General features: G+C 69.7%; 48 protein-coding genes and 1 tRNA gene (1 of these 49 cut by a window edge). 24 read left to right on the top strand and 25 right to left on the bottom strand.

Annotated features, from left to right (window positions below; translation table 11 throughout):
- The 3 genes in view from obgE to RISW2_RS17595 are tightly spaced (at most 54 nt apart) and all read left to right on the top strand, a layout consistent with a single transcriptional unit that may run on beyond the window.
- A protein-coding gene (gene obgE, locus RISW2_RS17605) for a GTPase ObgE (protein WP_043773584.1) crosses the window boundary here: on the top strand, positions 1-453 show its 3' end. The gene continues 600 nt to the left of window position 1, outside the view; 453 of the gene's 1,053 nt are visible here — the last part of the coding sequence; its start codon lies beyond the left edge, outside the window; its stop codon occupies positions 451-453.
- Position 454: 1 nt separating this feature from the next.
- The gene (gene proB / locus RISW2_RS17600) at positions 455-1,561 is read left to right on the top strand and encodes a glutamate 5-kinase (RefSeq protein WP_043773583.1); all 1,107 of its coding nucleotides are present in this window, start codon (positions 455-457) and stop codon (positions 1,559-1,561) included.
- A 54-nt stretch (positions 1,562-1,615) separates the two neighbouring features.
- Positions 1,616-2,881, top strand: coding sequence for a glutamate-5-semialdehyde dehydrogenase (locus RISW2_RS17595; protein WP_043773582.1), 1,266 nt, complete (start codon positions 1,616-1,618; stop codon positions 2,879-2,881).
- Between the two features lie 12 nt (positions 2,882-2,893).
- Here RISW2_RS17595 and RISW2_RS17590 read toward each other — a convergent pair whose 3' ends face one another.
- Positions 2,894-3,505 (bottom strand): histidine phosphotransferase family protein, encoded by a 612-nt coding sequence (locus RISW2_RS17590; RefSeq protein WP_043773581.1) that lies wholly within the window; start codon positions 3,503-3,505, stop codon positions 2,894-2,896.
- A gap of 35 nt (positions 3,506-3,540) precedes the next feature.
- Between RISW2_RS17590 and RISW2_RS17585 the strand changes: the two genes are divergently transcribed.
- The 3 genes from RISW2_RS17585 to olsA all read left to right on the top strand — a co-directional run bounded on the left by RISW2_RS17585 (position 3,541) and on the right by olsA (position 5,469).
- Positions 3,541-3,720, top strand: coding sequence for a DUF3553 domain-containing protein (locus RISW2_RS17585; RefSeq protein WP_043773580.1), 180 nt, complete (start codon positions 3,541-3,543; stop codon positions 3,718-3,720).
- Positions 3,721-3,847: 127 nt separating this feature from the next.
- Positions 3,848-4,615: an L-ornithine N(alpha)-acyltransferase gene (olsB, locus tag RISW2_RS17580; protein ID WP_043773579.1), complete on the top strand. Its 768-nt coding sequence runs from the start codon at positions 3,848-3,850 to the stop codon at positions 4,613-4,615.
- A complete protein-coding gene (gene olsA, locus RISW2_RS17575; protein WP_043773578.1) occupies positions 4,612-5,469 on the top strand; it encodes a lyso-ornithine lipid O-acyltransferase in 858 nt (285 codons plus the stop codon). Before olsB ends, olsA begins: the two co-directional genes overlap by 4 nt.
- Positions 5,470-5,474: 5 nt before the next feature.
- On the opposite strand, the gene RISW2_RS17570 is transcribed toward olsA, so the two are convergent.
- A complete protein-coding gene (locus tag RISW2_RS17570; RefSeq protein WP_043773576.1) occupies positions 5,475-6,101 on the bottom strand; it encodes a thiamine phosphate synthase in 627 nt (208 codons plus the stop codon).
- Positions 6,102-6,257: 156 nt separating this feature from the next.
- On the opposite strand from RISW2_RS17570, the gene RISW2_RS17565 reads away from it, so the two are divergent.
- Genes RISW2_RS17565 through RISW2_RS17555 form a run of 3 tightly spaced genes read left to right on the top strand, consistent with a single transcriptional unit; the run spans position 6,258 to position 9,701 of the window.
- Positions 6,258-7,001 (top strand): RNA methyltransferase, encoded by a 744-nt coding sequence (locus RISW2_RS17565; protein ID WP_043773575.1) that lies wholly within the window; start codon positions 6,258-6,260, stop codon positions 6,999-7,001.
- Between the two features lie 55 nt (positions 7,002-7,056).
- Positions 7,057-8,220: a heme A synthase gene (gene ctaA, locus RISW2_RS17560; protein ID WP_043773573.1), complete on the top strand. Its 1,164-nt coding sequence runs from the start codon at positions 7,057-7,059 to the stop codon at positions 8,218-8,220.
- A complete protein-coding gene (locus RISW2_RS17555) occupies positions 8,217-9,701 on the top strand; it encodes a carboxypeptidase M32 (protein WP_043773572.1) in 1,485 nt (494 codons plus the stop codon). The genes ctaA and RISW2_RS17555 overlap by 4 nt, the downstream gene beginning before the upstream one ends.
- Before the next feature lie 353 nt (positions 9,702-10,054).
- On the opposite strand, the gene RISW2_RS17550 is transcribed toward RISW2_RS17555, so the two are convergent.
- Positions 10,055-10,915 (bottom strand): LysR family transcriptional regulator, encoded by an 861-nt coding sequence (locus tag RISW2_RS17550; RefSeq protein ID WP_051492135.1) that lies wholly within the window; start codon positions 10,913-10,915, stop codon positions 10,055-10,057.
- A gap of 198 nt (positions 10,916-11,113) precedes the next feature.
- On the bottom strand, positions 11,114-13,816 hold the full coding sequence (gyrA, locus tag RISW2_RS17545; protein WP_084615458.1) for a DNA gyrase subunit A: 2,703 nt from the start codon (positions 13,814-13,816) through the stop codon (positions 11,114-11,116).
- A 253-nt stretch (positions 13,817-14,069) separates the two neighbouring features.
- On the opposite strand from gyrA, the gene RISW2_RS17540 reads away from it, so the two are divergent.
- On the top strand, positions 14,070-14,339 hold the full coding sequence (locus RISW2_RS17540; protein ID WP_043773570.1) for an usg protein: 270 nt from the start codon (positions 14,070-14,072) through the stop codon (positions 14,337-14,339).
- On the opposite strand, the gene RISW2_RS17535 is transcribed toward RISW2_RS17540, so the two are convergent.
- Together RISW2_RS17535 and RISW2_RS17530 are read right to left on the bottom strand one after the other, a co-directional pair.
- Complete coding sequence (locus RISW2_RS17535; protein WP_043773568.1) at positions 14,333-15,547, bottom strand: UbiH/UbiF family hydroxylase; 1,215 nt, start codon at positions 15,545-15,547, stop codon at positions 14,333-14,335. The genes RISW2_RS17540 and RISW2_RS17535 overlap by 7 nt on opposite strands.
- A 55-nt stretch (positions 15,548-15,602) precedes the next feature.
- Complete coding sequence (locus tag RISW2_RS17530) at positions 15,603-16,247, bottom strand: pyrimidine 5'-nucleotidase (protein ID WP_043773567.1); 645 nt, start codon at positions 16,245-16,247, stop codon at positions 15,603-15,605.
- A gap of 104 nt (positions 16,248-16,351) precedes the next feature.
- Here RISW2_RS17530 and RISW2_RS17525 point away from each other — a divergent pair, with 104 nt between their 5' ends.
- The gene (locus RISW2_RS17525; RefSeq protein WP_043773565.1) at positions 16,352-17,002 is read left to right on the top strand and encodes a GntR family transcriptional regulator; all 651 of its coding nucleotides are present in this window, start codon (positions 16,352-16,354) and stop codon (positions 17,000-17,002) included.
- A gap of 8 nt (positions 17,003-17,010) precedes the next feature.
- Here the strand turns inward: RISW2_RS17525 and RISW2_RS17520 are convergent, their stop codons facing one another.
- Positions 17,011-18,903 (bottom strand): glycosyltransferase, encoded by a 1,893-nt coding sequence (locus tag RISW2_RS17520; protein ID WP_084615457.1) that lies wholly within the window; start codon positions 18,901-18,903, stop codon positions 17,011-17,013.
- A gap of 128 nt (positions 18,904-19,031) precedes the next feature.
- A complete protein-coding gene (gene carA, locus RISW2_RS17515) occupies positions 19,032-20,189 on the bottom strand; it encodes a glutamine-hydrolyzing carbamoyl-phosphate synthase small subunit (RefSeq protein ID WP_043773564.1) in 1,158 nt (385 codons plus the stop codon).
- A 207-nt stretch (positions 20,190-20,396) separates the two neighbouring features.
- Here carA and RISW2_RS17510 point away from each other — a divergent pair, with 207 nt between their 5' ends.
- Entirely contained in the window at positions 20,397-20,858 is a 462-nt protein-coding gene (locus RISW2_RS17510) for a GatB/YqeY domain-containing protein (RefSeq protein WP_043773563.1), read from the top strand.
- On the opposite strand, the gene RISW2_RS17505 is transcribed toward RISW2_RS17510, so the two are convergent.
- The 4 genes from RISW2_RS17505 to ctaD form a co-directional block, all read right to left on the bottom strand.
- Entirely contained in the window at positions 20,836-21,780 is a 945-nt protein-coding gene (locus RISW2_RS17505) for a hypothetical protein (RefSeq protein WP_051492133.1), read from the bottom strand. The two genes, RISW2_RS17510 and RISW2_RS17505, sit on opposite strands and share 23 nt — an antisense overlap.
- Complete coding sequence (locus tag RISW2_RS17500; protein ID WP_043773562.1) at positions 21,780-22,280, bottom strand: DUF2244 domain-containing protein; 501 nt, start codon at positions 22,278-22,280, stop codon at positions 21,780-21,782. The genes RISW2_RS17505 and RISW2_RS17500 overlap by 1 nt, the downstream gene beginning before the upstream one ends.
- A gap of 107 nt (positions 22,281-22,387) precedes the next feature.
- Positions 22,388-23,281 (bottom strand): hypothetical protein, encoded by an 894-nt coding sequence (locus RISW2_RS17495; protein WP_043773561.1) that lies wholly within the window; start codon positions 23,279-23,281, stop codon positions 22,388-22,390.
- A gap of 107 nt (positions 23,282-23,388) precedes the next feature.
- On the bottom strand, positions 23,389-25,062 hold the full coding sequence (gene ctaD, locus RISW2_RS17490; protein WP_043773560.1) for a cytochrome c oxidase subunit I: 1,674 nt from the start codon (positions 25,060-25,062) through the stop codon (positions 23,389-23,391).
- A 344-nt stretch (positions 25,063-25,406) separates the two neighbouring features.
- Here ctaD and RISW2_RS17485 point away from each other — a divergent pair, with 344 nt between their 5' ends.
- A complete protein-coding gene (locus RISW2_RS17485) occupies positions 25,407-25,619 on the top strand; it encodes a hypothetical protein (protein ID WP_043773559.1) in 213 nt (70 codons plus the stop codon).
- A gap of 274 nt (positions 25,620-25,893) precedes the next feature.
- Positions 25,894-27,636 (top strand): peptidoglycan-binding domain-containing protein, encoded by a 1,743-nt coding sequence (locus RISW2_RS17480; protein ID WP_043773558.1) that lies wholly within the window; start codon positions 25,894-25,896, stop codon positions 27,634-27,636.
- 63 nt (positions 27,637-27,699) lie between these two features.
- Here RISW2_RS17480 and lipB read toward each other — a convergent pair whose 3' ends face one another.
- Entirely contained in the window at positions 27,700-28,365 is a 666-nt protein-coding gene (gene lipB / locus RISW2_RS17475; RefSeq protein ID WP_043773557.1) for a lipoyl(octanoyl) transferase LipB, read from the bottom strand.
- Between the two features lie 167 nt (positions 28,366-28,532).
- Here lipB and RISW2_RS17470 point away from each other — a divergent pair, with 167 nt between their 5' ends.
- The 3 genes from RISW2_RS17470 to RISW2_RS17460 all read left to right on the top strand — a co-directional run bounded on the left by RISW2_RS17470 (position 28,533) and on the right by RISW2_RS17460 (position 30,487).
- On the top strand, positions 28,533-29,501 hold the full coding sequence (locus RISW2_RS17470; protein WP_162164341.1) for a diacylglycerol/lipid kinase family protein: 969 nt from the start codon (positions 28,533-28,535) through the stop codon (positions 29,499-29,501).
- Entirely contained in the window at positions 29,498-30,298 is an 801-nt protein-coding gene (locus RISW2_RS17465; RefSeq protein ID WP_043773556.1) for a metallophosphoesterase family protein, read from the top strand. The genes RISW2_RS17470 and RISW2_RS17465 overlap by 4 nt, the downstream gene beginning before the upstream one ends.
- A gap of 102 nt (positions 30,299-30,400) precedes the next feature.
- Positions 30,401-30,487, top strand: a tRNA-Leu gene (locus tag RISW2_RS17460).
- A 230-nt stretch (positions 30,488-30,717) separates the two neighbouring features.
- Here the strand turns inward: RISW2_RS17460 and RISW2_RS17455 are convergent.
- The 4 genes from RISW2_RS17455 to RISW2_RS17440 form a co-directional block, all read right to left on the bottom strand.
- Positions 30,718-33,120, bottom strand: coding sequence for a glycogen/starch/alpha-glucan phosphorylase (locus RISW2_RS17455; RefSeq protein ID WP_051492131.1), 2,403 nt, complete (start codon positions 33,118-33,120; stop codon positions 30,718-30,720).
- A 162-nt stretch (positions 33,121-33,282) separates the two neighbouring features.
- Positions 33,283-34,251, bottom strand: a complete 969-nt coding sequence (locus tag RISW2_RS17450; protein ID WP_043773555.1) for a glucokinase — start codon at positions 34,249-34,251, stop codon at positions 33,283-33,285.
- Complete coding sequence (locus RISW2_RS17445) at positions 34,248-35,576, bottom strand: GH1 family beta-glucosidase (protein WP_043773554.1); 1,329 nt, start codon at positions 35,574-35,576, stop codon at positions 34,248-34,250. The genes RISW2_RS17450 and RISW2_RS17445 overlap by 4 nt, the downstream gene beginning before the upstream one ends.
- A 16-nt stretch (positions 35,577-35,592) precedes the next feature.
- Positions 35,593-36,621 carry a LacI family DNA-binding transcriptional regulator gene (locus RISW2_RS17440; RefSeq protein ID WP_043773553.1) on the bottom strand — a complete coding sequence of 343 codons (1,029 nt, stop codon included), beginning with the start codon at positions 36,619-36,621 and terminating at the stop codon, positions 35,593-35,595.
- A gap of 247 nt (positions 36,622-36,868) precedes the next feature.
- On the opposite strand from RISW2_RS17440, the gene RISW2_RS17435 reads away from it, so the two are divergent.
- The 5 genes from RISW2_RS17435 to RISW2_RS17415 all read left to right on the top strand — a co-directional run bounded on the left by RISW2_RS17435 (position 36,869) and on the right by RISW2_RS17415 (position 43,572).
- Complete coding sequence (locus RISW2_RS17435; RefSeq protein WP_043773552.1) at positions 36,869-38,221, top strand: ABC transporter substrate-binding protein; 1,353 nt, start codon at positions 36,869-36,871, stop codon at positions 38,219-38,221.
- Between the two features lie 164 nt (positions 38,222-38,385).
- Complete coding sequence (locus RISW2_RS17430) at positions 38,386-39,363, top strand: carbohydrate ABC transporter permease (RefSeq protein WP_043773551.1); 978 nt, start codon at positions 38,386-38,388, stop codon at positions 39,361-39,363.
- Positions 39,364-39,376: 13 nt separating this feature from the next.
- Entirely contained in the window at positions 39,377-40,645 is a 1,269-nt protein-coding gene (locus RISW2_RS17425; protein ID WP_043773550.1) for a carbohydrate ABC transporter permease, read from the top strand.
- A gap of 154 nt (positions 40,646-40,799) precedes the next feature.
- Complete coding sequence (locus tag RISW2_RS17420; RefSeq protein WP_051492130.1) at positions 40,800-42,458, top strand: alpha-glucosidase family protein; 1,659 nt, start codon at positions 40,800-40,802, stop codon at positions 42,456-42,458.
- A gap of 22 nt (positions 42,459-42,480) precedes the next feature.
- Positions 42,481-43,572 (top strand): ABC transporter ATP-binding protein, encoded by a 1,092-nt coding sequence (locus tag RISW2_RS17415; RefSeq protein ID WP_043773549.1) that lies wholly within the window; start codon positions 42,481-42,483, stop codon positions 43,570-43,572.
- Between the two features lie 45 nt (positions 43,573-43,617).
- On the opposite strand, the gene RISW2_RS17410 is transcribed toward RISW2_RS17415, so the two are convergent.
- The gene (locus RISW2_RS17410; RefSeq protein WP_043773548.1) at positions 43,618-44,751 is read right to left on the bottom strand and encodes a hypothetical protein; all 1,134 of its coding nucleotides are present in this window, start codon (positions 44,749-44,751) and stop codon (positions 43,618-43,620) included.
- A gap of 302 nt (positions 44,752-45,053) precedes the next feature.
- Between RISW2_RS17410 and uvrA the strand changes: the two genes are divergently transcribed.
- A complete protein-coding gene (uvrA, locus tag RISW2_RS17405; RefSeq protein ID WP_043773547.1) occupies positions 45,054-47,918 on the top strand; it encodes an excinuclease ABC subunit UvrA in 2,865 nt (954 codons plus the stop codon).
- A gap of 18 nt (positions 47,919-47,936) precedes the next feature.
- On the opposite strand, the gene RISW2_RS17400 is transcribed toward uvrA, so the two are convergent.
- Complete coding sequence (locus tag RISW2_RS17400; RefSeq protein ID WP_043773545.1) at positions 47,937-48,284, bottom strand: hypothetical protein; 348 nt, start codon at positions 48,282-48,284, stop codon at positions 47,937-47,939.
- A 205-nt stretch (positions 48,285-48,489) separates the two neighbouring features.
- Here RISW2_RS17400 and RISW2_RS25490 point away from each other — a divergent pair, with 205 nt between their 5' ends.
- Positions 48,490-49,284 carry a LacI family DNA-binding transcriptional regulator gene (locus RISW2_RS25490; RefSeq protein ID WP_051492129.1) on the top strand — a complete coding sequence of 265 codons (795 nt, stop codon included), beginning with the start codon at positions 48,490-48,492 and terminating at the stop codon, positions 49,282-49,284.
- A 10-nt stretch (positions 49,285-49,294) separates the two neighbouring features.
- Here RISW2_RS25490 and RISW2_RS17390 read toward each other — a convergent pair whose 3' ends face one another.
- The 6 genes from RISW2_RS17390 to RISW2_RS17365 all read right to left on the bottom strand — a co-directional run bounded on the left by RISW2_RS17390 (position 49,295) and on the right by RISW2_RS17365 (position 56,008).
- Positions 49,295-50,683 carry a 3'-5' exonuclease gene (locus tag RISW2_RS17390; RefSeq protein ID WP_341872017.1) on the bottom strand — a complete coding sequence of 463 codons (1,389 nt, stop codon included), beginning with the start codon at positions 50,681-50,683 and terminating at the stop codon, positions 49,295-49,297.
- A gap of 5 nt (positions 50,684-50,688) precedes the next feature.
- The gene (locus RISW2_RS17385; RefSeq protein WP_043773542.1) at positions 50,689-51,186 is read right to left on the bottom strand and encodes a hypothetical protein; all 498 of its coding nucleotides are present in this window, start codon (positions 51,184-51,186) and stop codon (positions 50,689-50,691) included.
- A gap of 23 nt (positions 51,187-51,209) precedes the next feature.
- Positions 51,210-53,030, bottom strand: coding sequence for a DUF294 nucleotidyltransferase-like domain-containing protein (locus RISW2_RS17380; RefSeq protein WP_043773541.1), 1,821 nt, complete (start codon positions 53,028-53,030; stop codon positions 51,210-51,212).
- A gap of 109 nt (positions 53,031-53,139) precedes the next feature.
- Positions 53,140-54,924, bottom strand: a complete 1,785-nt coding sequence (locus RISW2_RS17375; RefSeq protein ID WP_043773540.1) for a sodium:solute symporter family protein — start codon at positions 54,922-54,924, stop codon at positions 53,140-53,142.
- A 4-nt stretch (positions 54,925-54,928) separates the two neighbouring features.
- Entirely contained in the window at positions 54,929-55,213 is a 285-nt protein-coding gene (locus RISW2_RS17370; RefSeq protein ID WP_043773539.1) for a DUF4212 domain-containing protein, read from the bottom strand.
- A 108-nt stretch (positions 55,214-55,321) separates the two neighbouring features.
- Positions 55,322-56,008 (bottom strand): adenylate kinase, encoded by a 687-nt coding sequence (locus RISW2_RS17365; protein WP_043773538.1) that lies wholly within the window; start codon positions 56,006-56,008, stop codon positions 55,322-55,324.
- Positions 56,009-56,035 lie beyond the last annotated feature (27 nt).

Raw genomic sequence — 56,035 nt, 5'->3', positions numbered from 1 at the left:
GTCGGGATCGACAACGTGGAATTCGTGGTGGCCGACATCCCGGGCCTCATCGAGGGCGCCCACGAGGGGCGGGGCCTCGGCGACCTGTTCCTCGGCCATGTGGAACGCTGCGCGGTCCTGCTGCACCTCGTCGACGGCACCTCGGGCACGCTGCGCGAGGACCACCGCACCATCCTCGACGAGCTCGACGCCTACGGTGCGGATCTGCTCGACAAGCCGCGGATCACCGTGCTGAACAAGATCGACGCGCTCGACGACGAGGAACGGGCCTTCCTGCGCGACGAGCTCGAGGCCGAAGCGGGCGGGCCGGTCATGCTCATGTCGGGCGTGTCGGGCGAGGGCACGGACGACGTGCTGCGCGCGCTCCGCGGCCACATCGACGCGCGGCGCCTGCGCGTGCGCGACGACGACCAGGACGGGGACGGAGATGCCCCCGGCGGCTGGACGCCCTGACATGGCCGGCATGACGACGGCGCGGCGCCTCGTGGCCAAGATCGGCTCGGCGCTCCTGGTGGATCGCGCGACGGGATCGCTCCGCCGCGACTGGCTCGCCTCCATGGCCGAGGACGTGGCGCGCCTGCGGGCGCGCGGCACCGACGTGGTTCTGGTCTCCTCGGGCTCGATCGCGCTCGGGCGCGGCGTGCTGGGGCTTCCGCCCGCGGATCTGCCGCTCGAGCAGAGCCAGGCCGCGGCGGCGGTCGGGCAGATCCGGCTCGCCCGCGCGTGGGAGGAACACCTCGCACCCCATGGCATCACCACCGCGCAGGTGTTGGTCACGCTCGAGGACAGCGCCGACCGCAGGCGATACCTCAATTCCCGCGCGACGCTCGAGACGCTGCTCGCCTTCGGCACGGTGCCGATCGTGAACGAGAACGACACCGTGGCCACGGACGAGATCCGCTACGGCGACAACGACCGGCTGGCCGCGCAGGTGGCGGTGACGGTCGGCGCCGACACGCTGGTGCTGCTGTCGGACGTGGACGGCTTCTACTCCGCCAACCCCGCGACCGATCCGACCGCGCGGCGCTACGACGAGATCGCCGAGATCACGCCCGAGATCGAGGCGATGGCCGGCGACGCGGGATCCGGCCTCTCGAAGGGCGGCATGAAGACCAAGCTGATGGCCGCGAAGACCGCGATGGCGGCCGGCTGCGCCATGGCGATCTGCGAAGGCTCGCAGAGCCATCCGCTGCGCGCGCTCGAGGGGGGCGCGCCCGCGACGTGGTTCACCCCCGGGCTCGACCCGCAGGCGGCGCGCAAGCGCTGGATCTCGGCGATGAAGCCGCGGGGAACGCTGGTGGTGGACGACGGGGCCGCCGTGGCGCTCGGGCAGGGCAAGTCGCTCTTGCCCGCGGGCCTCTCGCGGGTCGAGGGCGCGTTCGGCAGGGGGGACCCGGTCGCCATCCGGGACAGCGCCGGTCGCTCGCTGGGGCAGGGCCTTTCCCGCTACACCGCCGCAGAGGCGCGGGCGATCGCGGGGCGGCGCTCTGCCGAGATCGAGGAAGTTCTGGGCTACCCGGGACGCGCCGTGCTAGTCCATCGCGACGACATGGCGCACTGAGCGTCGTCGCGTTTCGCTGTCCAGACATCCCGACCGATCCGAAAGGGCGGAGCCATGAAAGACCTGACCGACATCCCCGCGATGATGGATGAGATCGGCCGCAAGGCGCGCGCCGCCGCGGCGGAGCTCGCCTTTGCCCCGGCCGAGGCCAAGCGCCGCGCGCTGGAAGCCGCCGCCGACGCGCTTGCCGCGCGCACCGATGCGGTCATCGAGGCGAATGCGCAGGACCTGGCCTATGGCCGCGACAAGGGCCTGTCGCCCGCCATGATGGACCGGCTGACGCTCGATGCCGGCCGGATCGCCGCGATCTGCGACGGCCTGCGCACGGTCGCCGCGCAGGACGATCCCATCGGCGCCACCATCGCGGAATGGGATATGCCGTCGGGCCTGCACATCCGCCGCGTGCGCACGCCCCTCGGCGTCGTCGGCGTGATCTACGAATCGCGCCCGAACGTGACCGCCGATGCCGGCGCGCTCTGCCTCAAGTCGGGCAATGCCGTGATCCTGCGCGGCGGCTCCGAGAGCTTCCATTCCTCGGCCGCGATCCATGACTGTCTCGTCGAGGGGCTGCGCGCGGCGTCCCTGCCCGAGGACGCGATCCAGCGCGTGCCGACGCGTGACCGCGCGGCGGTGAGCGAGATGCTGGGCATGGTCGACCTCATCGACGTGATCGTGCCGCGCGGGGGCAAGGGGCTCGTGGGCCTTGTCCAGCGCGAGGCGCGGGTGCCGGTCTTCGCCCATCTCGAGGGCATCGTGCACATCTACGTCGACGCCGCCGCCGACCCGGTCAAGACGCTCGACGTGGTGCTGAACGCCAAGACCCGCCGCACCGGCATCTGCGGCGCGGCGGAATGCCTGCTGATCCACCGCGACGCGCTCGACACGATCGGGCAGGGCGTGGTGCGGGCGCTCGTCGATGCGGGCGTCGAGGTGCGCGGTGACGCGGAGCTGCAGCAGATCGAGGGTGTCGTGCCGGCGTCCGAGGACGACTGGGGGCACGAATATCTCGACATGATCCTCGCCGCGCGGGTGGTGGACGACATCGACGGCGCCATCGCCCACATCCGACGCTACGGTTCGAATCACACCGACTGCATCCTGACCGAGGACGACGCGGCCGCCGAGCGGTTCTTCACCCGGCTTGACAGCGCGATCCTGATGCGCAACGCCTCGACCCAGTTCGCGGACGGGGGCGAGTTCGGCATGGGCGCCGAGATCGGCATCGCCACCGGCAAGATGCATGCACGCGGTCCCGTGGGGGCGGAACAGCTCACCTCCTTCAAGTATCTCGTGACCGGCGAAGGCAGCGTGCGCCGCTGAGCCGCCCGCGTGTCAGAGGATGACGGAAAGCGCGGCCGGATCGTCCGCGACGCGGACCGTCCGGCCCGCGCGCGCGCTGAGGAGCGCCAGGAACGGGAACTGCACCTGCGCCGGCGTCACCTCTGCCATGGCGGTCGGGGACGGCGCCGAGAGGAGCGCCCAGAGCGCGGCGTCGACGCGCCGCTCGGGCGCCGCGCTGCTGACCGTCCAGTCGGACGCATCGCGCGCGACGCGGATCGCGCCGCCGCGCGGCAGCGCCGCCTCGACGCAGAGAAAGCCCAGGAAGGCGCGCTGCACCTCGGCCCGGTCGATGAGGTCCTCGGCCTGCCAGTCGGCAACGAGCCGCGTGCCGCGCGTCACGTCGCGGAGGATCGCGCGGGCCTCGGCCCCGGACATGGTCTGGCCCGCCGCGGCGGTGCCGAAGGCCACGCGGAAGAACCGGATGCGCGCGGCGGCGCTGCGGCAGCTGTCCGAGATCAGCGCGGTCTCTTCCTGCCCGGCGGCCATGCCGCCCGACAGCCCCAGAAGCTCGATCCCGTTGGCGATCGCACCCACCGGACTGACGAGGTCGTGGCAGATGCGCGAGCCTATGAGGCTGGCGAGCGCGACGCTAGGATCCGACATTCCACCCCGCCCCGACGGCACAGGAGCCCCGCCTCATGGACGATCTGAACGCGACGCTGGAACCCGGCATGCTGGTCATGCATCCCGACCGGCCCGATTGGGGCACCGGGCAGGTGCAGTCGAACATCGGCGGACGCATCACGGTCAATTTCCGCGAGGAGGGCAAGGTGGTCATCGATGGCTCGCGCGTCACGCTCGTTCCGGTCTTCGAGTAGGGCCTAGGCCGCCCGGGTTTCGCAAGCGTTAACGCGTGCCGCCGCCGAGCGGGCCCGCGGGATTTGCAAACGTCCCCGCGCTTGGCTAGGACGCAGGCTCGGTGCTGCGCCCGATGAACGAGGACCGATGACGACCACCGAGACGCCCATCTTCACCGTGCGGCAAGCCGCCTCTGCCGAGGACCTGCGCGCCGCGCAGGCCCTGCGCTACGAGGTCTTCGTGGCCGAGCTGGGCGGCGGCGGGCCCATGGTCGACCATGCGGCGCGGCTCGAGCGGGACCGCTTCGATCCGCATTTCGACCATCTCCTGCTCTGCGACGAGGCCCGCCCGGGGGCGCCGGTCGTGGGGGTCTACCGGCTTCTGCGCGACGACCGCGCGGCGGAGATCGGCCAGTTCTATTCCGAGGACGAGTACGACCTCGCCGCGCTGCGGTCCACCGGGCGGCGGCTCCTGGAACTGGGTCGCTCCTGCCTGCACCGCGACTATCGCGGCGGCGCGGGCATGATGCATCTCTGGCAGGGCGTCGCCGATTACGTCCAGCGCCACGGCATCGACATCCTCTTCGGCGTGGCGAGCTTTCACGGCACCGATCCCGCGGCGCTCGCCCACCCGCTGTCGAACCTGCATCACCGGCACCTCGCGCCCGAGGCTTTGCGCGTGCGCTCGCGCGCGTTCCAGTCCATGGACCTTCTGCCCGAGGACGCGATCGACCGGCCGCGCGCGGTGCGCGAGACGCCGGCGCTGATCAAGGCCTACCTGCGGCTCGGCGGGACGGTGGGCGAGGGCGCCTTCGTCGATCGCGCGTTCAACACCACCGATGTCTGCCTGGTCCTCGACACCGAGCGGCTGAACCCGCGGCAGGCCGGCATCTACGCCAAGGGAAGCCCCGCATGAGCACGACCTGGAACGACGCGCCGCCGCCCCTCGCGGCGGCACCGGGCGTCACGGGCTGGCTGCGCGCGGTGCTGCGCGGTCTCTGCCTCGGCGCGGTGGTGTTCGGCGGGCTCGTGGTCCTGCTTGCGGTGCGGCTCGTCGAACGGCCGCTCTGCGGCATGGACCGGCCGGTCACGCCCCACGTGACGCGGCTCGTCTGCCGCTGGGCCCTCGTCACCCTGCGCCTGCGGGTCGAGGTCACGGGCCGCCCCATGCGCACACCCGGCGCCATGGTGGCGAACCATGCCTCCTGGCTCGACATCTTCGTGCTGAACGCGCAGGGCTGCCTCTACTTCGTGTCGAAATCCGAGGTCGCGGGCTGGCCCGGCATCGGCTGGCTGGCGCGCGCGACGGGCACGGTATTCATCCGGCGCGACCGGCGCGAGGCGGCAGCGCAGACGCGGCTCTTCGAGGAACGGCTCCGGCACGGCCACCGGCTGGTCTTCTTCCCCGAGGGCACGTCCACCGACGGGCAAAGGATTCTTCCTTTCAAGACAACGCTTTTCGCGGCGTTCCTCGTGCCGGAACTGGCCGGACGCCTGACGATCCAGGCGGTCACGGTCGATTACCGTGCGCCCGAGGGCGCCGATCCGCGGTTCTACGGCTGGTGGGGCGACATGAGCTTCGGCGCGCACCTGCTGCGCATGCTCTCGGCGCCGCGGCAGGGCCGGGTGCTGCTGACCTTCCATCCCGGCACGCCCGTCTCGGACCATCGCGACCGCAAGACGCTGGCCCGGCATCTCGAGCTGCAGGTGCGCAGCGTCCATCCCGCCGGACCGGCGGGCACCGGCGCGGGCGCGCTGACGGGCGACTGAGGGCTTCAGTCCGCGCGCATGGCGGCGGCGAGCCGCGCCAGCGCCGCGGCGGGGTCGTCATCCGTCCAGATCTCCTCGCCGATGGCGAAGAAGTCGGTGACTGGCGCGAGATCGCGGATCGCTTCCTCGGTCAGCCCGCCCTCGGCGACCACGGGCAGCTCGATCATCTCGGACCACCAGGCAAAGAGACCGCGATCCGCCACGCGCCCGTCGCCGAGCACGCCGGTCGTGACGGGGCCGAAGCTTGCGTAGTCTGCGCCGATCTCGCCGGCGTTCATGCCGTCGTGCCGCGAGGTGCCGCAGAAGGCGCCGATGATCGCGTCGGTCCCGAGCGCCTTGCGCGCCGCGCGCACCGACCGCGCGCCGTCCGTCAGGTGCACGCCGTCGAGGCCGAGCCGTTCGGCCAGCACCACGTGGGTCTCGATCACCGTGGCCACGTCGCGGGCATGCGCGACCTCGCGCACGGTGTCGGCGGCGCGCAGGATCGTGTCCTCGTCGCGGGTGGCGAGCGACAGGCGCAGGCAGGCCACGGGTTCGGCATCGAGCACGCGGGCCAGATCCTCGGCGAACGGGCCGGGATCGAAGGCGGGCGGGGTGACGAGATACAGTTGCGGCTCTTCCGACCGTGCCATGACCTGCGCTCCAGATACCAAGTTGCGGCGTCTTATCGAAGAGCGCCGGGATTGGAAAGCCGTCGCCCGGTGCCGGCGGGCCCGCGCGGGATTGCGAGGCGCGCCCGCCGCGCGTATGGAGGCCCGCGTTTCCTCACCGTTGCAAAGGTCTGCCGCGTGCCGAACCCGTCCCAGCCCGCCTTCGTGCTCGTCCGTCCCCAGATGGGCGAGAACATCGGTGCGAGTGCCCGCGCCATGTGGAACTTCGCGCTCGACCGGATGTGGCTCGTGGCGCCGCGCGACGGCTGGCCGAACCCCTCGGCGCGCGCCATGGCGAGCGGCGCGGGGCGCGTCCTCGACGCGGCCGAGGTGAGCGGGACGACCGCCGAGGCGGTCGCCGGCTGCAGCTTCGTCCTTGCCACGACGGCGCGCGGGCGCGGCCTGACCAAGCCCGTCTTCAGCCCCGAGCGTGCCATGCAGGAGGCGCGCGACCGCATCGCCCGCGGCGAGCGTGTCGCGGTCCTTTTCGGTCCCGAGCGCGCCGGGCTCGAGAACGACGACATCGCGCGCGCCAACGCCATCGTGTCGGTGCCGGTGAACCCCGATTACGGGTCGCTGAACCTCGCGCAATGCGTGCTGCTCATGGCCTACGAATGGCGCCGCGCGACCGCCGAGGTCGTGCCCGAGAGCGTCGAGCTGGCGGGCGCCGAGTGGGCCGAGCAGGCCGAGATCGAGGCGCTCTCGGCGCATTACGAGGAGCGGATGGAGGAGGCGGGCTTCTTCTTTCCCGAGCACAAGGCCGAGAGCATGAAGCTCAACCTGCGCAACCTCTGGAGCCGGATGCCGCTGACCCGCGCGGACGTGCGCACGCTGCACGGCATCCTGCGGCAGATGGTCCGATGGAAGGAGCGCGGCCGCTGACTTGAAGGCCCCGCGGGGCGGGCATAGTGTCCGCCCGAGCGAAGGAGCGCGATCCATGGCCCGCAAACCCAAAGAAAAACGCAAGCTCTTCGAGGAAGTCGGCGCCGAGGCGCCGCCGGCCCGCACGGTGGCTCCGCAGGGCGGCATGATCGACGCGCGCCGCCGCGGCGGCCGCGGCGCGGCGCGCGTCTGGCTGATGATCCTTTTCGCCCTCGTGATGGTGATGATCGCGGTGGGCGGCCTGACCCGGCTGACCGACAGCGGGCTCTCGATCACCGAATGGCGTCCCGTGACCGGCGCGCTGCCGCCGCTCGACACGGCTGCCTGGGAGGCAGAGTTCGACAAGTACCGCGAGATCCCCGAATACCGGCTGGTCAATCCCGACATGGACCTCGCCGAGTTCAAGGTGATCTACTGGTGGGAATGGGGGCACCGGCAGCTCGGCCGGGTGATCGGGCTCGTGTGGGCCCTGGGCTTCGCCGGGCTTGCGCTGGCGCGGAAGGTGCCGCAGGGCTGGACGGGCCGGTTCTTCCTGCTCGGCGCGCTCGGTGGCGCGCAGGGCGCGATCGGCTGGTGGATGGTGTCCTCGGGGCTCGGCGGCGACGCCGTCGACGTGGCGAGCTACCGGCTGGCCACCCATCTCGGTCTCGCCTTCGTCATCCTCGGCCTGATCGCGTGGTACGTCTTCAAGCTCGGCCGCGAGGAGCGCGAACTGATGCAGGCGCGCCGATCGCGCGAGGCGCGGCTCTTCTCGGTCTCGACCGGCCTCATGCACTTCGCCTTCCTGCAGATCCTGCTGGGCGCGCTGGTCGCGGGCATCGACGCGGGGCGCAACTACACGGACTGGCCGCTCATGGCCGGGCAATTCGTGCCGCCCACCCCGTTCGAGATCGTGCCCGTCTGGCGCAACTTCTTCGAGAATGCGGGCCTCGTGCAGTTCATGCACCGGATGGCGGGCTACCTGCTGTTCGTCTTCGGCATCGTGGTCTGGGCGCGGTCGCGCCGCTCGCCCAATGCCGACACGCGGTTCCGCTTCAACGCGGTTCTCGCGATGCTGGTGGTTCAGATGGTCATCGGCATCGTGACCGTCCTCTACGGCGCGCCGTGGCAGGTCGCCATCGTGCACCAGCTGGGCGCGGTCGCGCTGTGGGTGCTGATCCTGCGGGCACGCTTTGCCGCCCAGTACCCGAAATTCCTATCCGTCAGGGGCACCGCATGACCGACGCCTACGAGCAGCTCATCGCGCACGAGCGCGAGACCTCCGCCATCGCCCACGTGGCCGGACGCCTGTCCTGGGACCAGGAGACCATGATGCCGCGCGGCGCCGCCGCCCAGCGGGGCGAGGAGATGGCGGCGATGGAGGCGGTGCTGCACGCCCGCCGCTCGGACGCGCGCATCGGCGGCTGGCTGGCCGAGCTCGAGGGCGGACAGGGCGGCGATCCCGTGCGCGCAGCGGTCCTGCGCCACGTGCGCCGGGCCTACGACCGCAGCGTGAAGGTGCCCGCGCGGCTCGCCGCCGAGATCGCGCGCGTCACCAGCGTGTCGCAGGGTGTCTGGGCCGAGGCGCGGGCCAAGGACGACTTCGCCGCCTTCGCGCCGACCCTGAAACGGGTGCTCGAGCTCAAGCGGGAGGAGGGCGCCGCGCTCGCCGACGGCGGCGACGTCTACGACGCGCTGATCCAGGACTACGAGCCCGGCGCAAGCGCGGCGCAACTTTCGGACATGTTCGGCGCGCTGCGCCCCGCGCTGGTCGAGCTCATCGGAGAGATGCGCGCGGCGCCGCAGCCGCCCGCGCCCGCGGGCGAGTTTCCCGAGGCCGCGCAGATGGCGCTTTCGCGCCGCGTGGCCGAGGCCTTCGGCTACGACATGACGCGCGGGCGCATCGACAAGGCGGTGCACCCGTTCTCGTCGGGGTCGGGCAACGACGTGCGCATCACCACGCGCACGAACCTGCGCGATCCGTTCAACTGCCTCTATTCGACCATCCACGAGGTCGGTCACGCCTCCTACGAACAGGCGATCTCGCAGGACTACCTGTTCACGCCGCTCGGGCAGGGCGTGTCCATGGGCGTGCACGAGAGCCAGAGCCGCATCTACGAGAACCAGCTCGGCCGCTCGCGCGCCTTCACCGGCTGGCTCTTCGGCCGGATGCGCGACACCTTCGGGGATTTCGGCATCGCCGACGCGGACACCTTCTACCGCGTGGTGAACCGGGTGCATGACGGGTTCATCCGCACGGAATCGGACGAGCTGCAGTACAACCTGCACGTCCTGCTGCGGTTCGACCTCGAGCGTGCGATGGTGACGGGAGACCTGTCGGTCGACGATCTGGAGGACGCCTGGAACCGCCGGTTCGAGGCCGATTTCGGCTTCGCGGTCGACCGGCCCTCGAACGGCGTGCTGCAGGACGTGCACTGGTCGGTGGGGCTCTTCGGCTACTTCCCGACCTATTCGCTGGGTAACGTCTACGCGGGATGCCTGCACGAGGCGCTGCGCCGCGACCTGCCGGATCTCGACGACCGTCTGGCCGAGGGCGACCTGTCGGCGGCCACGGGCTGGCTCCGCGAGAACCTGCAGCGCCATGGCGGCCTCTACGAGCCGCGCGAGGTCATCGAGCGCGCCTGCGGTGGTCCCGTCGACGAAACCGCGCTCACGACGTATCTTGCGCGCAAATTTCGGAATATGTATCCGCAGATCTGAGGCAGGCGGGCCCCGCGATCACGGGGCCCGCCGCCTTGCCGGGGCTGAAAAAAAAACGCGGCCAGAAGGCCGCGCAGTCTACGGTGTGCAAGGTATCGGCACCGCGCGGTGCCGAATGGATGTGCGACTCGGGGACGTGCAGAAGGCCGTTCCGCGTCCCGGTCCGGAATGTCTGGATAGCCCGTGAGGGCGCTGCGGCGACCTTCTGTCCCGCGGCGAGGGGGCCGTCACCGGCGCCTCGCCTGTCCTCTTGGCGAGACTTCTGCATATCCCGCGCAACCTGGCAATTCTGACATGTGGCAAGCCCGGCATTGCAGGAATGGACCATGGCGGCGCAGTCGCCTTGCGGCGTCTCAGGAGACGGGCAGGCGGCCGTCCTGCAGCGCCGCGGCATCCTCGAAACACCGCATGATCCAGGCGACCGTGCGGCGCATGGCGGGGTCGTTGCGCCGCGTCTCGTGGAACATGATCCAGAAATCCGCGCGGAAGGGCGGCTCGTCCACCGGCACGTGGGTGAAGCCGTCGAGCCGCTGCGCCATGATGTCGGGCAGGGGACCCGGCAGGCCTGTGATCTCCATGAGGCTCGCCAGCGCCGAGAAGCTCGCGACCCGCAGCTTCGGCGCGCAGCCGAACCGCTTCTGCCCCATGCGCATGGGCGGGTACGTGTCATGCGCGTCGAGAAGGCCCGCCCATTGCCCGCTGTCGGTCCAGCCCGCGGGGGCATAGAGGCGGAACTGCAGCTCTCCGGCCTTGCGCGTGACGATGCGCCCGTGTTCCGGCTGGCCGTACATCACCACGAGGTCGCTGTCGCCCAGCCCCTCGCGGAACACGCGGTCCGAGAAGGTGACGGAGATGCCGTCGAGCATGGACCGGTGCTGCCGCAGCCCGGGCAGGAGCACGGTGCTGGTGACGACCGGCACCGCGCCGATGCCGATCTCGACGGTCTGGTCGATGCTGTCGCCGATGCGCTCGTTGATCACCGATTGCAGGTTGCCGTCGAAATCCTCCGCGACCTCGATCAGCTTCTTGACCGCCGGGGAAGGGTGCCAACCCTCGGACGTCTTGACGAAGGCGGGGGTGCCCAGCGTTTCGGACAGCCGCTCGATGCGGCGCGACACGGTTGCCGTGTTGGTGCCCAGAAGCTTCGCGGCGGCGGTCATGGTTCCCGTCTTGGACAGCGCGACGAGAAACCGAAGGTCGTCCCAATTCTGCATGTGATCCTTGTGGCGCGCGTCTACAGGGTTTGCGGGATGCCGTGCGACGCGGGCGGATGCCTCGTGGAGCCGTCGCATGCACGGCATGACAGTGCGGCCGCCGTCGCCTGCCCGCTTGAAGTGTAAGGTCGACCTTGCAGGGGCGCAATTCGAAACGCCCCTGCGGGACTCACTTTTCCCTGCCGGCGCGGGGGCCGGTCACTCCTCGGTGCCGGCCTCGGCCTCGGGATCGGGCTCCTGGTCGCCGCCCTGGTCGGCGATCCACGCCACGCTGACGACTTCCTCGCCGGGGCCGGTGTTGAACACCTTGACCCCGCCGGCGTTGCGCGACCGGAAGCTGATGCCGTCGACCGGCACGCGGATCGACTGGCCGCGCGAGGTGGCAAGCATGATCTGGTCGTCGAGTTCCACCGGGAACGAGGCCACGAGCGGCCCGCCGCGGAGCCCGCGATCCATCGCCCCGACACCCTGGCCGCCGCGTCCGCGCACCGGGTAGTCGTGCGACGACGACAGCTTGCCGAAGCCCTTCGAGGTGATGGTCAGGATCAGGTTCTCGGCCGCCGACATCTCGGCATAGCGCTCCTGGCTGATCGCGGTGTCGGCGTTGCCCTCCTCGTCCTCGCCGGTCTCGGAAGTCTCGTCGGTCAGGCCGGCCACGGCGCGGCGCATCTTGAGATAGGCCGCGCGTTCGTCGGGCGTCGCCTCGAAGTGCCGGATGATCGACATCGACACCACGCGGTCGCCGTTCAGCAGCCGGATGCCGCGCACGCCCGTCGACTTGCGGCCCTTGAAGACGCGCACGTCGGTGGTGGGAAAGCGGATCGCGCGGCCCGAGTCGGTCACCAGCATCACGTCGTCCTCCTCGGAGGCGATGCGCGCGTTCACGAGGCTCGTGCCCTCGGGCAGGTCCATGGCGATCTTGCCGTTGCGCATGACGTTGGTGAAGTCCGACAGCGCGTTCCGACGCACATCGCCCGCCGAGGTGGCGAACACGATCTGCAGGTCGACCCATTCGTCCTCGGGCCGGTCGACCGGCATGATCGCCGCGATCGACACGCCGGTGGGGATCGGCAGGATGTTGACGATCGCCTTGCCCTTGGACGTGCGCCCGCCCGACGGCAGGCGCCAGGTCTTGAGCTTGTAGACCATCCCGTCGGTGGTGAAGAACAGGAGTTGGGTGTGCGTGTTCGCCACGAACAGCGTGGTGACCGCGTCGTCCTCCTTGAGCCCCCCGCCCGACAGGCCCTTGCCGCCGCGCCGCTGGCTGCGGAACTCGGAAAGCGGCGTGCGCTTGATGTAGCCGGACTGGGTCACGGTGACGACCATGTCCTCGCGCTCGATGAGGTCCTCGTCCTCCATGTCGCCGGCCCAGTCGGCGATCTCGGTCCGCCGCGGCACGGCGAAGAGGTCGCGCACCTCGCGCAGCTCGTCGGCGATGATCCCCATGATGCGCTCGCGGCTTCCGAGGATCTCGAGATATTCCTTGATCTTGCCCGCCAGTTCCTCGAGCTCGTCGGTCACTTCCTTGACGCCGAGCTGGGTCAGGCGCTGCAGCCGCAGCTCGAGGATGGCGCGCGCCTGCGCCTCGGACAGGTTGTAGGTGCCGTCGTCGTTGATCGTGTGCGTGGGATCGTCGATCAGGCGGATATAGGCGGCGATGTCATGCGCGGGCCAGCGGCGCGTCATGAGCTTTTCGCGGGCTTCGGCCGCGTCGGCGGAGGCGCGGATGGTCGCCACGACCTCGTCCACGTTCGACACCGCGACGGCGAGGCCGCACAGGATGTGGCTGCGTTCGCGCGCCTTGCGCAGCAGGTACGCGGTGCGCCGCGCGATCACGTCCTCGCGGAAATCGATGAACGCGGTCAGGAACTTGCGCAGGGTCAGCTGCTCGGGCTTGCCGCCGTTCAGCGCCAGCATGTTGCAGCCGAAGGAAGTCTGCATCGGCGTGAAGCGGAAGAGCTGGTTCAGCACCACGTCCGGCGTCGCGTCGCGCTTGAGCTCGACGACGACCCGCACGCCCGAGCGGTCGCTTTCGTCCTGGACGTGGGCGATGCCCTCGATCCGCTTGTCGCGGGCGGCCTCGGCGATCTTCTCGATCATCGCGGCCTTGTTCACCTGGTAGGGGATCTCGTCGATGACGATGGCGAAGCGGTCCTTGCGGATCTCCTCGACACGGGTCTTCGAGCGGATGATGACCGACCCGCGGCCCTCGAGATAGGCCTTGCGCGCGCCGGAGCGGCCGAGGATCAGCCCGCCGGTCGGGAAGTCGGGGGCTGGGACATACTCGATCAGCTGTTCGGAGGACAGGTCCGGATCGTCGATCAGCGCCAGCGTGGCGTCCACGACCTCGCCCAGGTTGTGGGGCGGGATGTTGGTGGCCATGCCGACGGCGATGCCGCCCGCGCCGTTCACCAGCATGTTCGGAAAGCGTGCCGGCAGGACCGTGGGTTCGCGGTCCTTGCCGTCGTAATTGTCCTGGAAGTCGACGGTGTCCTTGTCGATGTCTGCCAGCATGTACGAGGCCGGCTTGTCCATGCGCACCTCGGTGTAGCGCATGGCGGCCGGGTTGTCCCCGTCCATGGAACCGAAATTGCCCTGGCCGTCGAGCAGCGGCAGCGACATCGAGAAATCCTGCGCCATGCGCACCAGCGCGTCGTAGATCGCGCTGTCGCCGTGCGGGTGGTATTTCCCCATCACGTCGCCCACCGGCCGGGCGGATTTCCGGTAGGATTTGTCGTGCGTGTTGCCGGTCTCGTGCATCGCGTAGAGGATGCGCCGGTGGACCGGTTTCAGGCCGTCGCGCAGGTCGGGGATCGCGCGGCTCACGATCACGCTCATCGCGTAATCGAGGTAGGACGATTTCATCTCGTCCAGGATCGACACGACAGGCCCCGGCGGCATCGGCCGACGCGGAGGATTTTCGCCATTGTTTTCAGGATTTTCCGGCGTTTCGCTCACGTGACTTGTCCGCCTGTCGTTGATCTATATCTAGTTGGGGCCCTTATAACAGAGCCATGATGTTGCGCGCAATGGCCGGTCCGGCCTCGCGGCTGGCAGCCACCGATCCGCAGTGCTAACACACTGTTTTTGTTGAAAAGCAACAATCCTGCGGCATCCTCGATGTCATTGGTGTGACACGACTCGAGGTGCAATCATGCAGATGTCCGAAACGGAGCTGATGCTCCGGGGATACGGGCTGACGACGGCCGAGATATTCTACCGCATGCCCGACTACAAGAACGTTCTGAACACCTTCGTCTGGCAGGACTATGACCTTGCGCCCGACCATCCGCGGCTCTTCGGGTTCATCGAGTTCTGGCAGGACAGCATCGAGGGGCCGCTGCATTCCATCCGGTTCACCCATCGCAAGATGATCTCGCCCGGGGAATGGCGGTCGGTGGTGGGCGAGCTGACCTATCACTGAGCGCCGGCATCCCGGCGTCCGCCAGCGCCGAGGCCGAGCTGCATGAGGCTCCGCCGCACGGGGGCGAGCCCGTGCAGGGCGCCGAGCCCCACCGCGCGCAGGTCGTGCATCAGGGGATGGTCCGACTGGCTGATGCGGTTCAGCATCGAGATGCCGGCGATCCTGAGGCCGATGTCGCCACGGCGCGTGCGGGCATAGCCATCGAGCACGGTGGCGTCGCCGGGATCGTCCCGAGACGACTCGGCAGAGGCCAGGAGCGCCTCGAGGTCGCGCAGGCTCATGTTCAGGCCCTGCGCGCCGATGGGCGGCATGACATGCGCGGCCTCCGCCACGAGCGCCAGCCGTTCGGCGGTCAGCGCGTGCGCCTCCTGCGCGATGATCGGCCAGATCGTGCGCCGCGAGGCGAGGGTCAGCGGTCCGAGGACGTGGCAGGACCGCGCCGTCATCTCGACCTCGAAGGCGGCCTCGTCGAGGGCCATCAGCCGCTCGGCCTCGGGGCCGTCCTCCATCCAGACGATGGCCGAGGACGGTCGTCCCTCGTGATCGGGCAGGGGCACCAGGGTGAAGGGGCCGCCCGAGCGGTGGATCTCGGTCGACACGTTCCCGTGCGGCCGCTCGTGCGTCACCGCGAAGGCGAGCGCCTTCTGCCCGAAGCGGGTGGTGCGCACGCCGATGCCCGCGGCCTCGCGCATCGGCGAGGACCGCCCGTCGGCCGCGATCACCAACTTCACCTCGGGCCGGGTGCCGTCCGACAGCGACACCCGCGCCGACCGCGTCCGGGTGAAGAGCCCGGTCGCGGCGGTGCCGGGCCGGAAGGCCACGTTCGGCAACGCCTCGATCACCGCAAGCAGTTCCCGCCGGAGCAGCCAGTTGGGCAGGTTCCACCCGAAGGGCTGGTCCGAGATGTCGGCGGCGTCGAAGTCGCGCGTGACGCGCGGCGTGCCCCCGTTCCCGCCCGCATCGACGATGCGCATGACCTGCAGCGGCGTCGCGTGCGGCGCGAAGCGGTCCCAGGCGCCGGCGCGCTCGAGAAAGGCGCGTGCGGGCTGCAGGAACGCGGTCGAGCGCAGGTCCGACCCGGCCGCGTCGCGCTCGGTCACGGGCGGCGCGGGGTCCACGCACAGCACGTCGAACCCGGCCCGCCCGAAGGCCGCCGCCGCGGTCAGGCCGGCGATGCCGCCGCCCGAGACAAGGATGTCGTGGTCCATGGCTCACCTCTTTCGACCCGCGATCTAGGCGTGCGCGGGCCCGGCGCAACAGGTTTCAGACGAGCCGCGACAGGAAGTCCGACAGGTCGTCCGTATGGTGATGCACATGGTCCGCCGCCGGTTCGGGATGCGGTCCCACCAGCACCGTGCGCAGCCCCATGGCATGCGGCACGGCGAGGTTGCGGGGATCGTCCTCGAACATCGCCGCGCGCGTCGGCCTGAGCCCGTCGCGTCCGAACACCGTCTCGAACGCCGCGCGCTCGGGTTTCGGGCGGTAGCCGGCCTCGGTCACGCCGTAGATCGCGTCGAACAGCCCGTCGAGCCCGCGGGCGGCGATCACCTCGCGCGCATAGGGCGCGGTCCCGTTGGTGTAGATGATCTTGCGCCCGGGCAGCGCGGCGATCCGCCCCGCGAGCGCCGGGTCGGGCGTCAGCGCGTCGAAGGTGATGCGGTGCACGTCCTCGAGGAACGGGTCGGGCAGCATCGCGTGCTCGGCCATGAGGCCGGCGAGCGTGGTGCCGTGCTCGCGCCAGTAGACACGGCGCAGCCGGTCGGCCTCGGCCGGGTCGAAGCCCAGTTCGCGGACCATGTACGCCGACATGCGCGCTTCGATCTGGTCGAAGAGCCGCGCGTCGGGGGGATAGAGCGTGTTGTCGAGGTCGAAGACCCAGGTCTCGACATGGGCGAATGCGTCTTTCATGGCGCAAGGCTTACGGCGCGCCCGCGTCGCTGCCAAGGGCGGCCGCCGCCTTGATCCGGGGATGCGCCCGCGGCTATCGTGGCGCGATTGAAAGGGAGATCGGCATGTCGCAGACCCGCGCGGGCCAGAAGGACGCCTATTCGCTCATTCTCGAGGCGATCGACACCGGCACCTACCGTCCCGGCGACCGGCTGGTCGAGAGCGACCTCGCGGAGCGGTTCGGCGTGAGCCGGACGCCCATCCGCGAGGCGCTGCAGCGGCTCGAGACGCAGTCGCTGCTGGCGCGGGACGGCCGGTCGCTGATCGTGGCCTCGCTCGACCACAACCAGATGGCCGAGCTCTACGCCGTGCGCACCGAGCTCGAGGGCCTCGCCGCCCGCCTCGCGGCGCGCCACGCGACCGAGGAGGAGATCCACGTGCTGGGCGGGATGGTGCAGGAGGACCGCGCGCTTCTCGACGACCCGCAGGCGCTGGCGCGGGCGAACCGGCGGTTTCACACGCAGATCCACCTCGCCTCGCACAACCGCTACCTCGTGCAGCAGCTCGACCTCGTGCACCGCTCCATGGCGCTGATGGCGACCACCTCGCTTGCGGCGCAGGGGCGCGGGGCGGTCGCGCTGGCCGAACACCAGGCCATCGTCGACGCGATCGGGCGTCGGGACGAGGCGGCGGCGTCGAAGGCCCTGCGCGACCACATCTCCGAGGCCTTCGTCACGCGGCTGAAGCTCGACAGCCGGATGCGCGGCGACGCCTGAGGCCACGCTCAGCCCTCGGGGCGGTCCGCCTCGACGCTGTCGGGCGGCGAGGCACCGTGTTCTGTCTTGTCCCAGTAGAATGGCCGGGTGCCGAGTTCCCACGCCGCCTTGTAGCCCGCGGCGACCGTCAGCGGGAAATAGAGCGCGAGGCTCGGCACCCAGACCATGAGCCCGCGATGGGGCGCCCGCGCGACCGCCACCAGCGCGGTGAGCGCCGTGGTGCCCTCGGCCAGCAGGAAGAGGATGCAGAGCATGCGGACGGCCGCGCCGGACGCCTCGGGCAGGAGGGGCGGCGGAAAGCCCGCGAGCGTGCCCCAGAAGCTCCAGAGCACCGGCTGGAGAAGGGCGGGCAGCACGGCGCTCAGGAACAGCGCGTGGAAGCCCGCGAACCGCCACGGCCCCAGATCGCGCCAGAGCGCGCGCGGCCGCTTCGCATGCACGGCCCATGTCTTCATGTAGCCCTTGAGCCAGCGCGAGCGTTGCCGGACCCACGGCCAGAGCCGGTTGTTCGCCTCCTCCCGCGTGACGGTCGGCAGCATCTCGGTGCGGAAGCCGTGCCGCGCGAGGCGTATGCCGAGATCGGCATCCTCGGTCACGTTGTGCGCGTCCCAGCCGCCGACCGCGTCGAGCGCCTGCCGGCGGAAATAGACCGTGGTCCCGCCGAGGGGGATCGCAAGGCCGAGCGCCGCGAGCCCGGGCAGCATCACGCGGAACCAGGTCGCGTATTCGATGGCGAAGCAGCGCGAGAGCCAGTTGGCGTGCGGGTTGTAGAAGTCGAGCATCCCCTGCAGGCAGGCGACCTCCGCCGGGGCCGCGGCGAAGGCCTGCGTCACCCGGTCGAGCTGGTTCGGCGCCGGCGCGTCCTCGGCGTCGAGGACGCCGACGATGTCGCCGCGGGCAAAGCCCAACGCGTAGTTGAGCGCCCGCGGCTTGGTGGTGATGGGACCGTCCGGCACCTCGATCACCCGCAGCCACGATGGCAGCTCGCGGCTCTCGAGCGCCCGGCGCATCGCCGCATCCCGCGCCTCTGTGACGAAGATGACGTCGCGCAGGGCGGCGGGATAGGTGAGCCGGCCGAGCCGGCGGATCAGGTCGTCGACGATCCGGGTCTCGCGGAACAGCGGCACGAGCAGCGTCACGACCGGCCGTTGCGCAAGGGGCGGGGGCGCCACGGGCGCCGGGGCGGGGCGCGCGATGAGGCTTGCGCAAAGCGCGGCGAGCTTCAGCGCGAGGCCCGCACCCATGCCCGCGACCGCTAGCACCACCGCCGCCGCGAAGAAGAGGTTCGGCCTGAGAACGAGGAGGGCCGTGCAGAGCAGCGCCAGCGCCGCCGCCCAGAGCCGCCGCCGGGAGGTGGCGAGGTTCAGGTCCCGGCAGCTTTCGTCGAGGGGGACCGAGGTTTCGGCCCGCCGCGCGAGATACGCGCCGTGACGCGCGGCGAGTTCCGCCTCGATGTCGGCCTCGAGGCAGAGCGCCTCGATCACGCGCGGCCAGACGGGGTCGAGCAGGGGCCGCAGCGTCGCGGACCCGCCGGGCGCCGCGCAGGCGACGACCAGCGTGTCGCCGATCGTGGTCCAGGGCACGGCGCGGGCGGCAAGGCAGGTCTCGGGCGGCACGAGCGCGGCAAGCGCGGCCTGCGCGGGATGGGCGTCCCGGCCGATCTGCAGCATCCCGTGGCGCCGCGCCTGGGATTCGAGCAGCGCCTCGGGCGTCACGAGGCCCTGCGCCACAAGCGTGGAGTCGAGCGGCGCGCCGTCCGTCCCCGCCTGTACAACGGCATCGAGGAGATCCGTGGGCGACAGGCTGCCCCGCTCCACGAGAAGCCCGCCCACCGTTCGCGTGCGGTCCCCGGCGGAGGGCAGAGCCAGGAGAAGCGTATCCCGTGTGACTGCGTCCGACATGCGCATCCCCTTGGCAGACAGGCCAAGGGGTAGCGTTTGCAGGGTTAAGGACGCGTTAAGGTGTCAACTTGGATGTGCGTCAACCGCGGCGACCGCTGTCCGCCAGTCGTGACAGCGGTCGCTGCAGGTCAGGCGCGCACGCTTTCCATCGACTGGGCGAAGCGCTCGAAAAGGTAGAAGCTGTCCTGCGGACCCGGGCTCGCCTCGGGGTGGTGCTGGACCGAGAACACCGGCCGGTCGGCCATTCGGATCCCGCAATTCGACCCGTCGAACAGCGACACGTGCGTCTCGAGCACGCCGGTCGGCAGCGTCTGGCTGTCGACGGCGAAGCCGTGGTTCATCGACGTGATCTCGACCTTGCCGGTCTCGATTTCCTTGACCGGGTGGTTCGCGCCGTGGTGGCCGTGGTTCATCTTGACCGTCCGCGCGCCGAGCGCGAGCGCCAGCATCTGGTGGCCGAGACAGATCCCGAAGAGCGGCAGGTTGCGGTCCAGCACGCCCCGGATCATCGGCACCGCGTAGGCACCGGTCGCCGCCGGGTCGCCGGGGCCGTTCGACAGGAAGACGCCGTCGGGCTCGAGCGCGAGCACGTCCTCGGCGGTCGCCGTCGCGGGCAGGACCGTCACGTCGCAGCCCGCCGAGGCGAGGCAGCGCAGGATGTTGCGCTTGGCGCCGTAGTCGATGGCCACGACCTTGTGCTTGGCCTCGGTCTGGCGGCGGTAGCCCTCGGGCCAGGCCCACCGCATCTCGTCCCAGCGGTAGCTCTGCGCGCAGGTCACGCCGCGGGCGAGGTCGACCCCGGTCAGGCCGGCAAAGCCGCGCGCCTTCTCGACGAGGGCGGCGATGTCGAACTTGCCCTCGGGATCGTGCGCCAGCGCCACGTGCGGCGCGCCCTGCTGGCGGATCGCGCGGGTCAGGCGCCGGGTGTCGATGCCGCCGATGGCGATGCGGCCGCGCGCCGCCAGCCAGTCGCCCAGCCGCTGCGCCGCCCGCCAGTTCGACGGCTCGGTCGGCATCCACTTGACGACCATGCCCTCGGCGACCGGGTCCTGGGTCTCGTCGTCATCGGGATTGACGCCGACATTGCCCACATGCGGGAAGGTGAAGGTGACGATCTGCCCGGCATAGGAGGGATCGGTCATGATCTCCTGGTAGCCGGACATGGCGGTGTTGAAGCAGAGCTCTGCAGTGGTCACGCCGGTCGCGCCGAAGCCCTGGCCGTAGAAGACCGTGCCGTCGGCCAGCGCGAGGCAGGCGGTGGGAATGCGGGGCGCGGTGGGGGTCATGGCGCGACTCCTTGGGGGCTGGCGTCGGAACTGCGTCTACCTAGAACTGCGTCTACCTAGTCGTGCCGCGACCACGGGTCAAGCCCGGGGGGCAAAGGTGAAATGTCAAGAGTTTCAAGATGTTGATCGCGCACGCCGCGAGTTGCGTCGCAGTGCGGCATGACTTAGTCTCGCAAGACCAACGAGACCATGGGGATGGGACGTCAGATGGACCTCCGGGCACGGATTTCGGCTGCCACCAAGCAGGCCATGAAGGACCGCGATGCGCCGCGGCTTTCGACGTTGCGGCTCATCGGCGCGGCGATCAAGGACCGCGACATCGCGGCGCGCGGGGACGGCAACGAGACCGGCGTGGGCGATGCCGAGGTGCTGGGCATCCTCGAGAAGATGGTCAAGCAACGCCGCGAGAGCGCGCGCACCTACGAGGAGGGCGGCCGGCTCGACCTCGCGGGCCAGGAGGAGGCCGAGATCGCGGTGATCGAGGAGTTCCTGCCGCGACGCCTGACCGAATCCGAAGTGGACGCGGCGGTGGACGAGGCCGTGCGCGAGGTCGGCGCGGAATCGATCCGCGACATGGGCCGCGTGATGGGCGTGCTGAAGTCGCGCTATGCCGGGCAGATGGATTTCGGCGAGGCGGGGCCCAAGGTCAAGGCGCGCCTCGCGGGCTGAGGCTCGCGGCCCAGGACGGCTGCGGGAAATCCCGGTCGAGCCCGGCCAGGATGTCCGGGTCGCTGACGCGGAAGCGCTGCACGAAGCGCGTCTTGAATCCGACGCGGCCGCGGCGCACCCCGAAATTCTCGCCGTGGTTCAGCTCGTAGAGCACCGAGGGCCGCGACAGCGGCACGAGCCCGAGCCCGGCCAGCGCGGCGAGGTGCGGGAACATGCGGTGTTCGTGCTGCGTCATGGCCGCGAGGAACGCGGCGCTTTCGGGCAGGTCGGGATCGTGGCGCAGGGCCGCGCAGGACCCGCAGAGCTTCCAGAACGGCTTGCGCAGCGGCAGGGCGGGCGTGGGCGGTCCCGCGAGGGCCACGTCGCCCGTCGCGGCGTCGCGCACGAACCCGGTCTCGGCGAGGTAGCCGCCGGGTGCCTGCCGGCGCAGCATCTCGGCCACCGTGCCCTGCCGCAGCAGGTCGTCGGCATCGAAGCTCATCACGTAGGCGGGGCGGCGCACGTCTCCGAGGCCGCCGGTCAGCGCGCCGAGCTTGCGCCACTTGTCGTTGCCGGGTGTCGGGTCGTCGAAGGGCAGGTGCGCGATGCGCGGATCGGCGGGCAGGGGCGGGCGGTCCTGGCAGCAGACGACCGCCCGCCACCGCCCGTCGTCCTGAGCGACGAAGCTTTCCAGCGTCGCGGCCAGCCGGGCGGTCACGGCCTTCCAGTCGCCCACATGGTGCGCGCCGACCAGCGGGATCAGGAACACCACCTCCTCCGCCGGGCGGGCGGGTACGCCGCGCCGCGCCGCGCGCAGCTCGAGCGCCGCGCGCTCCGAGGCCGCGAGCCCGCCGAGCCGCCCTGCGGCGCCTGGCCCGGCCAGCGCCGCCACGGTCCGCGCGAGCAGGCGTCGCGTCTTCGGGGTCGCCGGTTCCTGCGCCATCAGGGGGCGTGCGCCGCCTGCGCGACCCGGTCGGTCAGCTCGGAATAAAGCGCCTTGCGCTCCTCCTCGGACAGGAACGCGCCGATCTCGACCTCGCGTCCCGCGCCCGACAGCGTCACGTAGAACGGCACCGGGCCGCCCTTGTCGTGCATGGCGACGCGGGTCCAGTAGGGATTGCAGTGCCATTCCTGCTGCGGCCCGTGCGGATTGTGCCGGACGAGCCGGATCGTCTCGGGCGTCATGGTCAGCACCTCGAGGATCTGCCGGTCGCGCCCGTTGCGCCGCAACGCGTAGAAGATGCCGAAGACCGCGATCATCAGGAAGGGCAGCAGGCCCCAGAACACCGCGGTGCCGAGCACCCCGTAGAGCGGCAGGGTGATCATCCCGAAGGTCACCAGCACAAAGAAGGCGAGCCCCTCGGGTGGCAGCGAATTGTGCGGCCAGAGGGTCAGTTCCTGCGCACCCGCGCGCGCGGTGTCGGTCGTCCAGCGGTACGGCATCCTGACGCGCTTTGTAGCGTCGTCCCCCTGCCTGTCGAAGCCGAAATGCGCGGGGGCGAGAGTTTTTCCCATGTGCGGCCGGCGCGGGTCCGGCGCGGTGCGGGACGTCACCCCTGCGCGTGCCGCGCAGGGTCGGCCGACCAGGCCGGCGCGAGGTTGCGGCGGATGCCGTCGATGTGGCGCGCCTTCTGCTCGGGGGTGTACTGGCCCACGCATTCCTCGGCGATCACCCAGCAATGCGCCACGCGCTCGGCATCCGTGCCGGCGGCCTCGGCGCGCTTGATCGCGAGGTACTTGCGGAAGCTCTCCTCGAACTTGAGGAAGTTCGACGGCGGCTCGACGGCGGCGATGTCCTCGGGGATGCCGAGCCGCAGCATGACCGCCGGAAGGTCGCGCGCGAACTTCATCCGGAGGCTGTGGTAGAGCAGGCCGCGCAGGATCGGCAGCGTCGCCGTCATGGCGCCCGGCCGCACCAGCAGCGCGATCCCCACGGTGTTGAGGATGTTGGTGGTCGAGTTGAAGGTGTAGTGCGTGGTCTTGCGCGGGTTGATGCCGGCCACCGCCTGCAGGATCTGCCCGGCATACGTGTCCCGGGCGTCGAGGTCGAGCCAGAGCGCGGCGTGGATCAGCACGTTCAGGATCGAGAACCGCAGGTGCAGCCCGTCCTTGCGCAGCTCCTGGCGCATCGGCAGGTCGCGCGCCCAGTCGAAGCTCGTCTCGAGCCGCGGGACGAACCCGGCGAGCGTGCCCGCGTCCCCGAGCTCCGACGCCTTGTGCGCGGCGGCGACGAGGGCGTAGGTCCGCTCGAACGGCCCGAGCTCGGCATCGTCGGCGAAGCTTTCGAGGAGCCGCAGCTGGATCGCGCGGTCGGGCGGGCGGTTGCCCTTCTTGTAGAGCAGGGCGCGCACGGTGCGCTGGCGCTGCGCGGGGCCCTGGCGGCGCACCGCCGCGATCGCCTGGTCAGCCGTCAGTCCGGTGAAGTCTGGAAGGTCTCGTGCCATCGAAGGTCCCGTGCGCCGCGTGTGGTCCCGCGCGTCGCGGGCACGGGCCCCCAATAAAAAAAACAGGCATTGACGGATCAATGCCTGTTTCGCCGATCTGGTTGCGCTTAGTGCGCGTGGCCCTTGTCCCAGTCCTCGCGCTTCGGCAGCTGCTCGAACGTGTGCTCGGGCGGCGGCGAGGGCAGGGTCCATTCCAGCGTGTCCGCGTATTCGTTCCACGGGTTCCGGGCCGTCGCCGGCTGGCCGGAGCGGAGCGAGTAGACCATAACGCCGAAGAAGAACACGAAGGAGGCGAAGGACAGGAAGGCGCCCCAGCTCGACACGTGGTTCCAGAGCGCGAAGGCCTCGGGGTAGTCGATGTAGCGGCGCGGCATGCCCTGGCGGCCCAGGAAGTGCTGCGGGAAGAAGGTCAGGTTCGCGCCGATGAACATGGCCCAGAAGTGCAGCTTGCCCGCCCATTCGGGGTACATCTTGCCGGTCATCTTGGGGAAGTAGAAGTAGATCCCCGCGAAGATCGCGAACACGGCCCCGAGCGACATCACGTAGTGGAAGTGCGCCACGACGTAGTAGGTGTCGTGGTAGGCGCGGTCGATGCCGGCCTGGCTCAGCACGATGCCGGTCACGCCGCCCACGGTGAACAGGAACAGGAAGCCGAACGCCCAGAGCATCGGCGTCTTGAACTCGATCGAGCCGCCCCACATCGTGGCGATCCAGCTGAACACCTTCACGCCCGTCGGCACCGCGATGACCATCGTCGCCAGCATGAAGTAGCTCTGCTGCGTGAGCGACATGCCGACCGTGTACATGTGGTGCGCCCACACGACGAAGCCGAGCGCGCCGATCGCGATGATCGCCCAGACCATCGGCAGGTAGCCGAAGATGGGCTTCCGCGAGAAGGTCGCGATCACGTGGCTGATGATGCCGAAGCCGGGCAGGATGATGATGTAGACCTCGGGGTGACCGAAGAACCACAGGATGTGCTGGTAGAGCACCGGGTCACCGCCGCCGGCCGGGTCGAAGAAGGTCGTGCCGAAGTTGCGGTCGGTCAGCAGCATGGTGATCGCGCCGGCGAGCACGGGCAGCGACAGCAGGATCAGCCACGAGGTCACGAAGATCGACCACGAGAACAGCGGCACCTTGAAGAGCGTCATGCCCGGCGCGCGCATGTTCAGGAACGTGGTGATCATGTTGATCGCGCCGAGGATGGACGACGCGCCCGACACGTGCACGGCGAAGATGGCGAGGTCCATGGACATGCCGCCCTCGCGCACCGACAGCGGCGGGTAGAGCACCCAGCCCACGCCCGAGCCGAGCTGACCGTTGCCGCCCGGCGCGAGGACCGAGCAGACCGCGAGCGTGGAGCCCGCCACGTAGAGCCAGAAGGACAGGTTGTTCATCCGCGGGAACGCCATGTCCGGAGCGCCGATCTGCAGCGGCATGAAGTAGTTGCCGAAGCCGCCGAAGAGCGCCGGGATCACCACGAAGAACATCATCAGGATGCCGTGGCCGGTGATCAGCACGTTCCAGAGATGGCCGTTCGGCGTGCAGTTCTCGACCGCGGCAGGGAAGAGCCGGGCACCCTCCATGCACATGAACTGGACGCCGGGGCTCATGAGCTCCATCCGCATGTACACGGTGAAGGCGACGGACACGAAGCCCATCGCAGCCGCGACGATCAGGTACAGGATCCCGATGTCCTTGTGGTTTGTGGACATGAACCAGCGCGTGAAGAATCCGCGCTCGTCTTCGTGTTCATGGCCATGGATGGCGGCGTCTGCCATGTGAGCCTCCTTGCCGTTGATGAACCGCCGCCCGGGACGGAATCCGCCCGGCCGCCGACCGCTTGGACCGCTTTCTAGGAAATGGCTGCACGGCCGGCAATGATCGCTTTTGCCGCATGCGCAGGATTTTTGTCGCAGCCGCACCGGTGGCACGGGGAGGGGACACGTGCACGCGTCAGGCGAATCACGAAAGGTTGCGATGCGCATGCCGAGACTGCGATAATTCGTGAGCGTCAAGTCGATGGGGGTGAGGAATTCCCCACTGGGCGAAATCACGCCGATCGTATAGGCTGATCTTTGCTGACCCCAGCGACTCGATCTCCTCCTGCCAGAGGACTGCACCCATGGCCTATTTCGACCAGACGTTCTTTCACACCCCGCGCTTCGGCGCGGGCACATTCCTTTCCCGCGTTCTCGACACCCCCTTCGACCGCCGCAGCCGCGACATCGCGCGACGCATCGCGGACCTGCGTGCCCTCTCCGACGCCGAGCTCGCGGCGCGCGGATTGTCGCGCGGCGACATCGTGCGGCACGTCCTGCTGACCCGCCGCGGCTGACGCCGCGCGCCCTGCGCCCCGCCAGATGCCGTCCGCCGAGTGCGGCGGCGTTTGGCGGGGCGTCTTTTCGACGTTGCAGATTGTTTCGACCCGCGTTGCGCGCTTGACTCAACGTCATCCTTAGGGGTCTCATTGACACAATTTTGAACACGCCCTGTCGCCGCGGTCCCGCCGCAGGTCGGCATACCATTAACGACCCACGCGCATGTCCAATTCCGCGCATCCCGGCTTCGGCCCCAGACATACCGGCACAGACAATTACAGGAGTAGATTGATGCGATTCAGACGAGTTGCCGCCACTGCGGCCCTTTCCGCGCTTGCGCTCGTGCCCGTGCCCGCCGTCGCCAACGACGCCTTCGTCGGCGGCCTCGTGGGCGGGATCATCGGCGGGGCCATCTCGAACGCGCAGCCCAAGACGCGCACGGTCTACCGCGAGGCACCCCGCCGCAGCACCTCCACGCGATCGGCGCCGCGGACTACCACCTCGACGAATTCCTACGAGCGCGAACAGAACCGCACGACCCAGACCGCGCTCAACTATTTCGGCTTCGACGCGGGCGTCGCGGACGGCATCATGGGCAGCCGGTCCCGCAGCGCGGTCTCGGCCTACCAGGCGCATCTCGGCTATTCGCCGACCGGACAGCTGACGCAGTACGAGCGCGACTTCCTCGTGTCCTCGTTCCATCGCGCACAGGCGGGCGGCCCCGCCACCGCGCAACTGGTCGCGTCGAACCCGCAGGGCGTGAAGGGGCTGCTGACCGTGTACCGCGACGAGCAGCTGAACGGCGCCGGCAGCACCGCCACCGCGTCGATCGGCGGACATTACGGCCTGCCCTCGGTGGTCGCCTCCGCGGTCAACGAGATCGCCAAGAGCTCGGACCCGACGGCGGAACAGCTCGTCAGCCGCTCGGGCTTCATCCAGCTGTCGGACATCAACGGCGACGGCAAGACCGACTACATCATCGACACCTCGGTGACCGGTTCCGCCTTCTGGTGCAACGCGCAGTCCTGCGCCGTGCGCGTCTTCGCCTCGACGCCGGACGGCTACGAGCGCAACGATTTCCAGGCGTTCAACGTGACGCCCGCGATGTTCTCCTGCACCCGCGGCACCTGCACCAAGACCGACGGCGGCACCCCGCAGCTTGCCGGTCCCGTCACGCAGGCGCCCGGCCAGCAGACCCTGCCGCAGACCCAGCTCGCCGCCACGACGCCCGCGCCGCTCGCCCCCGCCGCGACGCCCGTCGCCAGCGCCCAGCCGGTGGTTCAGGGCGGCGCCGCCGCGATCCCGAGCTTCGGCGCGACCGCCCCGGCGATCCCGAGCTTCGGTGCCGCCGAGGCCAAGGCGACGCTGGCCTCGGAATGCAACCGCATCAACCTGCTGGCCACGACCAATGGCGGGTTCAGCACGGTCGCGACCATGACCGACGCCACCGCCACCATGGGCGAACAGCTCTGCCTCGTGCGGACCTACGCCATCGCGCTCGGCGAGGACCTGATGGGCAAGGTGCAGGGCGTGTCGCGCGCGCAGATCGCCGAACAGTGCGCGGGCTTCGCCCCGCTCCTCGCGCCGATCGTGACAGGCCTCGCGGTCAAGCCGCGCGAGGCGGTGGTGCAGGACGCGGTGGCCTTCGTTCAGTCCTCGGGCATGGCGCCCGCGCAGCTCGAGAACACCGCGCGCATCTGCCTGTCCTCGGCCTATTCCGAGGACCGGATGGACCTCGCCATGGGCGCCGCGGTGCTGATGGTGGCGCTCGGCCATGAACCCTACGGCGAGGTCGTGGGCCATCACCTCGCGCTCGGCATGGGGGCCGCCCCGCGGCAGGACCTCGCGGCAGGCTGGTACACCGCGGCGCTCGGGGCGCTCGAGGGCGGCGCGACGCCGGTCTTCGCCCCGGGGCAGACCGAACGCGCCGCGCTCCTGCGCAAGGCCTCGACGGCCATGAACGGCCGGGCCGCGGACGACGCGATCCCGCAGACCCAGGAAGCCTCGCTGCCGGTCTTCGCGATCTCCGAGTAAGGCAATCCGCGGCACGCATCCGGGCGGCCGGGCAGGGGATACCCTGTCCGGCCTCCTGCCGTTTCAGGCCGCGGGCACGCGGTCGCCGAATACCGTGCCGAAGGTCTTCTGCAACGCCACGTCGACATCGCCCAGCGTCACCGGCAGGCCCAGGTCGACGAGGCTCGTCACCCCGTGCTCGGTGATCCCGCAGGGCACGATCCCGTCGAAATGCGACAGGTCGGGTTCGACGTTGATGGCGATGCCGTGGAAGCTGACCCAGCGCCGCAGGCGGATGCCGATGGCCGCGACCTTGTCCTCGGCGATGCGGCCGTCCGCCGTGCGCGGCTTTTCGGGCCGTTCGATCCAGACGCCCACGCGGCCCTCGCGGATGTGGCCGGTCAGCCCGAACTCGGCCAGCGCCGCGACCACCCAGGCCTCGAGGTCGGCGACGAAGCGGCGCACGTCGCGGCCGCGCGCGCCCACGTCGAGCATCACGTAGGCAACCCGCTGGCCTGGCCCGTGATAGGTGTACTGTCCGCCGCGGCGCGTCTCGAAGACGTCGAAGCGGCCGGGATCGCGCAGATCCTCGGCCCGGGCGCTGGTGCCGGCGGTGTAGAGCGGCGGGTGCTCGACCAGCCAGACGAGCTCGGACGCCTCGCCGCGCGCGATCGCCTCCGCACGGGCCTCCATGAAGGCCACCGCCTGCGGATAGTCGGTCAGTCCCGGTTCCGTGCGCCATTCCACCATGAGTGCCGCAAGTACGGGCCGGCGCCGTTCCGGTCAAGCGCGCGTCCCGCAGGCCAAGCTCCGCCGAAAGGGGGGCTTCCCTCGCGAGATGACCGGGATTGCGGCGGAACCGCCGCGATGCGGCGCTGGTTCTAAGGGCAATGCTCAACCTTGGACGGTCCTGCGCGATGAGTTTCCTCTCGAACCCCCATGTAGACCCGGCCACGGTCGTGATGTCGACGGATCCGCGGGTCTGCATCCTGATGAACGGCCGGTCCGGCAGCGGCGACGCCGCCGAACTCGAGAAGCGGTTCGAGGCGGCGTTCGAACGCCACCCCGGGCGCTTCGAGCTGCGCGTGCTCTCTCCGCGCAGCGGCATCGCCGATGCCTGCCAGCGCGCGCTCAAGGATGGCTTCGGTACCATCGCCGCGGCCGGCGGCGACGGTACCATCGCTGCCGTGGCCGGCCAGGTGGCCGGGTCCGGCCGCCGTTTCGGGATCGTGCCGCAGGGCACCTTCAACTACGTGGCCCGCGGTTTCGACATTCCCGAGGACCTGGACGAGGCGGTCGACCTGATCGCCACCGGCGAGACGCGCCCGCTGCCCGTGGGCGAGGTCAACGGCCAGATCTTCCTCAACAATGCCAGCCTCGGCGTCTACCCGCAGGTGCTCGAGACACGCGAGGGCACCTATCGCCGCTGGGGCCGCTCGCGGCTCGCGGCGCACTGGTCGCTGATCCTGACGGTCCTCAGCTTCCGCAGCCCGATGCGGATGAAGGTGACCGCCGGCGGCAGGGAGGTGCGCCGCAAGACGCCGCTCGCCTTCGTGGCGCGCAGCGCCTTCCAGCTCGAGCAGTTCGGGCTCGAAGGGGCGGACGAGGTACGGGCGGGACGCTTCGCGCTCTTCCTCGCGCCCGACTGCACGCGCTGGCAGCTGCTGGCGCGGGCGTTCCGGCTGGCGGTGCGCGGCATGGAACTCGACCGCGATTTCGAACTTTTCACCGGCGAGGAGATCGTGATCGAGACGCTGCGCCGGCGCACCCAGACGGTGGCCATGGACGGCGAGCGCGTCACGCTCCGCGCACCGTTCCGGTTCCGGATGCACCGGGACGTGCTGCACACCATCCTGCCGCCGGAAAGGCCCGCCGCCCCGGAATGACCACCCGCCTCGTGCACATCTCGGACCTGCATTTCGGCCGCGACCGGCCCGAGCTCGCAGGCCCTCTCGCCCAGTTCGTGAACGACGCGGACGCGGATCTCGTGGTCGTGTCGGGCGACCTGACCCAGCGCGCGCGCCCGCGCCAGTTCCGCGCCGCGCGCGCCTTCCTCGACCGGCTGAAGGCGCCCGTCCTGACGGTGCCGGGGAACCACGACACGCCGCTCGACAATGTCGCGGTGCGGCTCCTCTGGCCATGGCGGCGGTTCCGCCGGCACATCGCCCGCACGCTCGAGCCGGTCCACGCGGCGGACGATTGCGTCGTTGCCGGGATCAACACCGCCGATCCCCATGCCTGGCAGCGCGGGCGGCTGCGCACCGGCGCCGTCGACCGGCTGGGGTCGCGGCTGCGCGGGCCCGACGCCGACGGCAAGCTCGGCGTCGTGGTCATGCACCACCCGCCCGAACATGCGCCGGGGGACGCCAAGCAGCCGATGCGCGGCGTCGCGACCCGCCTCGGCCGGCTGGCGGAGCAGGGGGCCGACATCATCCTCTGCGGACACCTGCACGTCTGGCGCGTGACGCCGGTGCGCGCGGCGCAGGGACTGCTGATGGTACAGGCCGGAACGGGCCTCTCGACCCGCGGGCGGGGAGAGCCCAACGACCTGAACGTCCTCGACATCGACGGCCCGCGGGTGCGCGTCGACCATTACGGCGCGATGCCCTTCGAGAACAATTTCGCGCTCATCTCGCGCACGGTCTTCGTCAAGGAGGACGGCCTCTGGCGGACCCCGGAATGATCCCGGCTGCCGCCGCGGCAGGGGCGCAAGATTTTTCGTCTTGGGGCCTTCACATCCTTCTGGGCCTCGTCTATACGCCCGCTACCCGAAGCCAATGACAGTGCGGTCGTGGCGGAATTGGTAGACGCGCAGCGTTGAGGTCGCTGTGGGGTAACTCCCGTGGAAGTTCGAGTCTTCTCGACCGCACCATGCTTCGGACGAAAGCGCGCCCCCGGGCGCGCTTTTCGATTCAGGACAGGGCTCGTGCCAGGGGGGGATCCGCGCAGGAGTGCCGGCCGGCGCGGCCCCGCGCCTCACCTGCGCCACGGGCGCGTGGGAAATCGTCATGGAATCTATGCCGGACCTCGCGCGGGACGCCGCGGGGCGGGCTCCTGGCCCTGCCGGTGGCGCGCCGGCACGCGGCCGGCGCGGGCGAGGGGTCAGTCGAGTTGCAGGCTCTCGGCGCCCCAGATGTCGGCCATGTAGCCGCGGATCGTGCGGTCGGACGAGAACCAACCCGAGCGCGCGGTGTTGAGCGCCGCCATGCGCGTCCAGCGGTCGCGGTCGGCGAAGGCCGTGTCGACCTCGCGCTGCGCGCGCCAGTAATCCGTGAAGTCCGACGCCACGAGGAAGTAGTCGTGATCCGACAGGTTCGCCACGACGTTGGCGTAGCGGCCGGGCTCGTCGGGAGAGAAGGTGCCGTCGGCCACCGCGGCAAGCGCGCGCGAGAGACGCGGATCGGCGTCGATCGCCTTGCGGGCGTGGTCCGGGACCTCGCGCCGGGCCATGACCCCGGGCGCGTCCATCCCGAAGAGGAAGAAGTTCTCGGCCCCGACCTGTTCGCGGATCTCGACGTTGGCGCCGTCGAGCGTACCGATCGTCGGCGCGCCGTTCAGGGCGAACTTCATGTTGCCGGTGCCCGACGCTTCCTTGCCGGCGGTCGAGATCTGTTCCGACAGGTCCGCTGCCGGGATCAGCCGTTCCGCGAGCGTGACGTTGTAGTTCGGCAGGAACACCACCTGCAGCAGGTCGCGCGTGCGCGCATCGGCGTTCAGCACCTTGGCCACGTCGTTGATGAGCCGGATGATGTCCTTGGCGAAAAAGTAGCCGGGCGCCGCCTTGCCGGCGAAGATCTTGACCCGCGGGGTCCAGCCGGCATCGGGGGTCTCGCTGATCTCCTGCCAGAGGGCGATCGCTTCGAGGATGTTGAGATGCTGGCGCTTGTATTCGTGCATGCGCTTGATCTGCACGTCGAACATGGCCTGCGGATCGACCTTCAGGCCCTGCGTGTCGGCCATCCAGCGGGCGAGCGCCGCCTTGTTGGCGCGCTTCGCCTCGGCATAGCGCTCGCGCCAGCCGGCGTCGTCCACGTGCGGCTCGAGCTCGCGCAGCTTCTCGAGGTCGCCGACCCAGCCGTCGCCGATCGTGTCGGTCACGAGCCGCGACAGGCGCGGGTTGCAGGACAGAAGCCAGCGCCGCGGCGTGACGCCGTTGGTCTGGTTCACGATCCGCTCGGGGTGCAGCCGGTGCAGTTCGGCAAAGACCGTGTCCTTCATGAGCCCCGTGTGCAGCGCCGAGACCCCGTTCACGCGGTTCGCCATGACGAAGGACAGCTCGCCCATGCGCACCTGGTGGTTCGCGCGCATCGACAGGGTCCGAGACGGGTTCGCCCGGCCGTGCGCGTCGTCGATGCGGTCGACGATCTGCAGGTGCCGCGGCAACAGCTTGCCGAACACGCCCTCGTGCCAGGTCTCGAGCGCCTCGGGCAGGAGGGTGTGGTTGGTGTAGTTGAGGCAGCCGCGCGCGATTGTCATCGCCTCCTCGAAGGGCAGGCCGCGCTCGTCGTGCAGGATGCGCACGAGTTCGGGGCCCGCCACCGCGGGATGGGTGTCGTTGAGCTGGATCGCGACCTTTGCGGGAAGGAGCGACAGGTCGTCGTATTCGCTGTCGAACCGGCGCAGGATGTCCCGCAGCGCCGCCGCGGTGAAGAAGAATTCCTGCTTGAGGCGCAGCTCCTTGCCCTGCTCGGTGGTGTCGTCGGGGTAGAGCACCCGGCTGATCGTGCGAGCGAGCGCCTCGGGCGCCGCGGCGCGGGCGAAGTCGCCGCGGTTGAAGCTTTCGAGGTCGAAGGGATCGGGCGCCTTCGCGGACCACAGGCGCAGCGTGTTGGTCCAGCGGCCCTTCCAGCCGGCGATGGGCGTGTCGAACGCCTCGGCATCGATATGTTCCGAAGGCGTCCAGGTTGTATTGCCTCCTGCCGTCTTCACCTCGCCGCCGAAGCCGATGCGATAGCGCGCCTCGGGGCGCTGGAATTCCCAGGCGTGGCGTTGCAGGAGCCAGGTTTCCGGGCTTTCCACCTGGCGGCCGTCGCGGAAGGACTGCCGGAAGAGCCCGTGCTCGTAGCGGATGCCGTAGCCGATGGCGGGGCAGGCGAGCGTCGAGAGCGATTCGAGGAAGCAGGCGGCGAGGCGTCCGAGACCGCCATTGCCGAGCGCCGCGTCGGGTTCGTCGGCGAGCACGGCATGGTAGTCGAGGCCGAGTTCGGCCAGCGCCGCGTGTGCCTGGTCCTGCAGACGCAGGTTGACGATCCCGTCCTCCAGCAGGCGGCCGATCAGGAACTCCATCGACAGGTAATAGACGCGCTTGGCCTTCTGCTCGTAGCAGCGGCGTGTGGCCGAGAACCACGATTCCACCATGCGGTCGCGCACCGCGTAGCTGAGCGCCATGCGCCAGTCCTCGATCTGCGCGGCTTCGGGGGACTTGCCGAAGGAATAGGCCAGGTGCGCGAGGATCGCGTCACGCAGGTTTCCGGCAGAGACGGTGGGCAACGTTGCAATGTTCATACGGATGTTCCTCGCCGTGAGGGGCAGCGACCGGTCTGGATCATGATCATCCGCCATCAAACGCAGACCGTGGCGGATGGCAAGCCGGCCGCTCGGATTGACGACAAATTGTGAGGCGGCCATCGCGCCGCTGCGTCACGCGCAGGCAGGTGCGCGGCCGGGTCAGGGTCGCGCCATGAGTTCCGCGAGATGCGCCGCGGAGCCGGTCAGCGCGGCGTAGTCGTCGGTCACGAGGTGGACCGGGAACTGCGTCATGAAGTCCGAGAACCGGCCCTTGTCGCAGAACGCCTCGCCGAAGCCCATGGGCATCAGGTGCGGCGCGAAGTGCCGCGCGACGCCGCCGCAGAGGAAGATGCCGCCGAAGGGCAGGGTGACGAGCGCGAGATTGCCGGTGACGCGTCCGAGGATCCGGGTGAAGACCGCGACGGCGCGGTCGGACAGCGCATCGCTGCCCACGCCCGCCATGATGTCGCTCGCGGATTTGGGCGTGCCGGTTCCGGTCTCGGCGCAGAGCCAGGCATGCACGCGTTCGAAGCCGCGGCCCGACAGCACGTCCTCGACGCCGGGCGTGCCGTGCTTGGCGGCGATGAAGTCCTTGAGCCGCAGTTCCTCCTCGGTCTGGAGCGGCAGCGTGATGTGACCCGATTCCGACGGCGGCACCAGCGTCTGGCCGCCGAGGCGGAAGACCGGAGCGGCGTTCATGCCGGTGCCCACGCCCACGACGAGGCGCGCCGCATGCGCATGCGTGTCGACGCCCGGCATCAGCGGCGTGAGCGCGTCGGCGGGGATGAAGTCGAGCGCGTGCCCCTGCGCGGAGAGGTCGTTCAGCACGGCAACCGTGCCCGCGCCGGTCGCGTCCGCGATCACCGAGCGGTCGATGGTCCAGTCGAGATTGGTCAGCCGACCGACGCCGTCGCGCACGGGTCCGGCCATGGCGACGCAGGCGGCCGCGGGCTCTGCGCCGAGATCGGCGAGATAGCTGCGCAGCACCGGCGCGAGGCCCGGATGGTCCGCGTTGCGGTAGCGCCGGATCGAGTCCTTCTGCACGTCGGTGCCGCGGGCGAGCGCGACGCGGGTGTTCGTGCCGCCGATGTCGGCGACGACGGCCAGCATGCCTTCGGTCCCGATCATGCCGGGGCTCCGAGCGCGCGGGCCAGCGCGTGGAACGACGCCTTGGGCGTCCGCGCGAGCGTGTCGAAGTCCACGTGCACCAGGCCGAACCGCTTCTCGTAGCCGAGCGCCCACTCGTAATTGTCGAGGAGCGACCACAGGAAATAGCCCGCCACGGGCACGCCCTCGTCGATGGCGCGGCGCACCGCGGCAAGATGGTCGTCGACGAAGGCGATGCGGTCCTCGTCCGGCACCGTCCCGTCGGTCAGCGGATCGGGCGCGGCCATCCCGTTCTCGGTCACGTAGATCGGCAGCGCCCCGGTATATTCCTCGGCGGTCCGCTTGAGGAAGCGGTAGAGGCCCTCGGGATAGATCTCCCAGTCCATGAAGGTCTTGGGCAGCGGGCCCTCGACCTCGTCGAGCGAGGGCCAGGGGCCGTCGTTCGGGGCCAGAACCTTGCGCGTGTAGTAGTTTATCCCGACCCAGTCGAGCGGCACGCAGATCGCCTCGAAATCGTTCTCGTAGCCGTTCGGCAGGTGCGGGCCGAATCCTTCGAGAACGCTGTCGGGGTAGCGGCCGCGGAAGATGCCGTCGAGGAAGAAGCGGTTGTAGTAGCCGTCATAGGTCGCGGCCGCGCGCGCGGCGCCCGCGCTGTCGTCCACCGGCTCGGGCCATTCCATGTTGAAGACGCCGCCGAGGTTGCCGAGGCCCATGGCGCGCATGGCGGCGATCGACCGGCCGTGCGCCAGGAGGACGTGGTGCATCGCCCGTGCGGTCGCGCGGATGTCGCGCAGGCCCGGTGCGTGCAGGCCCAGGAAATGGCTCATCCAGCCCACGCACCACGGCTCGTTGATCGGGGCCACGGAATACATGCGGTCGCCGATGCGTCCCATGACGACCTCGGTGAAGTCGGCAAACCAGCCGGCCACGTCGCGGTTCGTCCAGCCGCCGCGATCGGCCAGCGCCGAGGGCAGCTCCCAGTGATAGAGGGTCGCGCAGGGTTTCAGCCCGCGCTCGAGCATGGCGTCGGTCAGCCGGTCGTAGAAGTCGAGACCCTCGGGATTGGGCGTGCCGGTGCCCTCGGGCAGGACCCGGGCCCACGAGGTCGAGAAGCGGTAGCAGTCGAAGCCCGCCGCCGCGGCGAGGTCGAGATCCTCCTCGTAGCGGTGGTAATGGTCGCAGGCGCGCGCGCCGTCCTCGGCCCGGACCACGTTGCCGGGGGTCGCCGCGAAGGTGTCCCAGTGCGTCGGGCCCGCGCCGCCGAAGCCGTGCCCTTCGATCTGGTAGCTCGACGTGGCCGTTCCGAAGAGGAAGCCCTCGGGAAAGTCGCTGCGGGAATGGCGCATGTGCGGGGCTCCTATGTTATTCGCGCGGCGCGGGGCCGGTCGATCGACCGAGGATCAGCTCCGCTTCCATCAGGGTTTGCAGCGGACCGCAAGACGGATCGCGGATCATCTCGAGCAGCATCTCGGCCGCCCGCCGGCCCATGTCGCGCACCGGCGCCCGCGTCGCGGTGAAGGTCGGCACGTCGTGTCCGTTCTTGAGGTAGCCCAAGTCGTCGTCGTGGGTGATGAGCGACACGTCCCGCCCGAGCCGCAGGCCCCGGTCGCCGAGCGCGCGCCAGATGCCCATGGCGGTCACCATGGAGGACGACAGGAAGGCCGTCGGCGGGTCGGGCTGCTTGAGCATGTCGCTGGCCGCGCCGTAGCCCAGGGCCTCGGTCATCTCGCCCGCGCGCAGGTGGGCGGGGTTGACCTCGAGCCCGTGGCGCATCAGCGCGGCAAGGAAGCCCTCGCGCCGGCGATGGGCGAAATCCATGTGCTCGAGCCCGTTGACCAGCCCGATCCGCCGGTGGCCGAGTTCGATCAGCAGTTCCGTCGCGCGGTCGAAGGCGCGGCGGTTGTTCATGTCGAGCCAGGCGTAGTCGGCCGGCATGTCCGAGGCGCGCCCGTGCACGACGAAGGGCAGGCCGATCTCCTGCAGGAGCGCGATCCGGCGGTCGGCCATGAGCGGGCCGTGCACGATGATGCCGTCGACGTTCCCCTTGGCCTTCATGTTGCGGTAATGGTGCGCCTCCTCGGCGTCGGGCACGAGCGTCAGCAGCAGGTCGTAGCCCGCCTCGACATAGGCTTCGGACGCGCCGGTGATGAAGTCGCCGAAGACCGGGTTCACCATCTCGTGCTTCTTCGAGATCGGCATGACGTGCCCGATGCACATCGCGCGGCCGGTTGCGAGGCCGCGGGCGCGCATATTGGGCGTGTAGTTGAACTGGCGCGCGGCCGCCTCGACCCTGAGGCGAGTCGCCTCCTTCACCTCGGGATAGCCGTTGAGGGCGCGGCTCACGGTGGTCTGGCTGAGGTTGAGATGTTTCGCAAGCTCGCGCAGGTTCATGAGCGTGCACCCAAAGCGCTTTCAATTCCGTCTGCAAGTAATACATGCCGTGCGTCCCGGGGAAAGCCCTTTTTGAACGCCACGTTAGCGCTGACATCTTGCGATTCCCCAAGGAAAGCAGGGGTAATCCCCATTGACTCGTGACGCGTTCTGAACCAGCGTGCGCGTATCAAAGCGCTTTGGGGTTAACTTCTCCTTGCATGAATGCGCGACCTGTCGCCAGATAGATCACGGGAGGATCTGGACAATGAAACGCACACTTTCCACGAGCGTCGCGATCGCGGCGCTCGCCGCTGGGGCGGCGCACGCCCAGGACCTGATCGTTCCGGTGGGCGAGGGGGCCTTCACCTGGGACAGCTACGAGGCCTTCGCCGAGGAATACGACCTCACGGGCCAGCGGCTCGAGATCACGGGTCCCTGGACCGGCGACGAGAAGGCGAAGGTGGACGAGGTCTTCCGCTACTTCGAGGAGGCGACCGGCGCCGACGTGAACTACTCGGGCTCGGACAGCTTCGAGCAGGACATCGTCATCTCGGCCCGCTCGGGTTCCGCGCCGAACCTCGCGGTCTTCCCGCAGCCGGGTCTCGCGGCCGACATGGCGCGGCAGGGCTACCTGACGCCGCTGCCCGAGGGCACGGGCGAGTGGGTCGCCGAGAACTTCGCCGCCGGCGACAGCTGGGTCGACCTCGGCACCTATGCCGGCCCCGACGGGGAGGAACACCTCTACGGCATCTTCTACCGCGTCGATCTCAAGAGCCTCGTCTGGTATTCGCCCATCGCCTTCGACGAGGCGGGCTACGATGTGCCCGAGACGCTCGAGGCGCTGAAGGAGCTGACCGAGGACATGGCGGATGACGGCGTGACGCCGTGGTGCATCGGCCTCGGCTCTGGGGCGGCGACGGGCTGGCCCGCGACCGACTGGGTCGAGGACATGATGCTGCGCACCCAGCCGCCCGAGGTCTATGACCAGTGGGTGACGAACGAGATCCCGTTCGACGATCCGGCGGTGGTCGGTGCGATCGAGGAGTTCGGCTGGTTCGCCCGCAACGACGACTTCGTCAGCGGCGGCAGCGAGGCGGTGGCCACCACCGACTTCCGCGACAGCCCCGGCGGCCTCTTCGCGCTGCCGCCGGAATGCATGATGCACCGGCAGGCCTCGTTCATTCCGGCCTTCTTTCCCGACAACGCCGAGATGGGCGAGAACATCGATTTCTTCTACTTCCCCGCCTACGAGGAGAAGGATCTCGGCAAGCCCGTCCTGGGCGCGGGCACGGTGTTCGGGATCACCAATCCCTCGGACGCCGCGAGCGCGATGATCGAGTTCCTGAAGCTGCCGGTCGCGCACGAGCTCTGGGCGACGCAGGGGGCGTTCCTGTCGGCGCATGCGGGCCTGAACCCCGAGACGTACCAGACCGACACGCAGCGCGCCCAGAGCGAGATCATCCAGGACGCGACCACCTTCCGGTTCGACGGGTCCGACCTGATGCCCTCCGAGATCGGCGCGGGCGCCTTCTGGTCCGGCATGATCGACTATGTCGGCGGCACGGATGCCGAGGCCGTGGCGGCCGGAATCCAGTCGCGCTGGGACGGCATGAAGTGATGAGGATCTGCGGGCCGGCGCCTTTGCCGGCCCGCGCCCGTCCCGCCGCGCCGGCCCGACCCGCGATCCCCGCGGACTGAGACGGCCGGCGCGCGGCGGGCGACGCGCAGGACGGCACCCCGGGCCCGAGATCCGGTGGCCGCGTCAGCCAGGGAGGAGCCCCCATGTCACCGGCCTTGCAGGGCATCATCACGATCATCATCGGGGTCGGCGGATGCGCGGCGTATTTCTACGCGTCGAACTACGTCCTCGACAAATTCGTCTTTCCGGCGCGCACCGACGACCACGGGCGCAACATCAGCCGCGCGACGATGATCCGGCCGTGGCTGTTCCTCGCGCCCGCGATCTTCTTCCTGTCGCTCTACCTGGTCTACCCGGTGGTCGGCTCCTTCGTCCGCTCGCTCTACAATCGCTCGGGCGACACCTTCATCGGGCTCGGCAACTACACGCAGATGTTCTCGGAGGAAGGCTTCCGCATCGCCTTCTTCAACAACATCCTGTGGGTGATCTTCGTGCCCGCGGCGGCGACGTTCCTCGGCCTGCTGGTGGCCCAGCTGACCGATCGGCTGAAATGGGGCAACCTCGCCAAGTCGCTCATCTTCATGCCGATGGCGATCTCGTTCGTCGGCGCCTCGCTGATCTGGAAATTCGTCTACGCCAACAACCCCGAGATCGGGATCATCAACGCGGTGCGCGACTATTTCGGGATGAACCCGATCGACGTGCTGCAGATCCCGTTCTGGAACAACTTCTTCATCATGTTCATCCTCGTCTGGATCCAGACCGGCTTTGCCATGGTGATCCTGTCGGCCGCCCTGCGCGGCATCCCGGAGGAGACGGTGGAGGCCGCGATCATCGACGGCGCGAACCCGTTCCAGATCTTCTTCAAGATCAAGGTGCCGCAGATCATGGGGACGATCGTCGTCGTCTGGACGACGATCACCATCCTCGTGCTCAAGGTCTTCGACATCGTCTACGCCATGACCGGCGGCAATTTCGATACCGAGATCCTGCCCAGCTACATGATGGACTACATGTTCCGCGACGACGGGCGCGCGACCGCCGTGGCCTTCGTCATCATGGTCGTCGTGACCCCGGTCATGGTCTGGAACATCGTCCAGGCCCGCAAGGAAATGAACTGAGGGAGCCGGCATCATGGACAACATCGCAGGACAGAAATCCGGCCTCTCGATCGTCACCAACATCAGCGTCATCGCGCTGGTGCTGATCTGGCTCGTGCCCACGCTCGGGCTGCTCGTGTCGTCGTTCCGAGAGCGCGCGCAGATCTCCGAAACCGGCTGGTGGCGGGCCATGTTCCCGGTGGAACAGGCCTACCGGATCTCGCCCGCCGCCGACGGCGCGGTGCAGGAGGGCGACCTCTGGGTGCTCTCGGGCAACCTCTTCGAGAACGAGGAGGGCCTGGGCTCGGGCACCGTGTCGGGCTTCGGCATCACGTCGCGGGCGCCGGGCGCGGCCCAGCCGGGCCAGACCTATGCCCGCTACGAGGTCTTCGTCATGGAGGACGGCGAGCAGGACGACACCAATCTCGAAATCGCCTATCCCGCGGACGGCGAGCCCGAGTTCCCCGCGGCCGACGAGGACGGCAACGAGATCCTCACCGATCCGCCGCCGACCTTCGAGCGGTCGCTGACGGTGCAGGAGAACGGCGATTTCCGCTACGTGGACGCGGACGAGATCGACCGGGCGCCCTCGGTTTACATCACCGCGAACACGCCGCCCGAGTTCACGCTCGACAATTACGAGACCATCCTGACCTCGGACAACATGGACAGGGCGTTCATCAACACCCTGACGGTGGCGATCCCGGCGACGATCATCCCGATCCTCGTCGCGGCCTTCGCGGCCTACGCGCTTGCCTGGATGAACTTCTCGGGGCGCGGGCTGCTGATCGCCTGCGTCGTGGGGCTTCTGGTGGTCCCGCTGCAGATCGCGCTCGTGCCGCTCCTGACGCTGCACAACCAGATCGGCATCGGGCAGAGCTTCCTCGGGGTCTGGCTCGCGCACACGGCGTTCGGCATGCCGCTCGCGATCTACCTTCTCAGGAACTACATGGTCGGCCTTCCGCGGGACATCATCGAATGCGCCAAGGTCGACGGCGCGACGGATTTCCAGATCTTCACGCGCATCGTGCTGCCCCTGTCGTTCCCGGCGCTCGCCAGCTTCTCGATCTTCCAGTTCCTCTGGACATGGAACGACCTGCTGGTGGCCAAGGTGTTCCTGCCGTCGAACTCGGAAAGCTGGGTGATGACGGTCAAGATCGCCGACGACCTGCTCGGCTCGCGTGGGGGCGACTGGGGGATCCTCGCGGCGGCGGCCTTCGTGTCGATCGCGGTGCCGCTGCTCGTGTTCTTCTCGATGCAGCGCTTCCTCGTGCGGGGCCTTCTGGCGGGATCGGTCAAGTAACAGGACGAAGGGAACGGCGCGCGGTGTCCGAGGCCGGGCGCGCGCGCGGGAGGAAGGGCAGGCCGGACGGGAGGATCGCGTTCCCCTTGGACGCGCAGGAGACCGGACGGACAGCAACAGGCCGTGCACGGCCAGCAGTGTAAGGATAACGCGGATGAATGTGGCCGACTCCCTGGAGTCCACCCGCGCGAGTGATGGGCAGACCGACTGGTGGCGGGGGGCGGTGATCTACCAGATCTACCCTCGTTCGTTCCAGGATTCGAACGGTGACGGGATCGGCGACCTGCTGGGCATCGCCCAGCGGTTGCCGCACGTCGCCTCGCTCGGGGTGGACGCGATCTGGATCTCGCCGTTCTTCACCTCGCCGATGAAGGATTTCGGCTACGACGTCAGCGACTATTGCGACGTCGACCCGATGTTCGGCAGCCTCGCCGATTTCGACATCCTGATCTCCACGGCCCACCGGCTGGGGCTCAAGGTGTTCATCGACCTCGTGCTGTCGCACACCTCGGACGAGCACCCGTGGTTCAAGCTGTCGCGCACCTCGCGCGACAACGACAAGGCCAACTGGTACGTCTGGGCCGATCCCAAGCCCGACGGCACGCCGCCCAACAACTGGCTGTCGATCTTCGGCGGCTCGGCGTGGCAGTGGGACGGCACGCGCATGCAGTATTACATGCACAACTTCCTCACCGAACAGCCGGACCTGAACTTCCACGAGCCCGCGGTGCAGGAGGCGCTGCTCAACATCGCGCGGTTCTGGCTCGGGCGCGGCGTCGACGGCTTCCGGCTCGACACGATCAACTTCTACGTCCACGACAAGCACCTGCGGGACAACCCCCCGCTGGACCCCGCGCTGCGCAACCCGATCACCGCGCCGGCGGTGAACCCCTACACCTGGCAGGATCACCTCTACGACAAGACCCAGCCAGAGAACCTGCTGTTCCTGCGCAAGCTGCGCGCGCTGATGAACGAATACAACGCCGCCGCCGTGGGCGAGGTCGGCGAGGACCAGCGCGGGCTCGAGGTGCTGGGCGAGTATACCGGCGGCGACGACATGATCCACATGAGCTACGCCTTCGAGCTCCTGTCGGACAAGATGCCCACCGCGCCCTACATCGCCGAGGTCTTCCACAAGGTCGAGGCGGTCGCGGCGCAGGGCTGGGCCTGCTGGGCGTTCTCGAACCACGACGTGCCGCGCCACATCTCGCGCTGGCACCTGACCGATGCCGGCGCGCGCTGCTTCAACACGCTGATGATGTGCCTGCGCGGTTCCTGCTGCCTCTACCAGGGCGAGGAACTGGCGCTGCCCGAGGCCGACGTCGCCTTCGAGGACCTGCAGGACCCCTACGGCAAGCGGTTCTGGCCGGCCTTCAAGGGCCGCGACGGATGCCGCACGCCCATGGTGTGGGAACCCTCGAACCAGAACGGCGGCTTTTCGGCCGGGCATCCCTGGCTGCCGGTCAGCCACGAGCACCTCAACCGCGCGGTGAGCACGCTCGAACAGGACCCGTCGACGATCCTGCACCATTACCGGCGCGCCATCGCGTTCCGCCATGCGCACCGCGCGCTCTTGAAGGGCACCCAGACGCGCGTCGAGGCGCGAGGCAACGTGCTGTGCTTCGTCCGCGAACACGAGGGCGAGACGATCTTCTGCGCCTTCAACCTGTCGGGCGATCCCGGGCTTCTCGACGTGCCGGAGGGACAGTGGCACCAGATCGGGATCGAGCTCGGCTCGGCGGGCCCCGCACCGGACGGGCGGCTGCATCTGGGACCGTGGCAGCCGGCGCTGCTGATGCGGGCGGCGGAGTAAGGGAAATGGGAGGAGACCGGCCATGGCCAACCTGAAACTGACCGGGGTCGCAAAGACCTACGGCGGCACGGTCGACGTGCTGAAGGACATCAACCTCGACATCAAGCAGGGCGAGCTGATCGTGTTCGTCGGCCCCTCGGGCTGCGGCAAGTCCACGCTCCTGCGGATGATCGCCGGGCTCGAGAAGATCACGGGCGGCACGCTCGAGATCGACGGGCAGATGGTCAACGACGTGCCCCCTGCCCAGCGGGGCATCGCCATGGTGTTCCAGTCTTACGCGCTCTACCCGCACATGACCGTCCGCGACAACATGAGCTTCGCGCTCAAGATCGCCAAGAAATCCCCGGACGAGATCAACGCGGCGGTCGAGAAGGCGGCGAAGATGCTGCAGCTCGGGCCCTATCTCGACCGCCTGCCCAAGGCGCTGTCGGGCGGGCAGCGCCAGCGGGTGGCGATCGGCCGGTCGATCGTGCGCGATCCGAAGGTCTACCTCTTCGACGAGCCGCTCTCGAACCTAGACGCGGCGCTGCGCGTGGCGACCCGGATCGAGATCGCGCAGCTGAAGGAATCGATGCCCGATTCCACCATGATCTACGTGACCCACGACCAGGTCGAGGCGATGACCCTGGCGACGCGGATCGTCGTGCTGGCCAACAAGGGCATCGCGCAGGTGGGCACGCCGCTCGAACTCTACCAGACGCCCAACAGCGAGTTCGTGGCGCAGTTCATCGGCTCGCCCGCCATGAACCTGCTGCCCGGCGAGATCGTCGAGACCGGGGCGCAGACGCGCATCCGGATGGATGCGGGCGGCACGGCGGTGTCGGCGGTCCCGACCACCGACGCCGATCGCGGGCTCAAGGTGAATGTCGGCGTGCGACCGGAGGATTTCGTCGGGACCGACAGCGCCACCGACTACATCTACGAGGGCAAGGTCGACATCACCGAGGCGCTGGGCGAGGTGACGCTCCTCTACTTCGAGGCGCAGCGCGAGGACCCGGTGATCGGCAAGCTGCCGGGCGTGCATGCGGACCTGCGCGGCCGCACGGTCAAGATGACCGCCGACCCCGAGAAGGTGCATCTCTTCCACGACAAGCGGTCGCTGCGCTACCGCTGATCCCGCGCGGGCGGCCCCGGATTGGCCTGCCCGCCCGCGCGCCGTTCACTGCTCGAGCGCCTCGAACGCGTGGCGGGCGAGGACGCGGCCGGTCCGGCCGAGATGGTACCGGATCTCGTAGGCGCCCGGCGCGTCGGGCACCGGCAGCACCAGCGGGCTGTCCTCGCTGGTATAGGCCTCCGCCAGCGCCTCCGCGTCCGGCGCGCCGGCGCGCGCGATCGACAGGAAGTCGCGCCGGTAGTCGGGCCCTTCCCACGTGACCGCGATGTGCCCGCCGGCCTCGGCCGTGGCGGACGCATCGATCGACGCCGTGACCGCCGACAGCACGATCTCGCGTCGCGCCAGCACGGCGTCGCCGAGATGCGGCGCCACGTAACGGATCTCGTAGAGACCCGGCGCTGCGGGCATCTCGACGATCAGCGGCGAGCCCTCGCGCACATAGGTCAGCGTCTCGTAGGCCGGTGCCCCGGGCCATGGCCGCGCGACCGCGACGTGGTCCTTGTCGAAGGCCGGGCCGGTCCAGGCGACCGCCACCGGCGCGCCGGCGCGCGCGGCCTCGGGCGCCGCGAGCGTCGCCTCGGCCGCGATGACCTCGACGGCGCGGCGCGCGAGCACGGTCGCGCCCTCGTCCATGACATAACGCAGCTGGTAGAGGCCCGGCACCTCGGGCACGGCGATGCCGAGCGGCGCGCCCGCGTCGATGCCGGTCTCCGCGACCGCGGCGCCGCCCGCCTCGGGAACCAGCGCGATGCGGTCGCCGGGATAGGCGGGGCCGTCCCAGTCGACCTCGAGCGTGCCGCCGGCGCGGGTCCGCGGCACCGCGTAGAGCCAGCCGGAGACGGGCAGGATCTCGACGGCTTGCGTCGCAAGCACCGCGCCGTCCGCGCCCGCCACGTAGCGGAGCGTATAGGCCCCGGGCCGCGCGGGCATGCGGAGCGCGGTCGGGCTGTCCTCGCCCACGGGCACGCTGTTGACCGCCGCGCCCCCCGCAGCCGGCACCACCTCGATCCGGTCCCCGGCGTCGCCCGGTCCCACCCAGGCGACGGGCAGGGTGAACCCGGCCTCGATCTCCTCCTCGGCGAGGATGCGCGCGGCGACGGGGTCAGGCTGCGCGCCAACGACGGCCGGCGGCAGGATAAGGGCCAGCGTCAGGAGCGCGGGGCGAAGAAGGCGACGCATCGGCGGGATCCGGGAACTGCTGCGGGGCTCGGCGCACTTAATCACCATCGGCCTGCCGATTCCATGGCATGGCGCCGCCGCGGCGGGCGCAGCCCGGAAATGCAGGCCCCGGGCATGGCGAAGCAGGCGGTGCGGCACTATATGCGCCCGGACCGGCGGTACTGCCTCCGGCCCGGGCGCGACCTGCCGCGCCGACAGGCGGGGTCACGACCGGCCGCGTGTGTTCGCCATACGTTCTCATTTTTCCGTTGGAGAAGCGCCGTCTCTCCATTATGTGTTAACCGCTGCCGTCTGGGGGTCTCATGCCTGAGCTGAAGCATATCGAGGTGCGCGGCGCGCGCGAACACAACCTCAAGAGCATCGACGTCGACATCCCGCGCGACCAGCTCGTCGTCATCACCGGCCTGTCGGGGTCGGGCAAGTCCTCGCTGGCCTTCGACACGATCTATGCCGAGGGGCAACGTCGCTACGTCGAATCCCTGTCGGCCTATGCGCGGCAGTTCCTCGACATGATGGAAAAGCCCGATGTCGACCACATTTCGGGCCTCTCGCCCGCGATCTCGATCGAGCAGAAGACCACGTCGAAGAACCCGCGCTCGACCGTCGGCACGGTGACCGAGATCTACGACTACCTGCGCCTGCTGTTCGCGCGGGTGGGCACGCCCTACAGCCCGGCGACCGGCCTGCCCATCGAGGCGCAGCAGGTCCAGGACATGGTCGACCGCGTCATGGGGATGGAGGAGGGCACGCGCGGCTATCTCCTTGCCCCCATGATTCGCGACCGCAAGGGCGAGTATCGCAAGGAATTCCTCGAGCTGCGCAAGCAGGGCTTCCAGCGCGTCAAGGTGGACGGCCAGTTCCACGAGCTGGACGATCCGCCGGTCCTCGACAAGAAGTACCGCCACGACATCGACGTCGTGGTGGACCGCATCGTGGTGCGCGAGGGAATGGAGACGCGACTCGCAGATTCGTTCCGCACCGCGCTCGACCTCGCGAACGGCATCGCCGTGCTCGAGACCGCGCCCCGCGAGGGCGAGGGAGAGTCCGAGCGCATCACCTTCTCCGAGAACTTCGCCTGCCCGGTGTCGGGCTTCACCATCCCCGAAATCGAGCCGCGGCTCTTCTCGTTCAACGCACCCTTCGGAGCCTGTCCTTCCTGCGACGGGCTCGGGGTCGAGTTGTTCTTCGACGACCGGCTGGTGGTGCCGGATGCGGGGCTCACCATCGCCAACGGTGCCATCGCGCCGTGGCGCAAGGGCAAGTCGCCGTATTTCCTGCAGACGATCCAGTCGCTGGCCAAGCATTACGAGTTCGATCCCAACACGAAATGGGTCGACCTGCCGGCCCACGTGCAGCAGGTCTTCCTGTTCGGCTCGGGCGACGACGAGATCGCCTTCCGCTACGACGAGGGCGGGCGCATCTACAACGTCACGCGCAGCTTCGAGGGCGTCATCCCGAACATGGAGCGGCGCTACCGCGAGACGGATTCGAGCTGGATTCGCGAGGAGTTCGAGCGCTACCAGAACAACAAGCCCTGTTCGGCCTGCGGCGGCTACCGGCTCCGCGAGGAGGCGCTGGCGGTCAAGATCGGCGGGCTGCATATCGGGCAGGTGGTCGAGATGTCGATCCGGCAGGCCCACGACTGGTCCGAGGGCGTGCCCGGGGCGCTGACCAAGCAGAAGAACGAGATCGCCCGCGCCATCCTCAAGGAGATCCGCGAGCGGCTGGGCTTTCTGAACAATGTGGGCCTCGAATACCTGACGCTGTCGCGCGCCGCCGGCACCCTGTCCGGGGGCGAGAGCCAGCGCATCCGGCTGGCCTCGCAGATCGGGTCGGGACTGACCGGCGTGCTCTACGTGCTCGACGAGCCCTCGATCGGCCTGCACCAGCGCGACAACGACCGCCTGCTCGGCACGCTCAAGAACCTGCGCGACCAGGGCAACACGGTGATCGTGGTCGAACATGACGAGGAAGCGATCCGCGAGGCCGACTACGTCTTCGACATCGGGCCGGGCGCCGGCGTGCATGGCGGCCAGGTGGTTGCGCACGGCACCCCCGCGGAGATCGCGTCGAACGAGAATTCGGTGACCGGCCAGTATCTTGCAGGCACGCGCGAGATCGCGGTCCCGGCCGAGCGCCGCAAGGGAAACAAGAAGAAGCTGACCGTGGTCAAGGCCACGGGCAACAACCTCAAGAACGTCACCGCGGAGTTTCCGCTGGGCAAGTTCGTGTGCGTGACGGGGGTGTCCGGGGGCGGCAAGTCGACCCTGACGATCGAGACGCTCTACAAGAACGCCGCGATGAAACTGAACGGCGCGCGCGAGACGCCCGCGCCCTGCGAGACCATCAAGGGGTTCGAGCATCTCGACAAGGTGATCGACATCGACCAGCGCCCCATCGGGCGGACGCCGCGGTCGAACCCGGCGACGTATACCGGGGCCTTCACGCCCATCCGCGACTGGTTCGCGGGCCTGCCCGAGGCCAAGGCGCGGGGCTACAAGCCCGGCCGCTTCAGCTTCAACGTCAAGGGTGGACGCTGCGAGGCCTGCCAGGGCGACGGCGTCATCAAGATCGAGATGCACTTCCTGCCCGACGTCTACGTCACCTGCGAGACCTGCAAGGGCGCACGCTACAACCGCGAGACGCTGGAAATCCGCTTCAAGGGCAAGAGCATAGCTGACGTTCTTGATATGACGGTCGAAGACGCGCAGGAGTTCTTCAAGGCGGTGCCCTCGATCCGCGAGAAGATGGACGCACTGGTGCAGGTCGGTCTCGGCTACATCAAGGTCGGCCAGCAGGCGACCACGCTCTCGGGCGGCGAGGCGCAGCGCGTGAAGCTGTCCAAGGAACTCGCCAAGCGGTCGACGGGACGGACGCTCTACATACTCGACGAACCCACCACGGGCCTGCATTTCGAGGACGTGAGAAAGCTCCTCGAAGTGCTTCATTCTCTTGTGGAAACCGGGAACACGGTCATCGTGATCGAGCACAACCTCGACGTCATCAAGACGGCGGACTGGCTCATCGACATCGGTCCCGAAGGGGGCGATGGCGGCGGCGAGATCGTGGCGCAGGGCACGCCGGAAGAGGTCGCGCAGGAGCCGCGCAGCCATACCGGCCGCTATCTCGGCCCGATGCTGGCAGCACGGCGGGTCGCCGCGGAGTAGCCTCCGCGGCGCACGTCCTCAGTTCGCGAGGGTCGCGATCCCGCCGATGATGTCGAGGATCGCCTGCGTGTCGCGGTCAATGCGGAACACCGTGTCGTCGCGCCGCGCATAGGTGTAGTCGGGATCGAGGCCGTAGCGCCGCGGATCGCGGATCACGATGTAGTCGCCGTCGAGCCTGTCACCGACGCGGTAACGGTGGTCGCGGTCGCGGTGACCCTTGCCGACCTGTCCGGGCGGCGTGCAGCCGTTTTGTTTCTTGGCGAGCCCGGGCGGGCAGCCCTTGGGCTGTGCGGCAGCGATTCCGGGCGCGGTCGCAAGCGCCGCGGCCAGCGCGGCGGCGGTCAGGGCGGGCAGGGAACGGATCATCTGGGGGCCTCCTTCGGTCGGTCTGTCATTGATTTCCTGAACGCGGAATGTCCGTCCCGGGTCCCCCGGTGCAAGCCGCGCGACGGCGGCCGGCGGAAAGTGGCCATGCGGCACGTTCCGTGTTCACGGAATGGAAAGATTTTGGGCGTCATCCTGACCCGGACGCGGCAGGGGGCATCGGGCACATGAGCGCAGCGGCGGCGGAATGCGCCTGTCGGCCATAGGCACGCGCCGGCCGACCATCCGCGACGTCGCGCGGGCCGCGGGCGTGTCGAAATCGACGGTGTCTCTGGTCCTGAAAGGCGATCCGGGCGTGCGCGCGGACACCGCCCGGTCGGTGCACGCGGCCATCGCGGCGACGGGCTACGTCTACGACGCGCGGGCCGCCAACCTGAGGCTCGCGCGCCCGGGGCCGCTCGGCTTCGTCTGTGCCACGCCCGGCGATCCGCTGGTCGCCGCGGTACTCGAGGGCGCGACCGAGGAGGCGGCGGCGCGGACGCGGGCACTGCTCTTCGCCTGCGTCGCGCCGGGACGTGCGGCGGCTCCGTCGGTCGCGGCGCTGCGCCGCGAGGGGGCGGAGGGCGTCCTCCTCTGCGGCTCGATGGTACATCCCGGCGGGGATGGGACGCTCGCGGTGCCCGGCAGCGTTGCAGGCTTCGATGTCGGGCAGGGCTGGTGCCTCGCGCGGCGGGCGCTCGGCACCTCTGCCGAGGTCGCGGTGACGGGCGACATCACCGGGCTCCTGCCGGAGGATATCGGGCTGCGCGAGGCCCGCGCGACAGGTCGCGGGCTGCCGGGGGCGGTCGCGGTGCTCCGCACCCGTGTCGGGACAGAGGCAGGCGTCGTCGCGCTGGCCGAGGCGCGGGGGCCGCGGCTCGCCGTTCCGGTACTGCGCTATGACGGGCGGGCGCTCGGGCGGTGCGCCGTCGCGGCGCTCTGTGATCCGGACCACGTGCCGCGGCCCGTGCCGGTCTGGCTCGAAGGGCCGCCGCGGGCCTAGCCCCGCCGGATCAGTTCATGTCGGCCAGGAGCCGGCCGTGCTTGCGCGTCTCGGCGACAAGCGCACCGAAGGTCCGGATGCCGCGCGCCTCGAGCATCGGCAGCATCCGCAACAGCGCCTCGGCGGTCGCCTGTGCGTCGCCCATGGCGGTGTGGCGCAGCCGTTCCGGCACGGCGACGCCCAGCCGCGCGCAGAGCGCGTCGAGCGTGTGCGTGTCGGTCGTGCCGAACAGCACCGCCGACAGGAGCACGGTGTCGAGGATCGGGTGGTCCCAGGCGACGTCCATGGCGCCGGCGTGCCGCCGCAGGAAGGCCATGTCGAACGGCGCGTTGTGCGCCACGATCACGGCGTCGCGGGCGAAGGCGTGCAGCCGGCGTCCCGCCGTCACGATGTCGGGCGCGCCCGCCACCATCCGGTCCGAGACGCGGTGCACCCGCGTCGCGGCCTCGGGGATGGGGCGGCCGGGATCGACCATCGTCTCGAACCGCTCGCCCGGGACGATGCGCCCGTTGACCACGCGCAGGGCGCCGATCTGCACGATCTCGTCTCGGTGCGGCAGGAGGCCGGTCGTCTCGGTGTCGAGCACGCAGAACCGCAGGGCCGAGAGCGGCGTGTCCGACAGCTCGCGGGGCGGCGGCGCGGTCATCAGGTCGAAATCGTAGACGATGGGCCGCGCGGCGTCGGGGGCGAGCCGCGCCTCGGCGGCGTCGATCACCAGGAGGTAGCCGCCGCCCGCCATGGGCTTCATCCGGATCGCGTAGCGCTGCGCGCCGTCCGCGCCGGTCGCCTCGAAATCGACCTCGAGCCCGGTCGACTGCATCTTCTTCAGCGCCTTGCGGACGCAGCCGGCATCGAAATATTCCGTCACTTCGGCGTCGAGCCGCGGGGTGCCGATCTGCCCCAGGAGTTCCGCCGCCTGCCCGTCGTAGAGCACGATCCGGTTCGCGGCGTTCACGAGCAGCGTCGCCACCGGGATCTCGGTCAGGAGCGCCGTCAGCCGCTCGCGTTCGGCGGTCAGGCGGTGGGTCTCGGCCGCGACGGCCTCGGCCGTGGCCAGCGCCCGGTCGCCGAGCGCGCGGCTGACCGCGTCCGCCGCGGGGGCGAGATCGCCGAGATAGCGCGCCGCCGACCAGTCCGGCGCCACGTCTCCCCCGGCATGGGCGCGCACGCGCAGATCCGCGGCGATGCGGTCGACGGGCCGCGCGACGTGCTGGTCGAACAGGAACCAGAAGAGCGTGACGAGGCCCAGCGTCGCGAAGCCCGCGACCACGAACGCCAGGAGGAACCCGCCCTCGGCCTGGCGCGCGCCGATGGCCAGCGCCGCGCCGACGGCCGCAAGCAGCCCCAGCGCGAGGATCGCGAAGAACACGAGGACGCGCAGGCGGAGCGAGCCGGGCATGCGCATCACACCGCGCCGCAGACGGCCGACACGATCGGGTCCCCGGCGCCCACGTCGCGCCAGACCGGGGCGCCGCCATCGCCGCCCGCCGGATCCGCGCGGCGGCCGCCCGGGCAGTCGACCATGACCTGCACCGACTGCACCGGCCGCCAGCGGCCGTAGAAGTAGAGGTCGGCCATGTAGAGGCCCTCCGTCTCGGCATTGGGGTGCAGGTTCCCTGTGTCGAGGGCGATGAAGCGTTCGACCATCGGCACGGCGTAGGTCCAGGGCCGCCACCACGAGGTCGCGGAGGCCGCCTCGGCCACGACCACGCCCGCGGGCAGCCCGGCCGCAGTACGGGCATACCAGCCGTATTCCAGCGCGATCGACGTCCCGAGCATCGCGACGCCGGCGGTCAGCGGCACCAGCCAGCGCGGCAGCCCGCGCAGAAGCTGCGTCACGACCAGCATGGCCCCCGCGCCGGCAAAGCCCGCGACGATGACCGCCATCAGCTCGAAGACCATGGTTTCCTCCCCCTCGCGCCCTCTCAGCCGAGCATGCCGCGTCCGTGGCCGAGCGCCGATTGCAGGCCCTTCACCACCACGAAGGCATCCCGCAGATGCGACCGATCAAAATCCGACAGGTCCGCGGGTGCAAGGTAATTGTCGGGCGTCTCTCCCCGTCGCACCTGCCGCGCCTGGTGGGCGAGGCGGGTCTCGGCGATCAGGTCGTAGGCATCGAGAAGGTCCTGCCCGCCGCTGTCCGAGAGGACGCCGCGCGCGCGGGCGGCGGCGATGCGTGCCCGGGTGTTCACGGGCAGGAGCCGGCCGCGCAGCGCGTAGACCCGCGCGAGGTCCGTCACCGGCACGACGCCCGAATGCTTGAGGTCGAGCCGGTTGCGGTGCTCGCCCGAGCGGATCAGCGCGAAGCCCCGGATGAGGCCCAGGGGCGGGGTGTGCTTGAGCGAGTTCGCGATCATGTGGGACACGAAGATCGAGTTCCCGGACGCGGCCTCGAGCGTGTCGGCGTTGAGGCTGTCGAACAGCGCGCGGTCGCCGCCGATGGCGCGCAGGTCGAACATGACCGAGGCGAGCATCTGCGCCTCGGGGTCGGGCCGCGCGATCCAGCGGCGGAAATACTCGCTCCAGACGCTGCGCCGCTGCCGCCATCGCGGGTTCGTCGCCATCATGTCGCCCGGGCAGTAGACGTAGCCGCAGGTATCGAGCCCGTCGCAGACAAAGGCGGCGAGGCGCGCGAAATAGGCGTCGTCGGCCGGCGTCGCGTCGTCCGACAGGATCAGGCAGTTGTCCTGGTCGGAGACGCCGGTCTGCTCCTGCCGCCCCTGGCTGCCGCAGGCGAGCCAGAGATAGGGCACGGGCGGGGGCCCGAGCGTCGCCTCGGCGAGCGTCAGGAGCCTCCGGGTCGCGGCATCGGCGATGTCCGTCACGAGGCGGGTGATCACCTCGTGCCGGTGGCCGGCTGCGACCAGCTGGGCGAGGAGTTGCGGGATCCGCGCGGTGACCTTCGCCATGCCCGCGGCATCGTTCGCATGGGCGATCTCGGATACGATGTCGGCCGAGGTCACGGCCTGGTAGCGCGTGAGGTCGGTCTGGGTGACCATGCCCACCAGCCGGTCGCCCGAGGTGATGGGCAGGTGGCCGATGCGGTGCTCCATCATCGCGTGCAGCACGTCCGACCCGAGCGCGGAGGGATCGAGCGTGATCGGCCGACGGGTCATGATCTCTGCCAGAGGCGTGTCGGCGGAGCGGCCTTCGGCCACGATCTTTCCCGAGATGTCGCGCAGCGTGACGATGCCCGTGAGCTTGCCGTCCTCGGTCACGCAGAGCGAGGACACGTGCGCGGCGCGCATCTTCTGCGCGGCCTCGCGCGCGGTCGCGTCGGGCGGGCAGGTGAGGAGCCGTGTCGCCATGAGGGCTGCGACCCGGCTCGTGGCGAGGTCGGCGCGCTCGGGCCGCTCGCCGCGCTTGCGGTCGAAGAAGCGCCGCACGGTCTCGTGGGCGGCGGACAGGTCGCGAAACGCCGCGGCCGGCAGAAGCAGGAGCTCGGTCGGCGCGGTGGCGTGCGCGGTCGTCGCGGCGAGCCCGTCGCGGGCGAGCCCGCGTTCGCCGAAGGAATTCCGCGGTCCGAGCAGCGAGACCTGTTCGCCGTGCTCGTCGCGCACCTCGATCGCGCCCGCGACCACGACATAGAGCCCGTCGAGCCGGTCGCCGAAGGTGTAGACGACGTCGCCCGCGTCGTAGCGGCGCTGCTGGAAGGTTTCGGCAAGCGCGGCGCGCGCCTCGGCGGGCAGCGTCGCGTAGGGTTCGAGCGTGGCAAGGAAATCGGTCAGGGCGGCAGGGCCGAACATGGCGCTGTCCTCCGTGCGAAAGAGAAAGGTCCCGCCCGGGCGTCGTGCCGGACGGGACCGAAGGTGCGGGCGGGCCGGTCGTGCGGCCCGCCCACGGGGTCCGGTCGGCTCAGTGCGCCTGGGCCGTTCCCGCGCCGCGCGGCACGCGGACGCTTTCCACCAGCTCCTGGATGTCGTCGGGCACCGGACGCGTCATCGACGAGACCACGTAGGCCACGACGAAGTTGATGAGCGCGCCCACCGCCCCGAACGAGGTCGACTTGATCGTGCCGAGCAGCGGATCGGCGTCGGTGAAGCTGTTCGTGTCGGGAATGAAGAACCAGCCCTTGTGCAGGAAGATGTAGAGAAGGGTGGTGACGAGACCCGCGATCATGCCCGCCACGGCGCCGCTGTTGTTGATCTTCGTCGAGAAGATTCCCATCATCAGCGCCGGGAAGATGGACGATGCCGCGAGCCCGAAGGCGAGCGCCACGGTCTGCGCCGCAAAGCCCGGCGGGTTCAGGCCGAGATAGGTGGCCACGGCGATCGACACCGCCATCGCGATCCGGGCGGTCAGAAGCTCGCCCTTCTCGGAGATGCCGGGATTGATCGCCCCCTTCACGAGGTCGTGGCTGACCGCCGACGAGATCGCGAGCAGGAGGCCTGCCGCCGTCGACAGCGCCGCGGCGAGGCCGCCGGCCGCGACGAGGCCGATCACCCAGCCGGGCAGGTTGGCGATCTCCGGGTTCGCGAGAACCAGGATGTCGTTGTTGAAGTTGGTCAGCTCGTTGCCGGACCAGCCTTCGGCCGCGGCGCGTTCCTGCAGCGCGGGGTTCGTCTCGTTGTAGTACTGGATGCGGCCGTCGCCGTTCTTGTCTTCCCAGCCCAGAAGGCCGGTCTGCTGCCAGCTTGCCATCCAGTCATAGGCCGGATCGTTCTCGATGGTCTCGATCGCGACGGCCTCGCCGTCCGTGCCGTTCGGCCAGAACTGGTCGGTGATGTTGAGCCGCGCCATCGCGCCCACGGCCGGAGCGGTGAGGTACAGAAGCGCGATGAAGACCAGCGCCCAGCCCGCCGACCAGCGCGCGTCGCTGACCCGCGGCACGGTGAAGAAGCGCATGATGACGTGCGGCAGGCCCGCGGTGCCGATCATGAGCGACAGCGTGAACAGCATCATGTTGAACGTGTCGCCGTTGTGCGCGGTGTACTCGTTGAAGCCGAGATCCGTCACCACCTGGTCGAGACGCGCCAGCAGCGGTTCGCCCGACGCCTGGTGTTCGCCGAAGAGGCCGAGGCCCGGGATCGGGTTGCCCGTCAGCTGCAGCGAGATGAACACGGCGGGGATGGTGTAGGCGAGGATCAGCACGACGTACTGCGCCACCTGGGTGTAGGTCACGCCCTTCATGCCGCCGAACACCGCGTAGGCGAACACGATCACGGCGCCGATCAGCAGGCCCGTGGTCGAGTCGACCTCGAGGAAGCGGCCGAAGGCCACGCCGACGCCGGTCATCTGGCCGATCACGTAGGTGACCGACGCGATGATGAGGCAGACCACCGCCACGAGCCGCGCCGTCTTGGAGTAGAAGCGGTCGCCGATGAACTCGGACACCGTGTACTTGCCGAACTTGCGCAGGTAGGGCGCGAGCAGGAGCGCGAGAAGCACGTAGCCGCCCGTCCAGCCCATGAGGTAGGTCGAGTTGTCGTAGCCGGTGAAGGCGATGAGGCCTGCCATCGAGATGAACGATGCGGCCGACATCCAGTCGGCGGCGGTCGCCATCCCGTTGGTCACCGGGTGCACGCCCCGGCCGGCCGCGTAGAACTCGGAGGTCGAGCCGGCGCGCGCCCAGATGGCGATCCCGATATAGAGCGCGAACGAGGCGCCCACGAAGATGATGTTGATGACCGTCTGATCCATGATCTTATTCCTCGTTCACGCCGTGTTCGCGGTCGAGCCTGTTCATCCGCCAGGCGTAGAAGAAGATCAGCACCAGGAAGACGAGGATCGACCCCTGCTGGGCGAACCAGAACCCGAGGTCGGACCCGCCCACGGAAATCCCCGACAAGAGCGGCCGCAGCAGGATGCCGAAGCCGAACGAGACCAGAGCCCAGATGATCAGGCTGATGATGATGAGACGGATGTTGGCCTTCCAGTAGGCCTTTCCGTCGGTGGTCGCGCGCGTGGCGCGCTGCGTTGTATCCGTCATGGGATTGCGGTTCCTCCTCCTTGCGGTGTTTCGGGCCGCGCGGCCCGTCGGGACGCGCGGACACCGTTCCGGCGTCGCGGGCGCTGCCGCCCGCGACGGTCTCTCCCTTCAGGCGCGGGCCGCGCGCACCACGGCGCCCAGCCGGTCGGCGATGTCGCCGATCGCGCCCATGGCGTTGACGCGCACGAGCGCGCCAAGCCGTTCGTAATGGTCGGCCAGCGGCGCGGTCTGCGCGCGGTAGGCCTCGAGCCTCTGGGCGACGGTCTCGGCGCGGTCGTCCGCGCGGCGGACCATGTCGGTCCCGCCGCAGGCGTCGCAGGTGCCGGGCGCCGCCGGCGGCTTGTGGCGGTCGTGGTAGCCCTCGCCGCAGGTCCCGCAGGTGACGCGGCCCGAGATCCGATCGACCATCTGCGCGTCGTCCACCTCGAGGCTGATCGCCGCGTCGATCCGCTGCCCGGTCTCGGTCAGCAGAGCGTCGAGCGCCGCGGCCTGCGCGGCGGTACGCGGAAAGCCGTCGAGGATCACGCCGCGGCGCGTGTCGGGCGCCGCGAGCCGGTCGCGCAGGATGGCGATGACGATGTCGTCCGACACGAGGTCGCCGCGCGCCATCACGGCCTCCGCCGCACGGCCGGCCTCGGTGCCGTCCTTCACCGCCTGCCGCAGCAGGTCCCCGGTCGAGAGCTGCACGAGGCCGAAGCGGTCCTGCAGGAGCCGCGCCTGCGTGCCCTTGCCGGCCCCCGGGGGGCCGAGCAGGATGAACACGGGCGCGATGCCGGGGCGGGATGTGCCGTCCATGGCCTCACCCCTTGTTCATGCGGTTTT

The organism is Roseivivax isoporae LMG 25204, assembly GCF_000521865.1.
GTDB lineage: Bacteria > Pseudomonadota > Alphaproteobacteria > Rhodobacterales > Rhodobacteraceae > Roseivivax > Roseivivax isoporae.
This window is presented reverse-complemented; position numbering and strand designations above follow the sequence as displayed.

Bases quoted from the DNA above. Each gene is read 5' to 3' on its own strand.
- RISW2_RS17480 (WP_043773558.1), top strand. From the start codon at position 25,894: ATGCGATTCAGACGAGTTGCCGCCACTGCGGCCCTTTCCGCGCTTGCG.
- olsB (WP_043773579.1), top strand. From the start codon at position 3,848: ATGACGACCACCGAGACGCCCATCTTCACCGTGCGGCAAGCCGCCTCT.
- RISW2_RS17530 (WP_043773567.1), bottom strand. From the start codon at position 16,247: ATGAAAGACGCATTCGCCCATGTCGAGACCTGGGTCTTCGACCTCGAC.
- RISW2_RS17470 (WP_162164341.1), top strand. From the start codon at position 28,533: ATGAGTTTCCTCTCGAACCCCCATGTAGACCCGGCCACGGTCGTGATG.
- RISW2_RS17540 (WP_043773570.1), top strand. From the start codon at position 14,070: ATGCAGATGTCCGAAACGGAGCTGATGCTCCGGGGATACGGGCTGACG.
- RISW2_RS17520 (WP_084615457.1), bottom strand. From the start codon at position 18,903: ATGTCGGACGCAGTCACACGGGATACGCTTCTCCTGGCTCTGCCCTCC.
- RISW2_RS17535 (WP_043773568.1), bottom strand. From the start codon at position 15,547: ATGGACCACGACATCCTTGTCTCGGGCGGCGGCATCGCCGGCCTGACC.
- RISW2_RS17385 (WP_043773542.1), bottom strand. From the start codon at position 51,186: ATGGTCTTCGAGCTGATGGCGGTCATCGTCGCGGGCTTTGCCGGCGCG.
- uvrA (WP_043773547.1), top strand. From the start codon at position 45,054: ATGCCTGAGCTGAAGCATATCGAGGTGCGCGGCGCGCGCGAACACAAC.
- RISW2_RS17595 (WP_043773582.1), top strand. From the start codon at position 1,616: ATGAAAGACCTGACCGACATCCCCGCGATGATGGATGAGATCGGCCGC.
- RISW2_RS17415 (WP_043773549.1), top strand. From the start codon at position 42,481: ATGGCCAACCTGAAACTGACCGGGGTCGCAAAGACCTACGGCGGCACG.
- RISW2_RS17485 (WP_043773559.1), top strand. From the start codon at position 25,407: ATGGCCTATTTCGACCAGACGTTCTTTCACACCCCGCGCTTCGGCGCG.
- RISW2_RS17550 (WP_051492135.1), bottom strand. From the start codon at position 10,915: ATGCAGAATTGGGACGACCTTCGGTTTCTCGTCGCGCTGTCCAAGACG.
- RISW2_RS17410 (WP_043773548.1), bottom strand. From the start codon at position 44,751: ATGCGTCGCCTTCTTCGCCCCGCGCTCCTGACGCTGGCCCTTATCCTG.
- ctaD (WP_043773560.1), bottom strand. From the start codon at position 25,062: ATGGCAGACGCCGCCATCCATGGCCATGAACACGAAGACGAGCGCGGA.
- RISW2_RS17510 (WP_043773563.1), top strand. From the start codon at position 20,397: ATGGACCTCCGGGCACGGATTTCGGCTGCCACCAAGCAGGCCATGAAG.
- RISW2_RS17400 (WP_043773545.1), bottom strand. From the start codon at position 48,284: ATGATCCGTTCCCTGCCCGCCCTGACCGCCGCCGCGCTGGCCGCGGCG.
- RISW2_RS25490 (WP_051492129.1), top strand. From the start codon at position 48,490: ATGCGCCTGTCGGCCATAGGCACGCGCCGGCCGACCATCCGCGACGTC.
- RISW2_RS17500 (WP_043773562.1), bottom strand. From the start codon at position 22,280: ATGCCGTACCGCTGGACGACCGACACCGCGCGCGCGGGTGCGCAGGAA.
- RISW2_RS17440 (WP_043773553.1), bottom strand. From the start codon at position 36,621: ATGAACCTGCGCGAGCTTGCGAAACATCTCAACCTCAGCCAGACCACC.
- RISW2_RS17455 (WP_051492131.1), bottom strand. From the start codon at position 33,120: ATGAACATTGCAACGTTGCCCACCGTCTCTGCCGGAAACCTGCGTGAC.
- ctaA (WP_043773573.1), top strand. From the start codon at position 7,057: ATGGCCCGCAAACCCAAAGAAAAACGCAAGCTCTTCGAGGAAGTCGGC.
- RISW2_RS17380 (WP_043773541.1), bottom strand. From the start codon at position 53,030: ATGTTCGGCCCTGCCGCCCTGACCGATTTCCTTGCCACGCTCGAACCC.
- RISW2_RS17375 (WP_043773540.1), bottom strand. From the start codon at position 54,924: ATGGATCAGACGGTCATCAACATCATCTTCGTGGGCGCCTCGTTCGCG.
- olsA (WP_043773578.1), top strand. From the start codon at position 4,612: ATGAGCACGACCTGGAACGACGCGCCGCCGCCCCTCGCGGCGGCACCG.
- RISW2_RS17590 (WP_043773581.1), bottom strand. From the start codon at position 3,505: ATGTCGGATCCTAGCGTCGCGCTCGCCAGCCTCATAGGCTCGCGCATC.
- RISW2_RS17570 (WP_043773576.1), bottom strand. From the start codon at position 6,101: ATGGCACGGTCGGAAGAGCCGCAACTGTATCTCGTCACCCCGCCCGCC.
- RISW2_RS17465 (WP_043773556.1), top strand. From the start codon at position 29,498: ATGACCACCCGCCTCGTGCACATCTCGGACCTGCATTTCGGCCGCGAC.
- RISW2_RS17425 (WP_043773550.1), top strand. From the start codon at position 39,377: ATGGACAACATCGCAGGACAGAAATCCGGCCTCTCGATCGTCACCAAC.
- RISW2_RS17450 (WP_043773555.1), bottom strand. From the start codon at position 34,251: ATGATCGGGACCGAAGGCATGCTGGCCGTCGTCGCCGACATCGGCGGC.
- proB (WP_043773583.1), top strand. From the start codon at position 455: ATGGCCGGCATGACGACGGCGCGGCGCCTCGTGGCCAAGATCGGCTCG.
- RISW2_RS17505 (WP_051492133.1), bottom strand. From the start codon at position 21,780: ATGGCGCAGGAACCGGCGACCCCGAAGACGCGACGCCTGCTCGCGCGG.
- RISW2_RS17445 (WP_043773554.1), bottom strand. From the start codon at position 35,576: ATGCGCCATTCCCGCAGCGACTTTCCCGAGGGCTTCCTCTTCGGAACG.
- RISW2_RS17495 (WP_043773561.1), bottom strand. From the start codon at position 23,281: ATGGCACGAGACCTTCCAGACTTCACCGGACTGACGGCTGACCAGGCG.
- RISW2_RS17585 (WP_043773580.1), top strand. From the start codon at position 3,541: ATGGACGATCTGAACGCGACGCTGGAACCCGGCATGCTGGTCATGCAT.
- carA (WP_043773564.1), bottom strand. From the start codon at position 20,189: ATGACCCCCACCGCGCCCCGCATTCCCACCGCCTGCCTCGCGCTGGCC.
- gyrA (WP_084615458.1), bottom strand. From the start codon at position 13,816: ATGCCGCCGGGGCCTGTCGTGTCGATCCTGGACGAGATGAAATCGTCC.
- RISW2_RS17365 (WP_043773538.1), bottom strand. From the start codon at position 56,008: ATGGACGGCACATCCCGCCCCGGCATCGCGCCCGTGTTCATCCTGCTC.
- RISW2_RS17430 (WP_043773551.1), top strand. From the start codon at position 38,386: ATGTCACCGGCCTTGCAGGGCATCATCACGATCATCATCGGGGTCGGC.
- RISW2_RS17435 (WP_043773552.1), top strand. From the start codon at position 36,869: ATGAAACGCACACTTTCCACGAGCGTCGCGATCGCGGCGCTCGCCGCT.
- RISW2_RS17555 (WP_043773572.1), top strand. From the start codon at position 8,217: ATGACCGACGCCTACGAGCAGCTCATCGCGCACGAGCGCGAGACCTCC.
- RISW2_RS17420 (WP_051492130.1), top strand. From the start codon at position 40,800: ATGAATGTGGCCGACTCCCTGGAGTCCACCCGCGCGAGTGATGGGCAG.
- RISW2_RS17370 (WP_043773539.1), bottom strand. From the start codon at position 55,213: ATGACGGATACAACGCAGCGCGCCACGCGCGCGACCACCGACGGAAAG.
- RISW2_RS17390 (WP_341872017.1), bottom strand. From the start codon at position 50,683: ATGCCCGGCTCGCTCCGCCTGCGCGTCCTCGTGTTCTTCGCGATCCTC.
- RISW2_RS17525 (WP_043773565.1), top strand. From the start codon at position 16,352: ATGTCGCAGACCCGCGCGGGCCAGAAGGACGCCTATTCGCTCATTCTC.
- lipB (WP_043773557.1), bottom strand. From the start codon at position 28,365: ATGGTGGAATGGCGCACGGAACCGGGACTGACCGACTATCCGCAGGCG.